This window comes from uncultured Schumannella sp., assembly GCF_905479755.1.
GTDB lineage: Bacteria > Actinomycetota > Actinomycetes > Actinomycetales > Microbacteriaceae > DCRR01.
Genome location: NZ_CAJQNT010000035.1, coordinates 1 through 57000 on the forward strand (window position 1 = coordinate 1; position 57000 = coordinate 57000).

Sequence of the window (57000 nt, forward strand, 5' to 3'; positions counted from 1 at the left end):
CGCCACCACGATCACCCCCGACGGAGAAGTCATCGCTGAGCACATCATCAACCCGAACAAGGGCTACCAAGCCAAAGAATGAAAAACGGGCGAACCCCGAAAATGGGGGTTCGCCCGTCCACGATGTCGTGAGACATCACAAGTGTGCGCCCGGAGGGATTCGAACCCCCAACCTTCTGATCCGTAGTCAGATGCTCTATCCGTTGAGCTACGGGCGCATGTCGACGCGGTGGTCAACCGGACGATCATAACAGCGCAATCGGCGCCCGGGAAATCGAGCCGCTCTCGGCCGTCGCGCCTAGGCTCGGGGCGTGGCCGGCATCCGTGATCTGAACGAACTCCTCGCCGCGATGGCGCCCGTGCGACGCCCGGGCGAATTCGTCTTCGTCGCCTGGGATCCGAGCATCGGAGTCGAGCACACCGAGGCGCTCATTCGGGAGCCCGAGGGGCTGTGCGCCGTCGTCGAACGCAAGGTCGCCGACGCGCGCGGGCTCGACTACGAGTTCGTCGGCGCCTGGATCACGCTCGAGGTGACGTCGGCGCTTGACGCGGTGGGCCTGACCGCCGCGTTTGCCACCGCTCTCGCCGAGGCGGGCATCAGCTGCAACGTGCTGGCCGGGCGGCACCACGACCATCTGCTCGTCGGCCTCGCCGACGCCGAGTCGGCGATGGGCGTGCTCACGGAGCTGAGCCGTCGGGCTTCGGGCTCGTGACACAACGAAGCGCGGCAGCCGGGGAGCTGCCGCGCTTCGTCGAGACGGGGTGTGAGGTGCGTCCTGGAGATGCGGGTTAGGGCTGCGAAGCCCGTTCGCCGGGACGTGGGACGAATCCCGTGGGTCACCGCACGTGGCGGATCAGGCGGGTCAGGCGCGACGAGCGCCCGTGCCGGGGCGAACAGCAGCAGCGATGAAGCACGCGGCGGCGAGCACGGCGGTGAGGGCGAGTGCGGCGGCGGGAGCGAGTTCAAGCATGAGGTGTCCTAGTCGGTCGTGGTTACTGAGTCCTGGGTTTGGGGGACCTGTTTTGTCCCCCGCACATAGACTAAGCAGTCGTCCTCCAGAATGCCGACACCCGTTCGGGGGGTATTGTCTCCCCACTCCGGGGGGCAAATGGGCCCAAAACACCCCCCAGCGGCGCATTTCGGGGGTCAATCGGGCACTTTTGTACCCCGAACTGTCGGCATCTCGACGCACATCTGTCGCAAAAACCGCCCCGAACGGCCCGCGACGCGGGGGCTGAATCCTTGTACCCCGATGGGCCGCGTGCCGCGATCGGGGTACAAATGGGGGCCACAACTGCCGAAGGACGAGCGCGTCGCCCGCTAGAGTCGGGCACCGTGCGTGTCATCGTTGCCCCCGACTCCCTCAAGGGAAGCATCTCGGCACGGGATGCCGCCCGCGCGATCGCGGCAGGCTGGCGCGAGGTGCGACCCGACGACACCCTGCTGCTGACGCCGATGGCGGACGGCGGGGAAGGCACGCTCGATGCGGTGGAGGCCTCGCATCCGGGCGCCGTGCGTCACGCGGCGATCGTGCGCGGCCCACAGGCGCGGAGTGTGCGCGCCGAGTGGCTCATGCTCGAGGACGGCACGGCCGTCATCGAGATGGCGCAAAGCAGCGGCCTGCCGCTCGTCGATGACCTCGACCCGACGGGCGCGCACACCTACGGCGTCGGCGAGACGATCGCCGCGGCTCTCGACGCCGGCGCCGACCGCATCATCGTCGGCCTCGGCGGGTCGGCGAGCACCGACGGTGGGACGGGCGCCTTGGCAGCACTCGGAACGCGATTCCTCGACGCCGCCGGCCAGCCGGTTGCGCTCGGCGGCGCGGGCCTCGAGGCGCTCGATCGGATCGAGCTCGATGACCTCCGCCCGGCTCCCGCGCGCGGCGTTCTCTGCCTGAGCGACGTCACCTCACCCCTGCTCGGCGCGCACGGCGCCGCCGCCGTCTTCGGGCCGCAGAAGGGCGCCGACGCGGCACAAGTGCGCGCGCTCGATGCCGGGCTGGCCCGTCTCGCGGCGCTCCTCGGCGACAGCGGCAACCAGCCCGGTGATGGTGCCGCGGGCGGAACCAGCTTCGGACTCCGTGCCGCCTGGGGCGCCGAACTGCGCGCGGGCGCCGACGAGATCGCCGCGCTCACCGGCCTGACCGACGAGCTGACGGCGAGCGACTTCCTCATTACGGGCGAAGGCAAATTCGATCGGACCTCGCTGCAGGGCAAGGTTGTCGGGCACCTGTTGCGGCTCGCGGATGCGCGGGGCGCGATCACGGGGATCGTCGCCGGGCAAGCGGAGGACCCACGATCAGACCCCGACGCACGGAGCCTCGTGACCCTCACCGAACTCGCCGGCGGGAGCGCGAACGCCATGGCGGATCCGGAACGCTGGTTGCGCGCCGCGGGCGCAGGGCTCGCATCCCGCGGCGCGTGGGGCCCGGCCTCCCCCGCGTCGCTCTAGCGACCGAACAAGCGCCCGAAGAACCCGCTCGAGGGCTCGTTCTGGTGACCTTCGCAGCGCTGCGACTTCGGCACGCCGCGCATGACCTGGTTGACGTGTTGGCCACAGCCAGACCACGTCGTCTTTCCGCACTTGCGACAGGTGACGGCTTGGCACATAGGGGTTCTCCTTCTTTCGGGGCTCACACGGCGTTCAGCTGTCCGTTCGCGACCGCGGCGACGCGGACAAGCCCGTCAACCACTATACCCCCCGGGGTATTACCTCAACTCCCGCACCCAAGCGGCTCCCCGCACCTCACCCGAGCGGATGCCCGAGCCCGGCGCGCTCCACACCGTCGAGCACGAATCCGAGGCCCGGTTCGAACGAGTCTCCGAAGTTGTAGCCGGGCTGCATGACGTGCTCGGCCGTGAAGCGCGTGAGTGCCGGATACTGCTCGGGTGACAGCGGCTCGATGATCTGCTCGCTCACCTCGGTGAGGTCCCCATCGGTCTCGCCGAACGGCAGGGCCGCCTCTTGCATCGCGAAGCCATAGACGAAGGCGTCGACCACGGCGAGGCCGTGGGCGATGACCGGCAACGGGAATCCGGTCCGAAGCCAGGTCGCCAACATCGCCTCGTGGTGCTCGAGGATGTCGTGGCCCGGCGTGCGGCGGGACTCCATGATCGGGATCGCCCACGGATGCCGGCGCAGCGCCGCCCGTAGCGAGCGGGCGCGGCTCGCGACCGCGTCCTTCCACGGCGCATCCGGGTCGGGTCGCTCGATCTCGTCGAAAACGCGGCCCACCATCCCGTCGACGATGTCGTCCTTGTTCGAGACGTAGTGATAGAGGCTCATCGGGCGGGCACCGAGGTGGTCGGCAAGCCTGCGGATCGTCAGCGGCTCGAGCCCGATCGCATCCGCGAGTTCGACCGCGCCGTCGATGATCCGATCGCGGTCCAGCGACGTGCGGGTGCGGCCTGCAGTCTGTGCCATCACGATCTCCTTGGCTGTGGGGCTTGACTCATCGTACTAAGTATCGCTACGTTTCTGCATGTCATCGTACTAAGTACGAAATGAAACCCACAACAAAGGAGCTCAATCCATGTCCACCGTTCCGTCGAACACCACCCCCCGCCCCTCCGCCGCGCCGGCCGACCGCCGCTGGTACGCGTGGAGCTCCCCGGTCGGCCTCGGGCTCGGCCTCGTCAGCATGGCCAGCGTGCTGGTGCTGCTCACGATCGCGCTCGGCGCTCTCTCGTTGATCGGATCCTGACCCAAGGCGGGGCGAGTGCTTGCAGTTCGTACTAAGTACTGCTAGCGTCTGCGGCGTGATCGTACTTAGTACGGCACTCGCCACAAGCACCGCCCCGCTCGCCGGCATGCCGGCCACCAACCAACCGAAGGAGAAAACCCATGTCCGCACTCACCGACCGCACCCGGCGCACGGCGGCGCGCGTCGCCGCCGCCGGCTACATCGCCCTCTTCGTTCTCGCGATCTTCGCGAACTTCATCGTCAAGCAAGGCATGATCGATCCCACTGACGCCGACGCGACTGTCGCGGCAATCCGCGAGCAGGAAGGCCTGTTCCGCATCGGCCTTGCCGCGTTCGTGGTCGTCTTCCTCATCGACATCCCGGTCGCCTGGGGCCTCTACGTGCTGTTCGCCCCAGGTGGGCGCGCACGCTCGCTGCTCGTCGCCTGGTTCCGCCTGGCGTACACCGTCCTCCTCGGCGTGGCCGCGGTCTTCATGTTCCTCGGCCTCGAAATCGCGACCGGCACCACGAGTCTCGGCGCCGACGTGGCCCTGCTCATGTTCGCCGCATTCGACTTCGCGTGGTTCGTCGGCCTGTTCGCATTCGGCGTCCACCTCATCACGCTGGGCGCGCTCATCCTTCGCTCGCGCATCGCTCCGCGCTTCGTCGGCATCATCCTCGCCATCGCGGGCGCCGCCTACGCGATCGACACGCTCGCGCACGTGCTGCTCTCCGACTACGCGGCGATTGCCGACATCATGCTCGCCATGGTGGCGATCCCGTCGATCGTCGCGGAACTCGCGTTCACGGTGTGGCTGGTGCTCGCCAGCCGTCGCACGAGTATGGTCACCCGCGACGAAACGCCGGCCCTGGCCTCCGCCTGATCCCCACGGGAGACGCACGATGCTTCGAAATGCCCTGACGATCCTCGCCATCGGGGCGAGCACCGTGCTGCCCGCCACCGCGGTCGATGACGCCATCAACGACGTCATCGACCGCGAACTGGCGGCCTCGGCCGTTCCCGGCGTCGCCTACGCCGCCGTCACCGGCGGGGAGCTCACCGCATCCGGCGCCCGTGGCGTCGAGCGGATCGGCGACGACGCGGCGGTGACCGCCGACACCCCGTTCGAGATCGGCTCCGTGTCGAAAAGCTTCACCGCGCTCGCCGTGATGCAGCTCGTCGAAGCGGGCGAGGTCGAGTTGGATGCGCCGCTCTCCGGCTACCTCGCCGACTTCGCCGGGCACCCGGCGGGCGCGATCACCGTGCGCGAGCTGCTCAGTCACACCAGCGGCTTCTCCACTCTGCAGGGCAACGCCGCGCACAGCGACGCCACGGGTGCCGCGAACGAACTCGAGCTCGTCGTCGACCAACTCGTCGAGGTGACGCCGGCGTACCCCGCCGGCGAGCACTGGGAGTACTCGAACACGAACTACCAGATCCTGGGCCGCCTGCTCGAGGTGGTCAGCGGGCAGGACTTCTCGGGCTACCTCACCACGCACATCCTCGACCCGATCGGGATGCGGGACAGCTTCGTCGCCGACGGCGAGATTCACGACGAGATGGCGACCGGGCACCGCCCCTGGTTCGGCACCAAAATCGCGCTGGCCGAGAACGCCACCGACCGGGCGACCGCCCCGCAGGGCGGCGTCATCGCGAGTGCGAACGATGTGGCACGCTACCTCCAGGTGATGATGAACGGCGAGGATGACGTGCTGAGCGCCGCCGGCAAGGCCCAGATGATGCGCCCGGCGAGCGACGCCTCCCCGTTCTACGGGTTCGGCTGGTTCATTGACTCCGCGACCGGGGCCGTCTCGCACTCCGGCTCGACCCCCGGCTTCGAGTCCCTCGCGACGATGATCCCGGCTGAGGGCGCCGCGGTCGTCGTGCTGGTGAATGGCGGCAGCGGCCTGGGCTTCGGCGAAACCGCCGCACTGCGCGACGGGATCACCGCCGCCGCCCTCGGCTTCGACCAACCGGTCTCCGACTCCGGATGGGGGCTCAAGGCCCTCTTCCTCGGCATGGTCGCCCTGCCGATCTTCTACCTCGGCTGCCTCATCTGGGCGTGGACGCACCGCAGCCAACTCCGCGCCAAGCGCACCGCGGGAGTCGCGGGCCTGTTCAGCCTGTGGTTCCCGCTGCTCACCACGATCGCCGCCGCCTGGGCACTGCTCGTCCCCATCCCGGCCGCGATCGGCGCCCCGCTCGGCACGCTGAATCTGTTCCAACCCGACCTCGGACTGCTGTTCGTCGCCTCGGCGGTCACGGGCGTGCTCTGGTCGGGACTCCGGCTCGCGGTGGCGTACACCCGGGCGCGCGATCGCACGTGAGTGAAAAGGGATCGCTGTCGGGCCGAGAAATCGGCCCCTGACCAGGGATTGTGGAGCGGAGACGGAGGGATTTGAACCCTCGGACCCCCAGAGGGGTCTCCACCTTAGCAGGGTGGTGCACTCGACCGGACTATGCGACGTCTCCCGGTATTGCCTTCGCAATCATAGCCGCCGCACGCGGCGATGACGAACGCGCGAGATCAGTTGGCGACCGCGCAGGTGTACTGGTCGGCGCTCTGCCCCTTGACTCCCGACACCGTCACCGGTTCGGTGGTCGGCGTGGCGGTCGCCGACTCGGTCGGCTCCGCCGTCGGCGTGGCCGTTGCGGTGGGCGCGTTCGGGTCGAGCGTCGAGCCGTTGTGGTTGCTGTCGAGGGAGTCGTCATCGAGCGCGATGGGCGCATCCGACTTGATCGCGGCGAACAGCGCATCCGCCTGCGCCTGCAGCGGGGCCACCTTGCCGGCGTAGTACGACGGGGTGGTCACGCCCGTGGTGCTCGGGTACTGCACCATCACGATGTTCTCGAGCGGGATGTCCTTCAGCACAAGCGCGATCGAGGCCAAGATGTCCACGCGGCCGAAGTTCTGCGACAACGTCATGTTCTGTGTCGCCGCCTTCGCCAGGCTGTAGACGGTGCTCGCGTCGCCGAGCGTGTCTTCGCTCTTGAGCTTGCGCACGAGCGAGGAGAGGAACACCTGCTGCGAGCTGATGCGACCCAGATCGCTGCCGTCGCCGACGCCGTGGCGCGAACGCAAGAACTGCAGCGCCTCCTTGCCCCTGAGCGTGTAGGTGCCGGCTTCGGGGAAGTCGAGCCCGACGTAGCTGTCCTTGAAGGCGCCGTCGATGCAGACATCGACGCCACCGACGGCGTTCGACATCGCGATGACACCCACGAACGTGATGAGCCCCGCGAACTGGATCTCGAGCCCGGTGAGGTTCTCCACCGTGTCGACCGTGCAGCTGAGGCCGCCGTAGAACAGCGTCGTGTTCATCGACGTCGCCGTCGCCGGTCCGCCGTTCTCGCACGCGGGCAGCGGAACCATCAGGTCACGCGGGATGCTGACGAGCGTCGCGCTCTGGTGGTCGGCCGCGACGTGAAGCAGCATCGTGACGTCGTTCAGGGTCGAGCTTTCGTAGCCGCCGATCGCCGCGTTCTCGCCCTCGCGGCTGTCGCTGCCGACGATCAGAATGTTGAAGCCGCCCTCGTAGGGACCGACGCTCGGCGGGAGCGCGACGGCGTCGAAGCCGATCGCCTCGGTGTCGATGTCGCTCGCCGTCTGCCAGACCGAGATCCCCGCCACCGCGGAACCGGAGACGAGCAGCACGGCGAGTCCGCCGCCGACCAGGCCCAGAAGCGCCTTCCAGGCCCGGGCGCGCTTCTGTCGACCGTGGCGCGCCACGGTGGGACGCACACGGGCGGATGCCTTCACGCGTTCCAGCTTCTTGTCGCTCACGAGACCTCACTTGACGTCGAATAGTGCTCACAGGAGTGCCCACGGCATCCCCAGCGGCGGAGGGCGTGGGATTCGAACCCACGAGACATTTCTGCCCACCAGTTTTCAAGACTGGCTCCATCGGCCGCTCGGACAGCCCTCCCGTAAATCGATCGTGAGTCTAACCGACCGAAACCCTGTCAACCCTGGAAGTGGAGTGCGAGCGCGGCCGCCGCGCCGTCTTCGAGATCCGTGCTCGTGGTGTCGTTCGCGACGGCGAGCACCTCGGGCGGAGCTTGGCCCATGGCGATGCCGAGGCCCTCGGCGCTCGCCCAGGCGAGCATGTCGATGTCGTTGCGGCCATCGCCGATCGCGGCCACTCGGCTGCGCGGGACGTCCAACAGCTGGCGCACCCGCTCCAGCGCCGTCGACTTGTTGACACCGTCCGGAGCGATGTCCAGCCACGACGTCCAGCCGACGTTGTAGCTGACCTTGTGGAGCCCCATCTTGTCGACGATCTCGAGGAAGTCCTCCGTCGCATGGTCGGGCGCGAGCACGACGACCCGCGTCGCGGGAGAGCCGAGCAGGTCATCGAATTCGACGCGGCGACTGGTCGTCGCCAGCGCGCCGTCGGGGAAGGTGCCGGTGTAGCGGAACACCCCGTCGGGGTCTTCGACCGCAAAGCTCGCGTCGGCGAGGAACTCGCGAATGGTGGTGAGCACATCCGTCGGGTCGAAGGTCTCGGTGAGAAAACGCGAGTACGAATCCGGAGCCGTCTCGTCGCGTTCGAGCACGATGGCGCCGTTCGCGCACACCACGTAGCGCGGGGTGAGCCCCAAACGCTCCAGCACCGGGAGCGTCATCGACACCGAACGTCCGGTGGCGAGCGTCACCTCGTGGCCCTGATCGCGGACCCGCGTCACCTCCTCGATGACACTGCGACCCATCGCACCGTCCTCGCGAAGGACGGTGCCGTCGATATCGAGCGCCACCAGCCAGGTCGAGGTCACGCGAGCGGCTCCAGCACGTCGAGCCCGCCGAGGAAGGGACGCAACGCCTCCGGCACCACGACCGAGCCGTCGGCGCGCTGGTGCGTCTCCAGCAGCGCCACGATCCAGCGCGTCGTCGCGAGCGTGCCGTTGAGGGTCGCGACGGGCGCGGTCTTGCCGCTCTCGGTGCGATAACGCGTGTCGAGCCGTCGCGCCTGGAACGTCGTGCAGTTCGAGGTGCTCGTGAGCTCGCGGTACGCATCCTGGGTAGGCACCCAGGCCTCCACGTCGAACTTGCGCGCGGCGCTCGATCCGAGATCGCCGGCCGCCGTGTCGATGACCCGGTAGCTGAGGCCGAGGCTCTGCAGCATCCCCTCCTGGAGGGCGAGCAAACGCTCGTGCTCGGCCACGGCGTCCGCGGGGTCGATGTAGCTGAACATCTCCAGCTTTTGGAACTGGTGCACGCGGATGATTCCGCGAGTGTCCTTGCCGCCCGAGCCTGCCTCGCGGCGGTAGCAGGTCGACCAGCCGGCGTAGCGGAACGGGCCGGCCGAGATGTCGAGGATCTCGTCCTTGTGATACCCGGCGAGCGCCACCTCGCTCGTGCCGGTCAGGTAGAGCTCGTCGCGCTCGAGGTAGTAGATCTCGTCAGCGTGGGCACCGAGGAAACCCGTGCCGGCCATGATGTCGGGGCGCACGAGCGTCGGCGTGATGAGCGGGGTGAAACCGGCCTCGAGTGCGCGGTCGAGCGCCATGTTCATGAGGGCGAGCTCGAGGCGCGCACCGACGCCCTTCAAGAAGTAGAACCGCGAGCCGCTAACCTTCGCGCCACGCTCCATGTCGATCGCGCCCAGCAGTTCGCCGAGCGCCAGGTGGTCGCGCGGTTCGAAGTCGAAGTCCGGCTTGTCGCCCACCTCGCGGAGCGTGACGAAGTCGTCCTCGCCACCCGCGGGCACGCCCTCGATGACGATGTTCGGGATGCTTCCGACGGTGCGCGCGAAGGCCTCCTCCGCCTCGGTCGCGCTCTGCTGCAGCGACTTCACCCGCGCCGCCAGCGCTTGCGCCTGCGCCACCAGGGCCGCCTTCTCCTCCTTGGGGGCGGCGGCGACGGTCTTGCCGAATGCATTCTGCTCGGCCCGCGCCGACTCGAACTCGGTGATCGCGGCGCGCCGCGCCAGATCGGCGGCGATCGCGTCATCAACGAGGGCGACCGACTCGCCTCGCGCCTCCTGCGAGGTGCGGACGATCTCCGGGTTTTCGCGCAGCAGCAGAGGGTCGATCACCCCCCCATCCTATTCAGCGGTTTGGAGGCGAGGATGGCTAAAGTGTCGCCATGACGGCCCCCACCCCCGGTCCCCACCCGCGCGCCGCCATCATCGTCAATCCGGCCAAGGCGAACCTCTCCCGACTGCGCAGCGCCGTCGCGCGCGCCGAGGTCAACGGCGGCTGGGCCGAAAGCCTGTGGCTGGAGACCACGACCGACGACATCGGCCACGCGCAGACCCGCGAGGCCCTCGACGCGGGCGTCGACGTCATCGTCGCCGCTGGTGGCGACGGCACCGTGCGCGCCGTCGCCGAAACGATGAGTGGATCCGGGGTCGCCTTCGCGATCATCCCTTCCGGCACCGGCAACCTGTTCGCCCGCAACATCGACCTGAACTCGCTCAGCGTCGAGGAGGCGGTGCGCGTCGCCTTCACCGGCGTCGACCGCCCGATCGACCTCGGCATGCTGGAACTCGAACGCCCCGACGGCGAGCGCAAGAAACACGGCTTCCTCGTCATGGCGGGACTCGGCATCGACGCCCAGATGGTGGCGAACACGAACCCCGAACTCAAGAAGCGCGTGGGCTGGCTCGCCTACGTCGACGCGATCGCGCGATCCCTGCGCGACCCGCGACGCATCCGACTGCGGGCGCAGCTCGATGACCGGCCGCCGCGCGCCACGATCGTGCACAGCCTCCTGATCGGCAACTGCGGCATGCTCCCCGGTCACATCACGCTGCTGCCCGATGCCGAGATCGACGACGGCCGCTTCGACGTGGTCACGCTGCGGCCCCACGGCTTCTTCGGCTGGGTGCGCGTCTGGGTCGCGCTCGTCTGGGAGAACGGCGTGTTGCGGCGCAGCACGGTCGGGCGCAAACTCATCAGTCGCGATCGGCGCGTTCGCGTGCTGCGCTACCTGCAGGGCGAGAACTTGAAGGTGCGACTGGAGCGGCCGGATCTGATGGAGATCGACGGCGACTCGATCGGCGAGGTGATCGCCTTCCGGGCCTGGGTCCAGCCGGGCGCCCTCTTGTTGCGTCTCGCCGACGACTAACGCTCGGCGTCCACCGTGTCCACGGCGATGGGGGTGCGAGGGGTGCGCCAGGCGTGAGCAACGAGCAGCACCGTGAGGGCAGCGATGCCGCCGAGGAACAGCGGCTCGACGAGTTCGCCGAGCCAATACGCCAGGATGTGGAGCCGGTTGATCTCCTCGAAGTAGGACTCCTGCGTGGGGAACTCCCCCGAGACGTTCAGGTTCTCCACGAGCACGCGCATCCGCCAGGCGCCGATGAACGCGGCCGCCGCCAGGACCAGACACACCACGGCGACCGCGCCGAGCGCCCGGCGACGGCCCACCGTCAGCCCCTCAGTGGTCACGAGTTCGCCTCGACGGGACAATGATCCAGCCCAGCAGCGCGATGATTCCGCCCAGCAGCAGCGGCGAGATCGCGTACCCGCGGGCCAGGATGACGAACGTCTCCCACTCGGAGGGCGAACTGAAGTAGACCGCCTCCGCCGTCAACTCGCTCACCATGAGCAGCACCGCGGCGAGGGTCATCACGACGGCGAGTGCGAGCAGGGCCGTGCGCGCCCTCGTCGCCGTCGTCGCCTCGGACGGGGCTGCGCCGTCGTCGGCCACCACGTGTGCGCCGGCGGGCGGGGGCACCGGCGGGGACGCCGTGGCCGGCGCCTCGGCACTGCTCGGCTCGGGCCGGCTCGGCTCGTCGGGCTCGCTCGGCTCGGGCTCGCTCGGCTCGGCGGGCTCCGGCTTCGCGACCGGCGTCGCGGCCGCGCGGGCGGGCGCCTGCTCGGCGGGCACGGCGTGGCGCTCAGGGTCGTAGCCGCGCTGGAAGCGCGGATCGAAACGCGGGTCGACGTCGGCCATGGGGGTGCTCCGCGCGGCGCGGCTACTCGGGCTCGCCCGACAAGATCCCGCGCAGCCAGTCGCGGGCCTCGATGAAGATCTCGTCGTCGTAGCGCCCGTTGACGGTCACGTGCTGCTCATCGGCGCGCGGGTACGAGCCGAGGAAGATCACCTTCGGGCTGAAACGCTTGAGACCCAGCAGGGCGTCGGCAACGCGCTCATCATGCACGTGCCCGTCCAGGTCCACGACAAAGCGATAGCGCCCCATGCTGTCGCCGATGGGGCGCGACTCGAGCAGGCTCAAGTTGACGCCGCGCGTCGCGAACTGCTCGAGCATCTCGACGAGCCCCCCGGGCTGATCGGTCGGCAGTTCGACGATGACGCTCGTCTTGTCGGCCCCGGTGCGCTCCGGGATCTCCCGGCTCGCACTCACCAGCACGAAGCGCGTGACGGCATTGGGGTTGTCGCCGATCTTCTCGGCCAGCACCTCGACGGGGTACTCGCGGTCGATTCCGGGCGGGGCGATCGCCGCATCCGCAAGTCCCGGATCGGCCAGCCCCGCCGCCGCCGCGACGTTGGAGCTCGCCGGGAAGTGCTCGTGCTCGGGCAACTCGCGATCCAGCCACAGGTGGCACTGCGCGTAGGCGACCGGATGCGCGGCGACGATCTTGACGTCGGCGAGCACCGTGCCGGGCCGGGCGACGAGCACGAAGTCGACCGGAACCAGGTACTCGCCGATGATGCGGAGTCCGGGCACGTTGGCAAGCGCATCCTGGGTGGCACTGACGCCGCCCTCGACGCTGTTCTCGATCGCGATCATGGCGGCGATGCTGCGGCCCGAGGTCACATCGTCGAGCGCCTCGCCGACGTTGTTGACGCTGCGCCACACCTGGTCCTGGGCGGCCTCGACCTGATTGAGCGCGGCCCACGTGAAGGTGCCCGCCGGGCCGAGATAGCTGTAGGTGTCCGGCATGCTGTGAGCCTAGCGGCCACCGGCTCGGGCAGGATGGAGGCATGAGCCAGCTGCCCGCCCCCGTGCAACGCCTGATCGACGCGACGAACGCCGGCGACTCGGCGGGCTTCCTCGCCGCCTTCGCCCCCGACGCCGTGCTCGTCGACTGGGGCAAGGAGTTCCGCGGCGCCGAGGCGATCGCCGACTGGAACGAGTCCGACAACATCGGGCGCGAGTCGCGGCTCCGGGTCCTCGGCGTCGAACGGGATGACGAGGCTCACCTCGTGAGAATCGCGGTCAGCGGCAAGGGTTTCAACGGCGAGAGCTTCTTCCGCTTCACCGTCGCCGACGGTCTGATCTCGAACCTCTCGATCGCGCCGTAGGGCCACCTCGCTTCGTCCCGCGAAGACTTCGCCCGGGCGCCGCCCGAGTGGGAGACTGGAGGCATGTCCTCCCGCGCCGGCACCCCCGCCCAGCCGTCCGACCTGATCGATGTTCGCGAACTGATCGACGCGTATTTCCACCGCGTCCCCGATCTCTCCGATCCGGCGCAGCGCGTCGTGTTCGGCACGAGCGGCCACCGCGGCTCGAGCCTCGATGGCGCCTTCACCGAGACGCACATCGCCGCCACCACGCAGGCGATCGTCGAGTACCGCGCCGCTCATGGCATCACGGGCCCCGTCTTCGTCGGGCGAGACACCCACGGACTCTCCCGTCCCGCCGAGACGACGGCGCTCGAGGTGCTCGAGGCGAACGGCGTGACGGCGCTCGTCGACGAGTTCGACGATTTCGTGCCGACGCCCGCGCTCAGCCGCGCCATCATCGCCTACAACAAGGCCCACGCGGGCGGCCCGCAGGCCGACGGCATCGTCATCACGCCCTCGCACAACCCGCCGCGCGATGGCGGCTTCAAGTACAACCCGCCGCACGGCGGCCCGGCCGACTCCGACGCCACCGGCTGGATCGCCGCGCGCGCCAACGAGTTGATCGAGGGCGGGATGCGCGAGGTCGCGCGCTCCGAACCGAGCGCGGTCGAGACCTACGATTACCGCGGCGAGTACGTCACCGATCTGGCGAACGCGATCGATGTTGACGCGATCCGGCGGTCCGGCCTGCACCTCGGCGCCGACCCGCTCGGCGGCGCGAGCGTGCACTACTGGCAGTTGATCGCCGAGAAGTTCGGACTCGACCTGACAGTCGTGAACCCGTCGGTCGACCCGACCTGGTCGTTCATGACGCTCGATTGGGACGAGAAGATCCGCATGGATCCCTCCTCCCCCTCGGCGATGGCGAGCGTCGTCGCCAAGCGCGGCGACTTCGATCTGCTCACCGGCAACGATGCCGACGCCGACCGGCACGGAATCGTCACCCCCGATGGTGGGCTGATGAACCCGAATCACTTCCTCGCGGTCGCGATCCAGTACCTCTTCACCCACCGCGAGGGCTGGAGCCCGGATGCGGCGATCGGCAAGACGCTCGTGTCGAGCTCGATGATCAACCGGGTCGCCGCCTCGCTCGGCCGTCGGCTGTGGGAGGTTCCGGTCGGTTTCAAGTGGTTCGTGCCGGGACTCATCGACGGCTCGGTGGGCTTCGGCGGCGAGGAGAGCGCGGGCGCGAGCTTCCTCTCGCTCGACGGCACCGCCTGGACGACCGACAAGGACGGCATCCTGTTGGCGCTCGCGGCGGCGGAGATCCGCGCCGTGACGGGCAAGAGCCCGAGCGAGCTGTACTCCGAGCTCACGGCCGAGTTCGGCGACCCCGCGTACGCGCGCGTGGATGCGGCGGCGAGCAAGGAGCAGAAGGCGCGCCTGGGGAAGCTCTCGGGCGCCGACATCACCGCCGACACCCTCGCGGGCGATCCGATCACGGCGCGCCTGTCCGAGGCGCCCGGCAACGGGGCCGCGATCGGGGGCGTCAAGGTCGAGACCGAGCACGCCTGGTTCGCGGCGCGTCCCTCGGGCACGGAGGACGTCTACAAGATCTACGCCGAGTCGTTCCGCGGCCCCGAGCACCTCGCCGAGGTGCAGGCCGCCGCCAAGGAGATCGTCGACACCGCCCTGGGCGGTTAGCCTGCGCGCCTAGTTGTAGGCGGGCGCGGGCGGAAGGTCGAAGAACTCTTCGAGCGTCTGGATGCCCGTTTCGTGCATCTCGGTCGACAGCTCGAGGCCGACGTAGCGGTAGTGCCAGGGCTCGAACTGGTAGCCGGTGATATCGGTCAGGCCATCCGGGTAGCGCAGGATGAAGCCGTACTTCCAGGCGTTCTCGGCCAGCCAGGAGCCTTGCGGGGTGTCGGCGAAGCAGCTCTGCAACGAACACGCGCGCGGCAGCGCATCGATGTCGATCACGAGCCCGGTTTGGTGTTCGCTGTAGCCGGGACGCGCGGTGAGCAGATCGTTGCCGCCGTAGACCTGCTGCTGCGCGGCATAGCTGCGGTAGGTGCTGAGCGCCTGCATCTGCAGGCCGGTCTCGGATTCGAAGTCGGCGAACATCTCGACCACGGCGTCGGAGGCGACCTTCTGCAACTGCGCGTAGTTGACGTAGGGAACGGGAACCGCCACGAGCCCCGACGGCTCGAAGCTCGTCGGATCGAACGGGCGCAGTTTGTTGACGACGACCCAGAGGCTGTTCGGGTCATCGATCGAGTAGAGCGCGGAGTTGAAGCGCGCCCGCGGTTCGAAGGCCTCGTTCGTTGCCGGCCGCGGGATGGGTCCGGACACGATCACCTCCTCCTCGGCGACGGAGCCGAATTGCGGGATGCCGATGACGGCAACCGTCACGCCGAGCGCCACCACGACCAGGCCCGCGATCCCGCCGAGGATGATGCCGAGCCGGCGCCGCGCACGACGCCCTCGACCGCGTTCGGCGGAGCGCAGCTCGGCTCGTCGGGTCGGGAGTTCGCTCACCGGCTCAGCTTACGAGGTCGTGGCGCGCATCGAATCGTTGCCCCGCTGATCAGGGTTTTTCTGCGTACTCGGGAATACGTGTTGACACGGTCGGCGGTCGGGGCTAGCTTGGGCCTCGGCTTCATGGGAGCGCTCCCACGCCCACCACGCTTTCCGCGTGGGAGCGCTCTCATAGGCCGCACCTATCCACGCACACAAAGGAGTGACCGTGAGTTTCTCACGCCGCAAGATTGCGGCCGCCGTTGCTGGCGCCGCCACATTCGCCCTCGTAGTCTCCGGATGCGCCGCGGACGGAGGAGAGTCGAGTGACGACGTCACGCTGACCCTCGCCACGTTCAACGACTTCGGCTACTCGGACGAGCTTCTCGCCCAGTTCACCGAAGAGACCGGCATCGAGGTCGTCCACAACAAGGCGGCGACGTCGAACGACGCCCGCGCCAACTACTTCCAGAAGCTCGGCAAGTCCGGACTCGCGGACGTCGAGGCGGTCGAGATCGACTGGTTCACCGAGGCGATGCAGTACGCCGACCTGCTGGCGCCGGTCCCCACCGACCTGCAGGGCCGCTGGCTCGACTGGAAGGAAGCCTCGGCGACCGACTCCGAGGGCAACCTCATCGCGTACGGCACCGACATCGGTCCGCAGGGCGTCTGCTACCGCGCCGACCTGTTCGAGGCGGCCGGCCTTCCGACCGACCGTGCCGAGGTTGCCGCGCTGTTCGACGGCGACTGGGACAACTTCTTCTCGATCGGCGCGGACTACACCGCCGCGACCGGCAAGCCGTTCATCGACTCGGCGAACTCGGTCCTCCAGGGCATGGTGAACCAGCTCGACATCGCGTACGAAGAGACCGACGGCACGATCGTCGCCACCGAGAACGCCGACATCGCGGCCGCCTACGACGCGGTCGTTGAGAAGGCCGTGCCGATCTCGGCATACGCCGGTCAGTGGAGCGAGGACTGGTTCGCGTCGCTGTCGAGCGGCGAGTTCGCCACCATGCTCTGCCCGGGCTGGATGCTCGGTGTCATCTCGGGCAACGCGCCCGACGTGGCCGGCTGGGACATCGCGGACGCCTTCCCCGGCGGCGGCGGCAACTGGGGCGGCTCGTACCTGACCGTTCCGGCCAACGGCGCCAACGTCGAGGCTGCCCAGCAGCTCGCCGCCTGGCTGACCTCGCCCGAGGTGCAGATGCAGGCCTTCGCCAACGCGGGAACCTTCCCGAGCCAGGTTGAGGCGCTCGCGAGCGACGAGCTCGCCGCGGCGACGAACGAGTACTTCAACGACGCCCCCACCGGTGAGATCCTCACCTCGCGCGCCGAGGCCATCACGGTCGCGACGTTCAAGGGCCCGCAGTACTTCCAGTTCCACGACGCGCTGCAGAACGCCGTGACCCGTGTCTTCGACGGACTCGAAGACAAGGACACCAGCTGGAACACCTGGGTGACCGAGGTCTCGGCCTTCTAGGCCCTCCTCGCCCCACAGGTGCGGGTCGCTGCCCCCGGCGGCCCGCACCTGACCCCCATCTGACCGCGCCACAACCGGAAAGCCAGACCATGAGCGCCGCCACCTCGAAGGACGCCCCGGGAGTTCGAGTCCTCTCGTTCTCGAACAAGCTGAGCCGCTGGGATCTGAAGATCTCCCCGTACCTCTACATCTCGCCGTTCTTCATCATGTTCGCGATCGTCGGGCTGTTCCCGATCGCCTACACGGCGGTCATCTCCTTCATGGACTGGGATCTCGTGCGCAACAGCGGCGAGTTCATCGGCTTCGACCAGTACATCTGGATCCTTCAGCAGCCGCACTTCTGGACGGCGCTGCGCAACACCTTCAGCATCTTCTTGCTCTCGACCGTGCCGCAGCTGATCCTCGCGATCTTCATCGCCGCGATGCTCGACCGCAACATCCGCGGCAAGACCTTCTGGCGCATGGGCGTCCTGCTCCCCTTCGTCGTCGCCCCCGTCGCCGTCGGCCTCATCTTCAACGTCGTGTTCGCCGACAACTTCGGCCTCGTCAACGGAATGCTCACCGACCTCGGCCTGGACGGCATCCCGTGGCACAAGGATCCGTTCTGGAGCCACATCGCGATCGCCACGATGGTCAACTACCGCTGGACCGGCTACAACACCCTGATCCTGCTCGCCGCGATGCAGGCCGTGAACCGCGAATACTACGAGGCCGCCACCGTTGATGGCGCCGGGCCGCTGCGCCAGTTCACGAGCATCACGCTCCCCTCGCTCAAGCCGACCCTGATCTTCGTCATCATCACCTCGACCATCGGCGGCCTGCAGATCTTCGACGAGCCGCGCGTCTTCGACCAGTTCGGTCGCGGCGGCGCGGGCCAGCAGTGGCTGACCATCACGCTCTACCTCTACGACATCGGCTGGGGTCAGTGGAACTTCGGGCGCGCCGCGGCGCTGGCCTGGATCCTGTTCATCATCATCCTGCTGATCGGGCTCATCAACCTGCTGATCACGCGGACGCTCGTCCGCGACGAGGGCTCCCGCGGCATCGAGAAACCGCGTCGCCTGAAGAAGAAGAAGGAGCTCGCGCGATGAGCACGACCACGCTGACCCCCGAATCCTCGGAAAGCGCGGAGACGACGCCGGCCCGCCCGCTGCGCCGCCGCACGACCCACATCCGCGGCAACCGACCCGGCTTCTGGACCTACACGACGCTCGCGGTCGTCTTCATCAGCGCCGCGTTCCCGCTCTACTGGTCGTTCGTGATCGGCTCCGGGGATGCCAACTCGCTCCGCGAGCGTCCCTGGTGGCCGAGCGGGAACTTCATCGACAACGCGCTGGCCGTCATGTCGAACGAGGCCGTCAACTTCTGGCCGGCGCTCTGGAACTCGATCTACTCGTCGTTCCTGATCGCGATGGCCGTGGTGACCACCTCGACCCTTGCCGGCTGGGCGTTCGCGAAGCTCCGCTTCCACGGCGGTCCGGCGCTGCTCGCCTTCGTCGTCGCCACGATGGCCGTGCCGCAGCAGCTCGGCGTCGTGCCGCTCTACATCCTGTTCTCCGAGCTCGGCTGGACCGGCCAGATCGGCGCGATCATCGTGCCCGCGCTCACGAGCGCCTTCGGGGTGTTCTGGATGACGCAGTACCTGCGCCAGGCGGTGCCCGATGAGCTCATCGAGGCGGCGCGCGTCGATGGCGCCTCGATGATCCGCACCTTCTGGACCGTCGGCGTCGTCGCCGCACGGCCGGCCGCCGCGATGCTGTTCCTGTTCACCTTCGTGGGTGCGTGGAACAACTTCTTCTGGCCGTTCATCGTGCTCGACCGCCAGAACCCCACCCTCCCGGTGGCGCTCTCGCTCCTGCAGTCGAACTACTTCGTCGACTACTCGATCGTGCTCGCCGGCGTCGTGCTCGCCACGATTCCCTTGCTCCTGCTTTTCATCTTCGCGGGCAAGCAATTGGTCAGCGGCATCATGGCCGGCGCCGTCAAGGGCTAGCCCCGCCCACAGTCAACGTCCATTCAACGAGAGAACTCTGTCTACATGTCCTCCCCCGTCACTCCCCGCGCCTTCCCGAACGACTTCCTGTTCGGAGCCGCCACGGCCGCGTACCAGATCGAAGGCGCCGCCCACGAAGACGGGCGCACCGACTCCATCTGGGATGCGTTCGCCCGCATCCCCGGCGCGGTCGTCGGGATGGACAACGGCGACGTGGCCTGCGACCACTACCACCGCTACCGCGACGACGTCGCCATGATGAGCGAGCTCGGCCTGCAGACCTACCGTTTCTCGACGTCGTGGTCGCGCGTCTGCCCGGATGGCGGCGCCGTCAACCAGGCGGGCGTCGACTTCTACTCCCGGTTGGTCGACGAACTCCTGGCGAACAACATCCACCCCTGGCTGACCCTGTACCACTGGGACATGCCGCAGGCGCTGGAGGAGCTGGGCGGCTGGCCCGCCCGCGACACCGCCTCGCGCTTCCTCGACTACGCGATGGTCATGCACGACGCCCTCGGCGACCGCGTCACCTCGTGGACGACTCTCAATGAGCCCTGGTGCTCGTCGTTCCTCAGCTACATCGGCGGCGAACACGCGCCCGGTCGGCAGGACCCGGCCGCGGGTCTGGCGGCGGGACACCACCTGCTGCTCGGCCACGGCATGGTCGTCAAGGAGCTCCGTGCCCGCGACCCGAAGCTGAGCCTCGGGATCACGCTCAACCTGACGGTCGCCGACGCCGCCGATCCGAACGACGCCGCCGACCGGGATGCGGCCCGCCGCATCGACGGCCAGTTCAACCGCTTCTTCCTCGACCCGATCTTCCGCGGCGAGTACCCCGCCGATGTGCTCGACGACGTCGCCGGTCTCGGCTTCGACGGCGTCGTGCAGCCCGGCGACCTCGACGTGATCTCGAGCCCGATCGACATGCTCGGCGTGAACTACTACCACGGCGAGCTGGTCGGGGCCCGACCCGCCAACGGTGACACGATGCCCACGGCCGCCCCCTCGGAGCGTCCCAAGCGCTCGCCCTTCCCGGCCGCGGAGGGCGTGCACTGGCACCCGCGCGACCTGCCGACGACGGCAATGGGCTGGGAGGTGCAACCGGAGGGTCTCACCCGACTGCTTGCGCGCATCCACGAGGAGTACGCCGCCCCCGCGGGCGTCGCCCTCGCCGTCACCGAGAACGGGGCAGCCTACGACGACGTCGTCGCGGCCGACGGGCAGGTGCACGACGCCGAGCGGGTGGCCTTCCTGGAGGCGCACCTCTCGGCGGTGCTCGACGCGATCGAGGGCGGCGTGCCGGTGGCGGGCTACTTCTACTGGTCGCTCATGGACAACTACGAGTGGGCGTGGGGCTACGACAAGCGCTTCGGCATCGTCCGCGTCGACTACGACACGCTCGAGCGCACCCCGAAGGACAGTGCTCGCCGGTACCAGCGGATCATCGCTGCGCGAGCCCTCTAGAACGGCGAGTCATTAGACTCTCGCCCATGACGCGCGAAACAGTGGTCCCGCGCGTCGCGCCAACGCTCGAAGCGGTCGCCGCGGCGGCGGGCGTGTCGCGCTCCACGGTGTCGCGCGTCGTCAACGGCTCGAGCCAGGTGAGTCCCGAGGTGCTCGCGGCCGTGACCTCGGCGATCGAGCGCCTCAATTACGTGCCGAATCGCGCGGCTCGTTCCCTGGCGAATCGGCAGACGATGGCAATCGCGCTCGTCGTTCCCGAAGACACGCAGCGCTTCTTCGGCGACCCGTTCTTCGCCGAAGTCATGCTCGGCATCACGAGCGTGCTCGAAGACAGCGACTACGTGCTGAACCTGCAGCTCGCGAAGCCCTCCGACCCTTCCGAGAAGGCGATGCGGTATCTGCTGGGCGGCAATGTCGACGGAGCGATCGTGGTCTCCCACCACTCCGGCGACGATTTCTTCACCACGCTGGATGCGACGATTCCCGTTGTCTTCGGCGGGCGCCCCTTCCAACCGGAACACCACCCCAGCAGCTTCGTGGACGTCGACAACGCCGCCGGCGCGGCCCTCGCGACCCGCCACCTGATCGGGCTCGGGCGCACCAAGATCGCCACGATCTCGGGACCCGCCGACATGCAGGCCGCGCTCGATCGTCACCACGGCTGGTCCGACACGTTGCGCGAGGCAGGGCTGGATGCGTCCCTCGCCGCCACGGGCGACTTCACGATGCACGGTGGCGCCCAGGCGATGCGAGAACTGCTGGAACGCGAACCGGAGCTGGACGCGGTGTTCGCGGCGAGCGACCTGATGGCCAGTGGCGCGGTGTCGGTGCTGCGGCGCGCGGGCAGACGCATCCCGGAGGATGTCGCGGTCGTCGGTTTCGACGACAGCCCCGCCGCACTCAGCGGCGAGATCCGCCTGACGACGGTGCACCAGCCGTCGCGGATCATGGGCGCCGAGATGGCGCGCATGCTGCTCGCGCGCCTGCGCGGCGAGACCGTCGAGACCTCCCGCCTGATGCCCACGCACCTCGTCGCCCGCGACAGCGCCTGAGCGTTCGACGCACCCCAGCAGCGCGGCGCCGCATTTGCCAGAATTTCGGCATGAGCGATCTCGTGCGCAACGACCCCGACCGCAGCCGCTACCTGCTGATGCGCGGCGACCGCGAGCTCGGCAAGAGCCTGTACGTGCGGGGCGGCGACACCATCCGCTTCACCCACACGGTAATCGACCCAGAACTCGAGGAGCGCGGGCTCGGGTCACAGCTCGTGCGCGGCGCCCTCGACGACGTTCGCGCGACGACCTCGGCGCGCGTCATCGCCGACTGCCCGTTCGTGGCCCGGTTCATCGCCAAGCACGAGGAGTACCAGGATCTGACGACGCGCTAGCGCTTCGGTACGACAAGCACGCGGCCGTCGAGTTCGACCACGTCGACCGGCAGCTCGTAAATGTCGGAGAGCAGCTCCGCACGCATCACCTCGGCGGGAGCCCCCACCGCCTCGAGGCGGCCCGCGCGCAGCAGCGCAACCCGGTCGGCGGCGGCCGCGGCCAACGAGAGATCGTGCAGCACGATGACGACCGCGCGGCCCGCGGCGGCGAGCCCGCGCGCGATGCGCAGCACGTCCTCCTGGTGACGCAGGTCGAGCGCCGCGGTCGGCTCGTCGAGGAAGACGATCGGGGTGTCCTGGGCGAGCACCCGCGCGAGCGAGACCCGCGCGCGCTCACCGCCGGAGAGTTCGGTGAAGCGGCGATCCAGGAGCTTGCTGACATCGGCCCGGGCCACCGCCGAGATGATGGCGCCCTCGTCGCGCTCGAAGTCGGGGGTGCGCGCCCAGGGACTGCGGCCCATTTCGACGACCTCGCTCACACGGAACGGGAAGCTCAGCGCGTTCTCCTGCGTGAGGACGGCCCGCCGGCGCGCCAGCTGCACGGCGGAATAGCTCGCAATGTCGCGCTCACCCAGACGCACCCGTCCACTGCTCGCGGTTCGTTCGCCGCTCAGCACCGACAGCAGGCTCGACTTGCCCGCCCCGTTCGGGCCGACGAGCGACAGCACCTCGCCCGCGCGCACGTCGAGCGTGACGTCGTCGAGCACGACGCGACCGTCGAGCGTGAGACCGACCGCCTCGGCGAAGAGCACTCCGGTGCCGTTGATCGTCATGCCCAGCCTCCCGACCGGCGGCGCTGCCGCCAGAGCAGGATGAAGAAGAACGGGCCGCCGACGAGCGACGTCAGCATGCCGATCGGCAGTTCGGCTCCCGACACGATCGTGCGCGCCAGCAGGTCGGCGAGCACGAGCAGCACGGCGCCCCCGAGAGCGCTCAGCGGAATGAGAGCCCGATGGCCCGGTCCGACGAGCATCCGCACCAGGTGCGGCACAACCAGACCGACGAAGGCGATGATGCCGACGAAGGCGACCCCCGCGGCGGTCAGCACGGCGACGATGACGATCGAGCCGATCCTCAGCCGCTCAACGTCGATGCCGAGGTGACGCGCGTTGCGCTCACCCAGGGCAAGCAGGTCGAAGCGCCGCGCCAGCATTGCCGACGCGACCACGCCGAGCACGGTCACGACGACCACGAGGCCCGTCTCGCTCCAGAGCGAGCCGCTCAGCGAGCCGAGCTGCCAGAACACGATCTGCTCCCGGCTGGCCGCATCCGCCGCGAAGATCAGGAATGCCAGGCCCGCTCCCGCGAACGCGTTCACCGCGATGCCGGTGAGCAGCAGGGTCACCACCTCGGCGCGGCCATTGGCGCGCGCGACGAAGTAGACGAGCAGGGTGGCGAGCAGACCGCCCACAAAGGCGAGCGACGCGATCGCCCACTCGCCCCAGGCATCCGCCCCCACGACGATGCCCGCGGCGGCCCCCAGCGCGGCGCCCGCCGAGACGCCCACGACACCCGGCTCGGCGAGCGGGTTGCCGAAGATCGCCTGCATGACCGCGCCGGCCGTCGCGAGGGCGGCGCCGACGGCCATCGCCATCACGAGCCGCGGGAAGCGCACCACCCAGAGCGTGGACTCGATCAGCGGATCGGCCGGGGCCCACGCGTTCGGCACGCCGAGGCCGTGCAGCAGCGCCCCGAAGACCTCACCCGGCGTCACCGCGAGCTGCCCGAGCAGCGCCGACGCGAGCATTCCCGCGATCAAGAGGACCGCGAAACCCCCCGCGGCGAGGGTGACGCGCAGTCGGCGGGAGTTCACGGGACCCGGTACAACCACTCGTCGGTGCCGAACTTTTCGGCGACGAGCTGTTCCGCGCGTGCGTACTCCTCGGGCGTGATCTCGCCCGGAGTGAGCCCATGCAGCTCACCGAAGGTGCCGATCATCCGCTCGATGATCGCCTCGCGGCTGAGCCCGGTCTGACTGCGCAGCGGATCGACACGCTTCGCCGCGCTCTTCGTGCCCTTGTCGCTGAGCTTCTCGCGGCCGATGCGCAGCACCTGCGTCATCAGGTCGCCGTCCATGTCGTACGCCATCGTGACGTGATGCAGCACGCCCCCGTTGCCGAGGCGCTTCTGCGCGGCGCCCCCGATCTTGCCGGCCGGGCTCGCAATGTCGTTGAGCGGCTGGTAGCTCGCTTCGATCCCGATGCTCTGCAGGGCGAGCACCGCCCACTCGTCGAGGAACGCGTAGCTGTCGGCGAAGGTCATTCCCTGCACGAGCTCGCCGGGCGCGTAGAGCGAATAGGTGACGATCGAATCGGCGGACATGAGCATGGCGCCGCCGCCGCTGATGCGTCGGACGACGCGGAAGCCGTGCCGCTCGGCCGCCTCGGGGTCGACCTCGTTCTTGACCGACTGGAAGCTGCCGATCACCACAGCGGGCTCGTTCCACTCCCAGATGCGCAGCGTCGGCTTGCGGCGGCCCTCGCCGACCTCTTCGGTGAGCACCTGATCGAGCGCGAGGTGCGTGAGCGGCGGCAGCGGGCCGGGGTGCACGAGCTCCCACTCGTAGTCGGACCAGCCGGTCGCGCGGTGCAGGGCGCGACGGGTGGCGGTCGCGATCGAGTCGGGGCTGAACCCGACGAGCACCGCGTCGGCCGGAAGCGAGCGCTGGATGTGGGCGGCGAGCGCGCGTGCATCCGTCGTCGTCTCGACCCCGCGCATGGCGTCGTTGATCGCCTGGAGCGCTTCGTCCGGCTCGAGGAAGAAGTCGCCCGAGAGCCGGAAATCGGTGATCACGCCGTCGGAAGCCTCGAGGTCGACAACGACGAGCTTGCCGCCGGGCACCTTGAATTCGCCGTGCATCCGCCGCCTTTCGTGTGAGGCAAGCCTAACGAGGCTCAGCGGGTGACGTGCGCGTCGAGCCAGGCGATGAGGTCGGCGATGACCTCGTCGCGGTTCACCTCGTTGTAGACCTCGTGCCGCGCGCCCGGGTAGATCTTGAGCGTCACATCGCTCAGGCCGCCCTTCTCGCGGTAAGCGCGCGCGAGCTTGGTGACGCTCTCCGGGTTGCCGAGCGAGTCCTCCTCGCCGTTCAGGATGAGCATCGGCAGATCCTTGGCGAGCTTCGACGGGGTGCCGAGCAGCTTGAGCCCGTCGATCAGACCATAGAGCTCGGCCGCCTTCGCCTCGAAGGTCAGCGGATCGGCGGCGAACGCGTCCACGATCGCCCGGTCGCGACTGAGCCATTCGGCCGTCGTCGGCCCAAGGTGCGCGTGCCGCTTGTTCAGGTCGCCCGAGTTCATGTGGCGAAGCGTGCGGTAGGCGGTGCCGCTGAAGACGACGGCATCGTAGTCCTCGGCATGCGACTGCAGGAGGCGCTGGCCGAACAGCGAGCCGAGGCTGTGCCCGAGGAACACGAGCGGCAGGCCCGGCTCGCGCTCGCGGATGATCGAGGCGAACTGCGGGACGACGGCGATCGTGGCACCGAGTCCGCCCGGGCCGGGCTTGCCGAACTCGGTCGGCTCGGCGGCCCACTGCGCAAGGCCGGTCTGGCCGTGACCGCGGTGGTCGTTGGCGTACACGGTGTAGCCCGCGGCGGCGAGTGCCTGCGCGAAGCCCTCGTAGCGGGCGGCGTACTCGCCGAGCCCGTGCACGAGCTGGACGACCGCTTTCGGTGCTGGCGCCCGCCAGCGGTAGCAGTGAATCCGCACCCCGTGTGCGTCAACGAAACTGTCGTCCTCGCGGACGATCGTGCTCTCAGACATCCCGCCTCCTCGCGTCGGCTCAGTCTAGAACACGGCAAGCATTAGCCAGGTTAATGAACTAGGCTAACGATTATGACGAGCCCCCGGGACGACCGCGAGCGCGACGCGACCGAACAGCTGCGCATGGTCGTCCAGAAGCTCGCCCGGCGCATCCGCCACAACCGCAGTGACGAAACGCTCTCCGACTCGCACCTGGTGGTGCTGTTTCAACTCGAGCGTCACGGCGTGCGCGCGCCCAGCGAACTCGCCGCCGCCGAGCGCGTCTCACCGCCCGCCATCAACCGCACGCTCAACGCGCTCGAGGAGCGCGGACTCGTCGAACGCAGCCCCGCCGAGGCCGATGCGCGCCGCGTCGACGTGCGCCTGACCGCCGCGGGGCACGAGCTGATCCTCGCCACCCGGCGGCTTCGCACCGAGTGGTTCAACACCCACTTCGCGAGCCTCGGCGCCGCCGAACAGCAGGCGCTGCGCGCCGCCCTCCCCGCCCTCGAACACCTGGCCGAGTCGTGAGCGCGATGTTCCGCTCCTTCGCGGCGCGCAACTACCGGATCTGGTTCGCGGGCGCGATCGTCTCCAACGTCGGCACCTGGATGCAGCGCATCGCCCAGGACTGGCTCGTCCTCACCCAGCTCACCGACGACGACGCCACCGCGGTCGGCATCACGATGGCGCTGCAGTTCGGCCCCGCGGTTCTGCTGCTGCCGCTCACCGGCACCGTCGCCGACCGGATGGATCGCCGACGGCTCCTGCTGATCACCCAGCTCAGCATGGCCGCGCTCGGCCTCGGCCTGGGCGTCGTGACCCTGAACGGCCACGTCACGCTGCCCATGCTGTACGCGTTCGCCGGCGCGCTCGGCGTCGCCGCCGCCTTCGACGCCCCCGCGCGCCAGGCCTTCGTCGGCGAACTCGTTCCCGACCGGCTGCTCTCCAACGCCGTCGCCCTCAACTCGGCCGCCTTCAACGGCGCCCGGCTCGTCGGCCCCGCCATCGCCGGGGTGCTCGTCGCCGGCATCGGAGAAGGCTGGGTCTTCATCCTCAACGCCGCAAGCTTCCTCGCCGTCTGCGCATCCCTGCTGATCCTCCGCCCCGCCGAGTTCATCCCCTTCACGCGCTCCTCCGGCCGGGGCGGCGGCTCACGCGCGGCGCTGCGTTACGTGCGCGCGCGCCCCGACCTGCTGCTGGTGTTCGGCATGATCGCCATCCTCGGCACGCTCGGGTTCAACTTCCCCATCTTCACCGCCACCATGTCCCGGCTCGAGTTCGGGGCGGGCGCGGAGGTGTTCGGCATCCTCGGCTCCGTCGTCGCCGTCGGCTCGGTCAGCGGGGCGCTGCTCGCGGCGCGCCGCGATCGACCGCGCCTTCGCACGCTCGCGATCGCGAGCGCGGCATTCGGGGCGAGCCTCGGCCTTGGCGCGATCTCGCCGAACGTCTGGGTCTACGGTGTGACACTCGTCATCGTCGGGTTCTCGGCACTCAGCATGATGGCCTCCGCGAACGCGTACGTGCAGACCACGACCACGCCGTCGATGCGCGGCCGCGTGATGGCGCTCTACCTCGCCATCTTCATGGGTGGCACCCCCATCGGCGGACTACTGCTCGGCTGGGTGGCGGACGCCTTCGGCCCGCGCTGGGCGCTCGGCATCGGCGCGGCCGCCGGCTTCGCCGCGGCGGGACTCGCGGTCGCCTGGTACGCGCGGCACTATCGGGTGCGCCTGCAGGTGGACCGAGCCCGGCGCTGGCCCTGGCGGCTACGGGCGACCACGACGCCCGCCGATCGCGAACAGGCCACCCAGGAGATCGCGATCATCGAGGCACAGACGCAACGGTGAGCGTGCTCGCCGCTACGCCTCGCGCGTGATCTCGACGGTGACGAACAGCGTCGAGCCGTAGGGGCCCGCGTAGACGCCCCGCAGCGGCGCGACATCCATGTAGTCCCGGCCGTGCCCGACGCGCACGTGGCGTTCACCGATGTCGATCAGGTTCGTCGGATCGAAACCGCGCCACGACCCGCAGAACCACTCCAGCCAGGCGTGCGACTCGCCGGCCACCGTCTGGCCGATCGGCGCATCCGGAACCGGGTGCAGGTAACCGCTCACATAGCGGGCCGGGATGCCGACCGCGCGCAGGGCGCCGATCGTGAGGTGCGTGATGTCCTGGCAGACCCCCTTGCCGTGCTCCCAGGCCTCCACCGCGGTCGTGTGCACGCCCGTGACACCGGGCATGTACTCGATGCGCTCGCCCACCGCGCGCGCGATCGCGAGCGCCGCATCGCACGGGGTCTCGGCCTCCGCAACCAACTGCTTCGCGATCTCGACCAGCTCGGCCGGCGGGCGTGTACGTCCCGTCTGGGTGAGCTGCTCGACGCAATCGGTGCGCATCTCGATCTCGTCGGCGAGCCCCAGCCACTCCAGGCGGCGCTCATCGTGGTCGCGGGTTCGCACCTCCACCAGGCTCGTCGCCGTCAGGCTCAGCTCGCGGTGCGGTGTCAGCACCTCGAAGCTCGAGACGCGCGTTCCCCAGTAGTCGACGTAGGAGTGGTGCGCCGAGATCGGCAAGATCTCCAGGTGCGAGTAGAGGACGAGCTGTCCGTCGGCGCTGGCCGGAAGCATCCGCGCCTCGTTGTACGACGCGGTGACCTCGCCGCCGTAGCTGAAGCCCGTCGAATGGCGGATGCGCAGGCGGTTCACGAGTTCTCTCCCACCCAGCTCGGCGCGACGTTCGTCGGGAAGTAGCGCTGCCGGATGGCCTCGCTCGCGGCGCTCGTCGCATCCTGAACGCTGTCCATGTGGTGCGGCAGGTCCTCGATGATGTCGACGATCGGACGGTACTCGAGGCCGCTACGAATCTGCCCGAGCAGGCGCAGCGCCTGGTCGCTCACGCCGACGCGGTCGGTGCGCGGCTCGATGTCGCGCAGGCACTGCTCGGCGCGCGTGACGGCGAACAGGATGCTGCGCGGGAAGAGGCGGTCCAGCAGCAGGAATTCGGCGGCGTTGCGCGCGCTCGGCACGCCGCGGTAAGTGCGCAGGTACGCCTCGTAGGCGCCGACGCTGCGGAGGATCGTCGTCCAACTCGGGCCGGATGCCTCGGTGAGGCTCCGGGTGGCGAGCAGGCGGGCCGTCATGTCGGCGCGCTCCATGCTGCGGCCGAGGGTGAAGAACATCCAGGCCTCGTCGCGGCTGGACGAGGATTCGATGATGCCGACGGCGAGGGCAGCGCGTTCGCGCACCCAGGAGAAGAAGTCGGAGACCTTGTCGCTCGCGACGCGGCGCGGCATCCGGGCGCTCGTGGTGTTGAGCACCTCCCACAGCTCGGTCGAGACGACCTCGCGGGCGCGGCGCGCGTTCTCGCGGGCGGCGCTCAGTGAGTAGGCGATCGAGGCGGGTTGGTTCCGGTCGACGGCGAGGATCGCGAGCACGTCGGCGCGGGTGACCTCGCGGTCCGGTTCGACTTCGGTGCCCATGACGCTCAACAGCGAGCGGCAGGCGATGTCTTCTTCGATCCACGGGTCTTCGAGCAGCAGCTGCAGGTGCACGTCGAGGATGCGCGCGGTGCCGTCGCTGCGCTCCACGTACCGCCCGATCCAGAACAGGCTCTCCGCAATCCGACTCAGCACGACTCCCCCTCGGTGTCGGCAGGGATGCATCCCGCGCCCGAGGGAGTGCCGCGCGCGGCACTCGGTTGCGTCAGGGATGCATCCCGCGCGAGCCCTTGTTGCTGTTGTTGCTGTTGGTCTTGGTGGGGGGCGTCGGCGGGGTTGTGGTCCTGGAGGTGCTCGGCGGTGATGATCGGGATCGACGTCGTGATCGCCGCCTGCTCGGCCACCAAGCCCTGGATGTCGTGCCCGGGCGCCCGGAACGGCCCGTGGCCGACGACCCAGGTGTCCTTCGAGCCGCCACCCTGAGAGCTGTTGACGACGAGCTGCCCCTCGGGGAGCGCCACGCGGGTCAGGCCGCCCGGCAGCACCCACACATCGGTGCCGTCGTTGACGGCGAACGGCCGCAGGTCGGCATGGCGCGGACGCATCCCGTCCTCCACGAGCGTCGGGATCGTCGAGAGCTGCACCACGGGCTGCGCGATCCAGCCGCGCGGGTCGGCGATCAGACGCTCGCGAAGCTCGTCGAGCTCCTGCTTGGAGGCGTCGGGCCCGACCACGAGCCCCTTCCCGCCGGACCCGGCGACCGGCTTCACGACGAGCTCATCGAGCCGATCGAGCACCTCTTCCAGCGCGCCCGGATCCTCGAGCCGCCAGGTGTCGACGTTCTTCAGGATCGGCTCTTCGTCGAGGTAGTACCGAATCAGATCGGGAACATAGGTGTAAACGAGCTTGTCGTCGGCGACGCCGTTGCCGACCGCGTTCGCGATCGTCACGTTGCCGAGCCGCGCGGCGAGGAGAAGCCCGGGCGAGCCGAGCATCGAGTCGGCGCGGAACTGCAGTGGGTCGAGGAACTCGTCGTCGACGCGGCGGTAGATCACGTCGACGCGCGTCGGCCCCGCGGTCGTGCGCATGAAGACGCGCCCACCCGAACAGAACAGGTCGCGCCCCTCGACGAGTTCGACCCCCATCAGGCGCGCGAGCAGCGTGTGCTCGAAGTAGGCGGAGTTGTAGACGCCGGGCGTCAACACCACGATCGTCGGGTCGTCGACGCCTTCTGGAGCGGATGCGCGCAGCGCCTGCAACAGCTTCTGCGGGTAGTCGCCCACGGGCCGCACCCGCATGGAGACGAACAGCTCGGGGAGCGTCTGCGCCATGACGCGCCTGTTCGAGATGACGTAGCTGACGCCGCTCGGCACCCGCACGTTGTCTTCGAGGACGCGCCAGCCGCCGTTCTCGTCGCGGATGAGGTCGATGCCGGAGACCTGAATGCGCACGTTGTTGGCGGCGACGATTCCGGCGGCCTCGCGGTGGAAGTGTTCGCTCGAGCTGATCAGCCGGGCGGGGATGATCCCGTCGCGGATGGCGCGTTGGTCGCCGTAGACGTCGGCGAGGAAGGCCTCGAGTGCTTTGACGCGCTGGCGGACGCCGGTCTCGACCTCGGTCCATTCGCTCTGGTCGATGACGCGCGGGACGGCGTCGAGCGGGAACGGACGCTCCTCGCCGGCGAAATCGAAAGTGACGCCTTGGGCGAGGTAGGAGTCCGCGAGAGCGTCGGCGCGACCCTTGAGCTCTTCGGTCGTCATCTGCGCGAGAGCCGCGTGGATGTCTCGGTAGGGCGCGCGCGCCGACTCCGGGAGGGGAAGCGAAATGTCGGAGAACATCTCGTCCCACGCGCTCGCGCGGCGACGCCCCGTCGCCGTTGCGCCGTACCCGTCGAACAGGTCACCCATAACGCGAGCCTAGTCGGGGTGTGTTGCCGCGGTGTTTCCGGAGGCGCGTCGGCCGCACCGAGGCGGTCACGTCGGCAGCCCGCTTGATCCGGCGCTTGCGAGGTTGAGGTCGTCGAGTCCGACCCGGACGCCCCTCGCTCGCCCCAGGCGTTCCACCTCGCGGACCGGCTTCGCCGGCGGCACAGGGTCGAACGGAGTTCGAGCCATGCGCGAGCGCGCCGCGTACGCTGATGCGCATGTCGACCCCTCTGCTTGCGAGCGAACGCCGCGCCCGGCTGCGCGAACTGCTGGCCCAGGACGGCGCGATCCGCCTCGAGTCCGCGGCCGAAGTCCTGCGCGTCTCGGCGATGACGGTGCGCCGCGACCTGGCCGATCTCGAGGCGGAGGGACTCGTGCGCCGGGTGCGCGGCGGGGCCGTCGCCCCGTTGTTGCCGGAACCGTTCGGCGCCCGGGCGACGGCGCGCGCAAGCGCCAAGGCGATCATCGCCAAGAAGGCAATCGATCTGGTGCCGCTCGACGGCGCCGCCGCCTTCGACGCCTCGACCACGAGCAACGCGCTGATCTCGCTGGTCGAGGCCCGTGACCTTCTGATCGCCACGAACTCGTTGGAGAACGCCGCCGCCGCCCGACGCCGCCCGGGCGTGCACTCGATTCTGGTCGGCGGCGAGTTGGAGGAGCGCACCGGGAGCTTCGTCGGCCCGGTCGCCGTGCTCGCCGCGCGCAGCATGAGCTACGCGGCCTTCTTCACCTCGGCGAGCGCGGTCGACGCCGAGTTCGGGCCGAGCGAGGTGTCGCTGACGGAGGCGCACCTCAAGTCGGCCTTCAGCGAGAACGCCGAGCGCACGGTCGTGCTCGCCGATTCGGTCAAGCTCGGTCGGCGGGCGCTCGCCCGTGCCGTCGAGTGGGATGCCGTCGACCTGCTGGTGACCGATCTCGACCCCGAGGATCCACGCCTCGATCCGTTCCGCGCCCTGGTCGAGCTGCTGTAAATCCACTTGTCCCCTGCTCGCCATCATGTTACGTTTTGAAACACTTAACAAAAAACGACAAGGGACTATTCGCGTGAGCACCGCACAAGACCTCATCGCCCGCAGCAACAAGCTCGGCAGCGACCCCAAGAACACCAACTACGCCGGCGGCAACACCTCCGCCAAGGGCACCGAGACCGACCCGGTCACCGGCGAGCCCGTCGAGCTCATGTGGGTCAAGGGTTCCGGTGGCGACCTCGGCACCCTGACCGAGTCCGGCCTTGCGGTGCTTCGCCTCGACCGGATGCGTGCCCTCGTCGACGTCTACCCGGGCCTCGACCGCGAAGACGAGATGGTCGCCGCCTTCGACTACTGCCTGCACGGCAAGGGCGGCGCCGCCCCCTCGATCGACACCGCGATGCACGGCCTCGTCGACGCCGCGCACGTCGACCACCTGCACCCCGATTCGGGCATCGCGATCGCCACCGCCAAAGACGGCGAGAAGCTCACCAAGAAGATCTTCGGCGACAAGGTCGTCTGGGTTCCGTGGCGCCGCCCCGGCTTCCAGCTCGGACTCGACATCGCCAAGATCAAGGCCGAGAACCCGAACGCGATCGGCTGCATCCTCGGCGGCCACGGCATCACCGCCTGGGGCGCGACGAGCGCCGCGTGCCAGAAGAACAGCCTGTGGATCATCAAGACCGCCGAGGAGTACCTCGCCGCGAAGGGCAAGAAGGCGCCCTTCGGCCGCGAGGTGAAGAAGAACCTCGCCCTCGACCCGGCCGAGCGTCGCGCCAAGGCCGCCGCTCTCGCGCCCACCATCCGCGGGCTCGCCAGCCACGACAAGCCGATGGTCGGCCACTTCAGCGACGACCCGCGCGTGCTCGAGTTCCTTGCCAGCGCCAACGCCCCGAAGCTCGCGGCGCTCGGCACGAGCTGCCCCGACCACTTCCTGCGCACCAAGGTCAAGCCGATGCTGCTCGACCTGCCGGCCGACGCTCCCGTCGAGAAGGCCATCGAGCGCTTGAAGGAGCTGCACGAGGAGTACCGCAAGGACTACACCGCGTACTACGAGAAGCACGCCGAGAAGGACTCCCCCGCGATGCGCGGCGCCGACCCGGCCATCGTGCTCGTGCCGGGCGTCGGCATGTTCAGCTTCGGTGCGAACAAGCAGACCGCCCGCGTTGCCGGTGAGTTCTACCTCAACGCCATCAACGTCATGCGCGGCGCCGAGTCGATCTCGACCTACACCCCGATCAGCGACCGCGAGAAGTTCCGCATCGAGTACTGGGCCCTCGAGGAGGCCAAGCTCCAGCGGATGCCGAAGCCCAAGTCACACGCGACGCGCGTCGCCCTGGTGACGGGTGCCGCATCCGGCATCGGCAAGGCGATCGCGACCCGCCTCGCGGCCGAGGGCGCGTGCGTCGTCATCGCCGACCTTGACCTCGCGAAGGCGCAGGAGGCGGCGGCCGAGCTCGGCTCGACCGACGTCGCCGTCGGCGTGCAGGTGAACGTCACCGACGCCGAGGCGATCGACAAGATGGTGCAAGACACCGTGCTCGCCTTCGGCGGCGTCGACCTCGTGGTCAACAACGCGGGCGTCTCGCTGTCGAAGCCGCTGCTGGAGACCACCGAGAAGGACTGGGACTTCCAGCACGACATCATGGCGAAGGGCTCGTTCCTGGTCTCGAAGGCCACCGCCAAGGTGCTCATCGAGCAGGGCATGGGTGGCGACATCATCTACATCGCCTCGAAGAACTCGGTGTTCGCCGGCCCCAACAACATCGCCTACTCGGCGACGAAGGCCGACCAGGCGCACCAGGTGCGACTGCTCGCGGTCGAGCTCGGCGAGCACGGCGTCAAGGTCAACGGCATCAACCCGGACGGCGTCGTGCGCGGCTCGGGCATCTTCGCGAGTGGCTGGGGCGCCAACCGTGCCAAGACCTACGGCATCGACGAGGACGACCTGGGCAAGTTCTACGCGCAGCGCACCATCCTGAAGCGCGAGGTGCTGCCGGAGACGGTCGCCAACGCGGTCGTCGTCCTCACCGGTCCGGATCTCTCGCACACCACGGGCCTTCACGTGCCGGTGGATGCGGGTGTCGCGGCGGCGTTCCTCCGATGAGCGGGGGCGCGGTTGCCGCGGTCGATCTCGGCGCCACCAGCGGCCGGGTGATCCTCGGCTACGTCGGGCACAACGAGCTTCAGCTCACTGACGTCGCGCGCTTCCCGAATCGACCGGTCCGCACGATCGACGGTCTGCACTGGAGTGTGCTGGAGCTCTACCGTGACGTCGTCGAGGGCCTCGCCGCGGCTGTGCGGCAGGAGCCGCAGGTGGCGAGCATCGGCATCGACTCCTGGGCGGTCGACTACGGTCTGCTGCGTGACGGGCGCTTGCTGGGCGCGCCGTACGCCTACCGCGACGAACGCAACCTCGCGGCGGTCGAGGTCGTACACGAACGCGTCTCGGCGGCCGAGCTGTACCGGTTGAACGGCCTGCAGCACCTGTCGTTCAACACGCTGTTCCAGCTCACCGCCGACCGCACCGCGGGCATGCTCGAGCTCGCCGACTCGCACCTGCTGCTGCCCGACCTGCTCGGGTACTGGCTCACCGGCCGCAGCGTCGCCGAGCGCACCAACGCGTCGACGACCGGCCTTGTCGGCGTCGAGACCGGCGAGTGGGACTTCGCACTGGCGGAGCGCCTCGAACTGCCGCAGCGACTCTTCCGCCCCCTGGTGGATGCGGGAACCGAGGTCGGCCCCCTCGTACCGACCGCGCTGCGCGGCATCGGGGAGACCCGGGCCGTCGTCACCGCGGTCGGCTCCCACGACACGGCGAGCGCCGTCGTCGCCGTGCCCTCGACCGACCCGGATGTGGCGTACGTCTCGTGCGGCACCTGGTCGCTCGTCGGCGTCGAGCTGGAACGCCCGGTGCTGAGCGAGGAGAGCCGTCTCGCCGGTTTCACGAACGAGGGCGGCGTCGACGGACGGGTGCGCTACCTGCACAACGTCATGGGGCTGTGGTTGCTGAGCGAGAGCATCCGCGACTGGGAGCGCAGCGGCGAGACGATCTCGCTCGCGACGCTCATCTCGCAGGCCTCTGAGGTCTCCGCCGACGTTCCCGTCTTCGATGCGGATGACGAGGCCTTCCTCGCCCCGGGCGACATGCCGGCCCGCATCCAGGCCTGGTTCACTGAGCGCGGCGAAAAGGCCCCTGAGTCGCGGCCGGAACTGGTGCGCAGCATCCTGCAATCGCTCGCGAACGCCTACGCGCGCGATCGAGAACGCCTCGCGGCTGAGCGGCCGCACCGTCAACGCGGTGCATCTGGTCGGCGGCGGATCGCAGAACACCCTGCTGTGCCAGCTCACCGCCGACGCGACCGGGTTGCCGGTGCTCGCCGGTCCGGTCGAGGCCACGGCGATCGGCAACGTGCTCGTGCAGGCGCGCGCACAGGGCTTCGTCGAGGGTGACCTCGAAGCGCTCCGCGCGATCGTCGCACGCGCGTTCCCGCCGACGACGTTCTCGCCCCGCGGCCGGCCATGACACGCCTCACCGGCCGGGTCGCCCTCGGCGGCGCCGCGATGGCGATCGAGGGCGGCCCGATCGAACCCCAGCTCGCGGTCATCGAGGCGGCGCTCGAAGCGGGGGCGCGGATCCTCGACACCGCCCGGGCGTACGCGCCGGTCGGTGACCCGGTGTACGGCGAGCGCCTGATGGCCACCGCCGCCCGCGCCTGGCCGGAGACGGTCATCGCGACGAAGGGCGGGCATTTCCGCACCGGCGAAGCGAGCTGGGACGTCGACAACAGTCCGGAGCGTCTGCGTCGGGATCTCGACCTGGCGCGCGCGACGCTCGGCGTCGAGCAGGTGGGTGTGTTCTATCTGCACCGTGCCGACCAGGGCGACGTTCCCCTCGATGAGAGCCTCGGTTTCCTCGCCGAGGCGCGTCGCGCCGGCGAGATCGGCGCGGTCGGCGTCTCGAACGTCTCCCGCGCGCAATTGGATGCACTTCCGTCGGCGCTGCGCCCGGACGCGGTGCAGAACGCCTTCTCGGTCTTCGTTGACGACTCCGCCGACGTGCTCGAGTGGTGCGAACGGCACGACGTCGCCTTTTTCGCCTACTCGCCCCTCGGCGGTCGCGCCCGGGCCGGATCGCTCGACGAGGCACTGCCCCGCCTCGCCGCGCTCGCTCATGACCGTGCGCTGAGCCTGCCGCGGCTGGTCTTGCGTGGGCTGCTCTCGAGCTCACCGGTGCTCGCGGTCGTGTCGGGGGCGGGTCGCCCCGAGTCTGCTCGCGATGCGGCCTCCGCCGAAGCCGAGACGTGGGACGCACACTGCGCCGCCGCATGGGACGCCGACGTCGCCGCGCTGCACGCCGCTCACCACGACTGACAGGATCGACGCATGGAAATCTGCGCCTTCGTCGAACCCCAACAGGGAGCCAGCTACACCGAACTCCGCGACTTCGCCGTCACGGCCGAGCGACTCGGCTTTCACGGCTTCTTCCGCTCCGACCACTACCTGAAGATGGGCGAGGCGACCGACGGGGCACCGGGACCGACGGATGCCTGGACGAGCCTCGCCGCGATCGCGGTGGAGACGAGCCGGGTGCGTCTCGGCACGCTGGTGAGTTCGGTGACCTATCGCACCCCGGGCATCCTCGCCGTTCAGGTGGCGAACGTGGACGAGATCTCGGGCGGTCGCGTGGAGCTGGGCCTCGGCACCGGCTGGTTCGAGGCGGAGCACCGCGCCTACGGCATCCCGTTCCCGGAGAAGCGCTTCGGGATGCTCGAAGAGCAGCTCGAGATCGTGCGCGGCCTGTGGTCGATCCGGGGCGACGAGACCTTTGACTTCGCGGGCGAGCACTACCGCCTGGAGGGCACGCCCGCGCGCCAGCGCCCCGTGCAGGCAGCGGTGCCGATCATCGTCGGCGGCGGCGGCCCGACGCGCACTCCGCGTGTCGCCGCGCGGTACGCCTCGGAGTTCAACAGCTTCACCGGCCCGGAGCGTGCCGGTGAGCGCTTCGATGTCGTGCGCGCGGCCTGCGAGACCGAGGGTCGCGACCCCGCGTCGCTGCGCTATTCGGCCGCAGCGCAGGTGTGGTGCGGCCGCACCCTCGAGGAGCGCGCGGCGCGCGCCGAGAAGGCCGGCGGCAACCTGGAGAACCCGAACAATGCCGTCGGATCGCCGCAGCAGATCGTGGATACCCTCGCGGCCTACGCCGAGCGCGGCGCGGCACGCGTGTACCTCCAGTTCCTGGACCTGCGCGAGCTGGAACACCTGGAGTTGGTGGGCACCGAGGTGCTGCCGCACGTCGCCTGATCCGCGCTCCCGGCGGCGCATCCGCGTCACTTGCGGATTGTCTAACAATCCCCTAGGTTGTTAGACAATCCGCACACGGGTGCGATCGGCGAAGGGGGCGACATGAGCATCGAGCCGTCTGCCGTGCTCCCCGAAACGGTCTACACCGAACTCCGCGAGCGCATCCTCAGCGGCATCGAACGCCCCGGCTCCTCGATCACCGAATCGGCCGTCGCCCTGCGCCACAGCGTCGCTCGCCCCACTGCCAAGCTCGCCATCGAACGCCTCGTCACCGAGGGGCTCCTCCGACGCGAAGCGCACCGGGCCGCCCGCGTCCCCACCCTCGACCGCGCCGATATCGAGGACCTCTTCGACACCCGCGCGGTCGTCGAGGCCGCCGCCGCCGAGACCCTCGCTCGCTCCGGATCCGTGCCGCCCGAGGTGACCGCCGCGCACCGCGACCTGGTGGCGCGCGCCGAACGCGGCGAACCTTTCGCCGAGGCCGACATCGCCTTCCACCGGGCGATCGGCTTGGGGCAGCCGAGCCCGCGCCTCGCTCACCTGCACGCCCTACTGATGGGCGAGATCGAACTCTGCATCGCCCAGGTGCAAAGCGCCGGTCTGCTCGCCGCGAGCGACATCGCCGCACAGCACCAGGGCATCCTCGAGGCGATTCTGGCCGGCGATGAGGCCCGCGCCGCCGAGCTCACCCGCTCCCACATCCACGGATCGCGCGACCGTCTGGTCGCGCACCACGCGGCACAACCCCGTGAGCCAGAAAGGCACCTCTGATGGTGAAACGCCAGTTCCCGAACCCGGTCGAGCTCTTCGAGCTGATGAAGTTCAAGAAGCCCGACTTCAACGGCAAGCGCCGTCGCCTGCAGTCGGCGTTGACGATCCACGATCTGCGCACGATCGCGAAGCGCCGCACGCCCACTGCGGCCTTCGACTACACCGACGGCTCCGCCGAAGGCGAACTGTCGCTCGCTCGCGCCCGCCAGGCCTTCGACGACATCGAGTTCCACCCGTCGATCCTGCGCGACGTGTCGAGCGTCGACACCTCGACCACGATCTTCGGGGCCCCACGGCGATGCCGTTCGGTATTGCGCCGACCGGCTTCACGCGGCTCATGCAGACCGAGGGCGAGATCGCGGGGGCCGGTGCGGCCGGTGCCGCGGGCATCCCGTTCACGCTCTCGACGCTCGGCACCACCTCGATCGAAGACGTCAAGGCGGCGAATCCCGACGGGCGCAACTGGTTCCAGCTCTACGTGATGCGTCAGCGCGAGATCTCCTACGGCCTCGTCGAGCGCGCCGCCGCCGCGGGCTTCGACACCCTCATGTTCACCGTCGACACCCCCGTCGCCGGTGCGCGCCTGCGCGACAAGCGCAACGGCTTCTCGATTCCGCCGCAGCTCTCGCTCGGCACCATCGCCAACGCGATCCCGCGGCCCTGGTGGTGGTGGGACTTCATCACCACCCCGAAGCTCGAATTCGCCTCGCTCTCCTCCACCGGCGGCACCGTCGGCGAACTGCTCGACTCGGCGATGGATCCGTCGATCAACTTCGACGACCTGAAGATCATCCGCGACATGTGGCCCGGCAAGCTCGTCATCAAGGGCGTGCAGAACGTCGAAGACTCGAAGAAGCTCGCCGACCTGGGCGTCGACGGCATCATCTTGTCGAACCACGGCGGACGCCAGCTCGACCGCGCGCCGATCCCCTTCCACCTGCTCCCCGAGGTGGTGCGCGAGGTCGGCAACGACACCGAGATCGCCGTCGACACCGGCATCATGGACGGCGCCCACATCGTCGCCTCGATCGCGATGGGCGCGAAGTTCACCCTCATCGGGCGGGCCTACCTCTACGGCCTGATGGCCGGGGGCCGCGCGGGCGTCGACCGCACCATTCAGATCCTCTCGGATCAGGTCGTGCGCACCATGAAGTTGCTCGAGGTGCAGACCCTCGAGGAGCTCACCCCGAAGCACGTCACCCAGCTGCAGCGCCTCATCCCGCGCTCCTAAAACGTCCCCGCGGCGGCCGTGTGGTGGCAGCCGCCGCGGGGCACTTCGTCCGGACCCGTCGCCCTAGGCGGTGCGGATGCGGCGACGCGCGATCACCAAGACAGCGCCCGCCACGAGCATCGACAGCGCCAACCACTCGGCGCCGTGGCTTTCGCCACCGGTCGACGCGAGAGCGCTCGTCTCCGCAGCAGCGACCTCGAGTTCGTCCCAGCCGATGATGGCTCCCGCCATGTCGAGGATCACGATCCGGTGCGACCCGGCGTCGAGTCCGCTCGGCAGCGTCACCGAGATCGTGCCCGACACGCTCACCGTGTGCCGACCGAGGTAGGTCGGCGTCGAGAACACCCACGCGTCGACCTCGTCGCCGGCGTACTCGACCCCCACGAAGATCGTGAGGGTGTCACCCGGTGCGGCGTTCGAGGGAGCCGAGACCGTGCCCGCGTTGCCGGGGCCGAGTTCGCTCTCGAGCGGGGCGTCGGGGTCGGTCCCCGTGCCCCCGCCGGACCCGCCGCCCCCGCCGAGTACCGCGCAGGTGATCGTGCCCGCCCGCAGGCCGTGACCGTCGGTGCCGTTGTCGTCGGCCCAGTAGACCGGCTTCACCCCGCCGACGCACGCCGACTGGGGGGTGATCGCGAACCCTTCGTTGGCGACGTTCGGCGCATCCGCCGGGCGCGCGTACGCCGTCGTCAGCGTGAAGTGACCCGCGTCGTCTCCGTCGGCAGCGATCGTGAACAGACGGCTCTCGCCTCCGCAGAGCTCGTCGCAGACGACCCACAACGCGCCGCGCTCGGGATCGAAGGCCAACTCCATGGCACCCGGGAATCCGCTGTCGAAGCGCGTCACCCGCTCGAAGCCACCGCCGGCCGTCAGGGCGTAGCCGTACACGCCGCCGTCCTGCTCCACCGCCACGAAGAACAGGCCGGAGCCGTGCGCCGGGTAGTCGCTCGGGTCGTAGGCTTCGCCGGTTGCGTCGTCGACGAGTCCGTTCGCCGTGAGGTAGCTGTCGGGAATCCAGGCGATGCCTTCCAGCCCCGCGTTCGCGCCCAGGGTGGCAATGTCGGACGCGAGATCGCTCGCCAGGTTCCACTCATCGACCGCCACCAGCTCGGCGCTCGAGCCCGTCACATCGAACCGCAGGATCGAGGGACGGCTGGTGCTACTCGCGTCGTTGTTGCGCTCACTCGCCACGTACACGCCGCTCGCGCTCGAACCATCGAGGATGGTGACACCCTCGGCATCGACCTGACCCGTGCCGCCGGGGTAGCGCAGCACCTTGCCGCTCGACCAGCCGTCACTCGTGACGGGCACCCACGCGCTGCCGTTCCAGCTGAGCTTGTAGAGCTTGCCCGAGCCGTTGTTCACCGCCCAGAGCGTGCCGGGTGCCTCGAAGACGAGGCCACTCATGTCCTGACCGAAGGCGTCGGCCTCATCGACCGTGGTGACGGATGCGCCACCCGGCCATGCCGCCACCGGCACCTCGCCGGGGCACACGTTCGCCGCACCGGGCGTCGCCACGCTCGTGGCATCGAACTCGCCGGTGATGTCGGGGCAGCGTCCGTACGTGACGGCCGCGTGCGAATCCCACGCGTAGGAGTCGACGAGCGTCGCGCTCGCGTCGTAGAGGCGCACCGCATCCGATCCGCCGAGTCCGTAGCTGAAGCCGGTGACGCCGGCGTCGTCGCGCTCGAGGAGCAGGTGCTCGCCCGCGTCGATCGTCACGGCGCCGAAGGTGAACGCGTCGTCGTCTCCGTTGTCCTTCAACGACCAGCCGGTGAGGTCGATGGTGCCGCTGCCCGCGTTGGCGAGTTCAACCCAATCCGCACCGCCGCTCGCGTCGCTCGACTCGATCTCGTTGATGACGATCGCCGGCGCGCAGTTGTTGGCCGCGCCCTTCGTCGGCGCGGTGGTCGTGGCGAATTCGCCGGTGCCGTCCGGGCAGCGGCCGTAGGTGGTGGCCGCGTGCGAAGTCCAGCTGCAACTGTCGACGACGGTCACGCCGTCCGGCGCGTAGAGGATCGCCGAGTCGTTGCTGCCGAGCCCGTGCGGGAACTCGCTCTCGGTGTCGCCGTGGACGACGAAGAACTCGCCGGGCTCCAGCGTGAACCCGTCGGGGAACACGAAGAAGTCGTGGGTCGGGTCGTTGTCTTGGAACCGGTAGCCGGAGAGGTCGACGGTCTCGGCGCCCGCGTTGTAGAACTCCGCCCAGTCGAGGCCGCCGCCGGCGTCACTCGACTCGACCTCGTTGACGACCACCGCGGGAGTCTCGGCGGCGGCGCAGTCGTTCGCCGCGCCCTTCGTCACCGTCGCGGTCTCCGCGAACGCTCCCGAACCATCGACGCAGCGCCCGTAACTGGTGCTGGCGTGCGTGCTCCAGCTGTACTCGTCCACGACCGTGGCGCCGTCGACATCGAAGAGCGTCACCGAGTCTTCGCCACCAAGGCCCCAGTCGAACTGCGCCTTCTCCACCACCACGAAGCCGCCCGCGGCCACCACCGTGTCGGCCGGGATCACATAGTTCGCGTGCGCGACATCGCCATCGCGCAGCTGAAGACCGGCCGCATCCACCGCAACGTCGGCGGTGTTGTACAGCTCGATCCAGTCATCCGGGTCGCCGCCGCTTGAGACGATCTCGTTGAGCACGAAGGCCTCGGCCGCCGTCGGATCCTCGACGGGCGTCTCGCTCGCGCAGTCGTTCTCCGCCCCGCGGGTCGACGAGGCGGTGAGCGCGAAGTCGCCTTCGCCGTCGGCGCAGCGCCCGTAGGTCGTGGCCGCGTGATCATCGGGGAAAGTGTGGGTGTCGATCACCGTCTCACCGTCGGCGGCATAGATCGTGATGGTCTCCGCCTTGCCGAGCCCGAAGCTGAAGTGCACGTCCTTGTCGAGCACGAGGTACCCGTCTGCGGCAATGGGCTCAAGGGTGCCGAGCTGTTCGGCGGGGTTGCCGCCGTCTTCGACCCACCAGCCCGAGACGTCGACCGCCGCATCACTGCGGTTCTTGAGCTCGATCCAGTCGCCCGGGCTCCCGCCGTCCGTTTCGACCTCGTTGATGACGATGGAGGGAAGCTCCGCCGCGGATGCCGGAGCCGCAACAACGAGCGCGCCGAGGCCGAGCGCCGCGACGAGAGAACCAGAAAGATGACGACGCAACGAGGTACGCACGAGGGATGCCTTTCCGACCCGAGGAGTGAGGGATTCTCTGAGCCGAGCGGCAGTGTGACGCGGCAATCGGAACGTCAGGTGAACGGCAGGATACGAAATCCCACCGTGGTCGTCGCCGCTAGTTCGGGACGGCGTACACCGCGCGCGCGAGTGCGTCGAGCACCGCCGCCGAACGCGGGCCGAAGCTCAGCACATCGCCGTCGGCCATGTCGACGAAGCGGCGGTTCTCGCCCGCGTGGGTCAGCGCGATCGCCGGCTTCGAGGCCAGCAGCGCGTCGACGCCGCCGACCGATTCGAGACCCTCGGTCATCACCAGGATGACGTCCGGATCCGCGGCGATCAGCGCTTCGTCGGTCATCGGCCTCTCGCCGCTCCACCCCACCTCGGCCGCGACATCGATGCCGCCCAGGCCCGCGATCAGCTCATCCGCGCCGGAGCCCTCGCCGAAGAGGTAGTAGATGCCGGAACCTCCGCGCAGGTAGAGAAAGATCATCCGCGGGCGCATCGACTCGTCCGCCGGGAGGATGGCGGCAATCTCGGCCAGCGTCGCCTCGACGTCGGCGGTGACCGAAGCCGCGAGAAGTTCGCCCGTCTCGGCCGCACCCATCGCCTCACCAACGTCGCGGGCCAACTGCGCCGCCCCCTCGAAAGACGGCTCGTTGTCGAGGAACACGACGGTGACACCCACCTGCCGGAGCTGCTCGAGCACGTCGCGCGGGCCGATGGTGCCGTCGGTGAGCACGAGGGTGGGGCGCAGCGCGATCACCGCTTCCGCGTTGATGGTGTGACCGTTGCTGGTCACGAGCGGAAGGTCGGCGGCGCCGTCGAACGTTGTCGAGGTGTCGCGCCCCACGAGCTGGTCGCCGAGCCCGAGCCCCCAGACGGTCGCCGCGATGGAGCCGGCGAGGTCGAGCGCCAAAACGCGTGAGATGTCGGTGACCTCCACCAGGAGCTCACCGTCGCTGTCGTGCGAGGTGACGGTGACCGGCAGCGCCACGGCGGGGTCGGAGGCAACCGGTTCGATTGCCTCGTTCGGCAGAATCGCCGTAGTCGGCCCCTCGACATCGCTCGGATCGGGATGCAGTGCCACCTCGGAAAGTGGGCGGTCATCCGTCACGACGGGGCTCGGATCAACGCCCGAGCCGGCCGTCGACGTGCAGCCGGCGAGCACCACGCTCGTGGCCAGCACCGTGACGATCGCGCCCAACGTGGTGCGCGAACCGGAGAGCCGGATCATCCCGCGACGCCTCGGCGCCGCGTCAGCCGCACCGCCAGCACGGCGAGCGCGGCGGCAGCGATCGTGCCGCCCGCGATCAGCCCGACCCGGGTCGGCAGCGCCCGCGCGTCCGCCGCAGCCGCCAACGCCTCGACGCACGTCACGTCGATGCTCGCCGTGATCGTCATCGGGTCGAAGTCGGCACCCGCCTGATAGTCGGGGAAGGCCGCGGTTCCCGCCTCGGTGAGGGTCGGCGCCGCAACGACCAGAGTCCACCCGCCGTTCTCCACGCTCGACTCGGCCGCGCCGGTCACGAAGTCCACGCTCGCCGCGGTGATCTGCTCGCCGTCGCGCGTGGCCCCCGACACATCGAGCACGACGTGCGCCGTGCCGTCGGCATCGACGCGCACGATCGGATCGGCGAAGGTCGTGTCGAGGATCCCCCCGTGGCCGGTGAAACGGACCCCGCCGCTGAAGTGAATGTCGGCCGTGTCGGCCTCGGCATCCAGGAAGCCGGCACCCGGCGCCCAGGTGAAGTCGGGCGTCGCGTAGCTGACGGCGCCGTCGGTCGTCCACTCTCCGTTGGCGATCGCACCATCGATGTACGCGCGGAACGTTTCTTTGAAGCCCCAGACGAGACTCGCGTCGACGATCGCGCAGTCCGCCCCCGCGGCCGTGGAGGCGCCGGCCGTGCTCTCGGCGGCGGCCGGAGCCGCCGCGCCGCACGCCACGAGCGCGCCAACGGCGAGGCCAGCGGCGACCAGACGTGTGCGGAGCATGACAGCCTTTCTGTGCGGCGCGCAGCGCACACACCACCAGCTTAGGCAAACCTAAGCTGCGGCGCAGACTCGCACGGCTTCGGGATTCGAGGCGGCAGACTGGAGCCATGAACACGCACGTGATTGTTCTCCCCGGAGGCGGGTACGGCATGCACGCCGATCACGAGGCCGAGCCGGTCGCGACGTGGCTCCGTGGCGTGGGCGTGACGGCGCACGTCTTCCGCTACCCGGTCCACACACGGCACCCCGCGGTGCTCGAAGCGATTCGCGACGAGATCCGACGCACTCGAAACACAGGGGCGACCCGCGTCGGCCTGCTCGGCTTCTCCGCGGGCGGCCACGCCGCCGGCCACGCCGCTCTCGCCCCTGGCGCCCGCGAGGAGGAGCGGGTCGATTTCGCGATCCTCGGCTACCCGGTCGTGTCGATGCTGCTCGACACGCACGCAGGCTCGCGCGCCAACCTGCTCGGCCCGGACCCGTCGCCGGAGCTCCGAGCCGAGACGTCCCTCGAGCGCCTCGTCACCCCGGAGGCGCCGCCGTTCTTCGTCTGGCACACCTCCGACGACCCGGCGGTGCCGGTCGAGCACAGTTACCTGCTTGCGCAGTCGCTCGCCGCAGCCGGAGTTCGCCACAGTCTGCACGTCTACCCGAGTGGTGACGGTCGCCACGGACTCGGCCTCGCCGAGGAGTTCGCACTCCCCTCGGGCTGGACCCGCCAGTGCGCAGCCTGGCTCGCCGCGGCGGGGTGGATCACGCCGCCCCGGCGCTCGTGGTGGAGCAGGCTCCAGGGGCGCTGATCGCTCGAACTAGGGCAGCGGGCCGAGCAGGTGGCTCGCGACCGTCGCGTGCACGCTTTCGGTGTCGCTCGGGTGATAGATGCCCGCGAGCACATCGCGCTGCAGCCGCGCCAACTCACTCGACGAGCGATAGCCGCCGCCGCCCGCGGAGCGCATCGCGTGATCGACGACCACGCGCGCCGTCTCCGTCGCGCGGTGCTTGGCCCCCGTGAGTTTGCGGAACCACAGGGCGCCGTGGTCGACCAGGTTGTCGACGTCGGCGGCCAACGTGTCGAGGTCCGGGGCGAGCGCGTCGAGGGCGAGCGCCGCCTCGGCGAGGCGCCACCGGAAGTCGGGGTCGCGGTCGTAGGTCTGGCCCGTCTTCACGCTCGTGCGGCGCCGCACGGCCTCGACCCCGAGCTCGAGCGCACGGTCGGCGATGCCCGCATAGACGGAGCCGATCAGCAGCAGGAAGTTGGCGAAGATCGCGAACACGAACGGATCCGCGTTCGGGCCCACGGGCAGGAAGCGCGAAATGCGCTCCTGGGGCACGACGGCGCCGTCGAGCTTCGTGGTGCGGCTCTGGGTGGCGCGCATCCCGAGGGTGTCCCAGTCGTCGAGCGTCGTCACGCCGGCGTCGTCGCGCGTGAGAAACCCGTGCACGAGGCGCGGCCCGTCGGGGCCATCGAGCTGCTTGCCGAACACCCCGAGGCGGGTCCAGGCCGGGGCGAGCGATGTGAAGATCTTGGTGCCCGTGAAGGCGTAACCGCCGTCGACGGTGTCGACGGTCGTCAGCGAGTCCCAGAGCACGAGATCGTTGCCGGGTTCGCTGTTGCCGAAGGCGAACAGCTCGCCCGCCTCGGCATCCCGCAGCACCCAGTCGAGGCTCGCGTCACCGCGCTCGTGCAGCACCCGCGCGACCCCCACCCAGACGAGGTGCATGTTGATGCCGAGCGCCGTCGCGGGGGCGTGAGCCGCCAGGAGGCGCTGGTCGCGCGCCGTCTCGAGCAGCGACCGCGGCGCGAGATACCCCGCCGCGCGCAACTCGTCGAGGTCCTCGGCGAAGAACGTGTTGTCGCGGTCGTACCCGGCCGCGCGCGAACGGATGCGGGCCAGGAGTTCCGGAGTCAACGCGGTCACCCGACCAGGCTATCCGCGCGGCTCAGGCGGCGCCGAGCTGGCGCCGGGCCTCGTCGATGATGCGCAGTTGTTGGATGCTCTGCTCGAGCGGGTGCTCCGGCGCCTCGGTGCGGCCTGCCGCGACATGCGCGGCCGCGGCGGTCACCTGGTAGCAGAGCCCGTCATTCCAAATCAACGGCGCCGGATCGCGCCAGTCGAGCCGCTCCTCCCCGGCGGTGACGGTGAACCCGCCGACGCCGCAGAACGGAGACTGGAAGGACACCACCGCACCCTCCGCGCCGATGGTGGCGCCGATCGGCGTGTGGGCGACCATGCTCGAGCTGGCCACCGCGGTCGCCGTTCCATAGTCGAGCGTGACGACGGCCTGTTCATCGACGCCGGTCACCGCAAGGCTGCCGTGCGCCGTCACGCGGGCCGGCTCGAGCCCGAGAACGAATCCCGAAAACCACACGGTGTACACGCCGAGGTCGAGCAGGCTTCCCCCGCCGAGCGCGGGATCGAACGCGCGGCTGTGCGGATCGAACGGGAACCGGGCACCGAAGTCGGCAGCCACCTGACGCGGTGCGCCCAGAGCTCCGTCGTCGAGCAGTTGGCGAAGCACCGTCGTTTGCGGCAGGAACCTCGACCACATCGCCTCCATCGCGAAGACGCCCGCGCTCCGGGCGGCGGCGGCGATGGCTTCGGCATCCTCCGCGTTCGTCGCGATCGGCTTCTCGATCAAGACGTGCTTGCCGGCCGCGGTCGCCATTTCGGCGAGCGCGCGGTGCTCGCTGTGCGGCGCCGCGATGTAGACGATGTCCACCTCCGGATCGCCGACGAGCGCCGCGTAATCTCCGTATGAGCGGGCAATCCCGTGCTGCGAGGCAAAGGCCGCCGCGCGCTCGGCGGACCGCGAAGCCACGGCGACGACCCGTTGGTCGGTGTTGGCGTGCACCGTCGAGACCCAGGCGTTCGCGATGCGGCCGGGAGCGAGGACACCCCAGCGCAGTGTCGGACCCCCACGCAACGGAGTATGGCGGGACGACGGCAGTGTCGAGGGGAGCGAAGTCACCCCGCCGACGCTACCAGCGGGTGTCAGTCCGCAGTGTCGCCCCAGGGCGTCGCCGGCGGAAAGGCGAGGCCGGGCCGCTGCACGGCCAGACGCACCTCATCCCCGACGGCGGGCAGCTCCACCGTTGCCATGCGCATCCGCACGCTCGGGCCTCCCACCACCTCGCACGAGACCATGGCGTCGTGACCCGCGTACGAGATCGCGGTCACCCGGGCATCCGCACCGGCGGCGGCGTGCGCGAGCAGTTCCGGCCGCGGCATGATCCACTCCGGTCGGAGCATCAGACGCACCGGATCGCCGTCGGCGGGAGCGAACCCCACCGCGGAGGCCTCGACCGCGCCAAGCGCGCACATCACGCGTCCGCCGCGCCACCGCCCCTCGAGCTCGACGACATCGCCGACGAAGGAGGCGACCCAATCCGAGGCCGGGTGCTGATAGATCTCGGCGGGCGTGCCGAACTGTTCCAGGCGGCCCTCGCGCAGCACCGCCACCTTGTCGGCGAGCGTGAGCGCCTCCTCCTGGTCATGGGTGACCAGAAGCGAGGTCGTGCCCTGCGCGCGCAGCAGCTCGGCGACCTCGCGGCGGAGCCCCACGCGCAACTGGGTATCGAGGGCGGCGAAGGGCTCGTCGAGGAGCAGGAGCTCCGGGCGCGGCGCGAGCGCCCGCGCGAGTGACACGCGCTGCCCCTGCCCGCCGGAGAGCTGGTTGGGGGCGCGCCCCGTGAGACCGCCCAGGCCGACGAGCTCCGCAAGCTCGGCGATCCGCCGCTCTCGACTCGACGCCGCCCCGCGCCCGCGCGGCACCGCGAACCCGATGTTGTCGCCGACCGTGAGATGCGGAAACAGGGAGGCCTCCTGCGGCACCCAGCCGATGCCGCGCTTCTCGGGCGGAACCGTGCGACCGGGTCGGGAGAGCTCGCGCGACCCGATGCGGATCGAACCGGCCCCGATCGGCAGCAGCCCGGCGATGGCAAGCAGCAGGGTCGTCTTACCGCATCCGCTCGGGCCGAGCACGGCCACGAGATCGCCGCGGTCGATGCGCAGCGACACGTCGTCGACGGCGAGCGTCGACCCATGGGTCACGCTCACCCCGTCGATGACGAGATCGCTCACAGCTCCTCCTTGGCGACGGTGCGGACCCCGGAGAGCACGACCGCGGGGACGGCGGCCAGCAGCACGAGCATCGCGGCATACGGTGCGGCGGCGCCGTACTCGACGATCACGGTGCGGTTCCACAGTTCGGTGGCGAGCGTCGACACCCCGGTGGGGCGCAGCAGCAGCGTCGCGGGCAATTCTTTCATGGTCGCGATGGCCACGAGCAGGGCGCCGATGCCGACGCTCGGCAGCGCCATCGGCACCGTCACGCGCCACCAGGCGCGGATCGGCGAATCACCGAGGGTCCGGGCGACGGCGACCAGTCGCGGGGGCACATCCCCGAGACCCGCCCGCATGGTGCTGATCGCCTTGGGTGCGAACAGCACGGCGTAGGCGAACACCAGCACGACGACGCTCTGATAGAGCGTCGGAACGACCGCGAGCGCGAAGAACACGAGCGAAAGACCGACGACGATGCCGGGCAGGGCGTGGCCGAGGTAGCTCACCGACTCGAGCACCGTGACGAGGCGACCGCGGTAGCGGCTCGCGAGTGCCGCGACGGGGAGCGCGAGCAGCACCGCAAGCAGCGCCGCCCCCACCGCGACTCCCACGGTCGCACCGACCGCGGCGAGCAGTCGCGCCAGGTCGAGCTCGCGCAGGGTCTGCGCTTCGAGCAGGCGTGACAGCAGCCCGAGCATCGGCACCGCGACGCCAACGACCGGGGCCGCGGCGACGACCGGCAGCAGGGCGACGAGCACCCCGCGCCGCACGCTGCGGGGCGCGACCGCCCGGGCCGCCTGCCGCGGCAGCTGCCCGCGCGCGCCACGCTCCCCGACGACCACGAGCAGGGCGAGCACCACCAGCAGCAGCGCCAGCACCGCGGCCTGCGCCCGATCGAAACTCGCCGAATACGCCTGGTTGATGCCCCAGGTGAGCGTCGGGAATCGCATCATCGCGACCAGTCCGAAGTCGCTCAACGAGTACAGCGCGACGAGCAGCGAACCGGCGATCGCGGCAGGGCGCACCTGCGGCCAGGTCGCCACGAAGAACGCCCTGAGGGGCCCTCGGCCGAGCGTGCGGGCGACGCCCTCCAGATCGCCGGATGCCCCGCGCAGGGCTGCCGCGACCGGCAACGTCACGTACGGCACGGTGACGGCGGTCAGCAGGATCCAGCTCGGCAGGAATCCATTGATCGCTGGGAGCGTCACAAGCCAGCCGTAGCCCGCGAGGTAGGAGGGCACCGCGAGCGGCAGGGAGGAGACGAGCAGCCAGGTGCGGGGGAAGGGGACGCGCAGTCGACTCAGCACGACCGCGGTCGCGGTGCCGAGGACGAGTGCGGTCACCGTGACGGCCGCGGCGAGCCCCACCGAGTTGGCCGCATACTCAAGGACGCGCGGGCGGGCCAGAATGTCGAGCATCGTCTCGATGCCGCCGCCTGCGGCTCGCACCACGAGGTAGACGAGCGGAATGGCGGCGGCCGCCGCGGCGATGCCTGCCGCGAGTACGAGCGGCACCGGCGGCCGGGCCGGACCTGCGGGCGCGGTCGCGAGAGCCGTCCGCGGGGGCGGCTCGACGGCTTCCGGCGCGATGATCATCGCTCTATTGCACCATTCCCGAGTGTGGCGCGCGGCGGCGAGGATGCGGGACGCCCCGCCGCCTCGCCGCTCGCGCGACCGTGTCGCTAGATGAGGCCGTAGCGCGCGAGCAGCTCCTGCGTCGTCGACAGGTCGTCGAGGTCGCTCAGATCGAGCTCGGGGTTGACGAGCGAGTCGAGGGCCGGAAGCCCCTCGGGGGCGGCAACGCCGGGCAGCAAGGGGTACTCGAAGGTCTGCTCGACGAAGTAGGCCTGCGCCTCCTCGGCGACCAGGAACCGCACGAACTCGAGCGCGTCGGCGTCGCCGGCCGCCCCGCTGAGGATGCCCGCGCCGGTGACGTTGACGACCGAACCGGCATCGCCGGCCTCGAGGAACTTCAGCTGCGCGCGCATGTTGTCGGCGCCGACCTCGGCGGCCTGACGGAACCAGTAGTAGTGGTTGATCAGCCCGACGTCGAGCGCACCTTCGTTAACCGCGGTGAGGGTCGCGGTGTTGTTCTCGAAGATCTGGAGGTCGTTATCGGCGAGAGCTTCGACCCACTCCTCGGCGGCCTGCTCGCCCTCCAGGACGCGCAGGGCGGTGACGAAGGACTGGAAGCTCGCGTTCCCCGGCGGCAGACCCAGGCGGCCCGCCCACTCGGGCTCGACGTAGTCGAGGACGGTGTCGGGCAGCTCCTCCGCGGTGAGCTCCTCGCCGTCGTAGACGACGACGCGCGCGCGTCCCGTGATGCCGACCCAGCTGTCATCGGTCGAGGTGAATCCCGCCGGAACCGCGTCGGTGATGTCGTCGGGCAGCGTGGCGAACAGGCCGACCTGGCTGAGGGCGCCGAGCGCGCCGGCATCCTGTGACAGGAAGACCTGCGCGGGGCTCGCCTCCCCCTCTTCGAGCAGCAGCGCGCCGAGTTCGGCGGTGTTGCCGTAACGCACGTCGACCTCGATGCCGGACTGCTCCTCGAACAGGTCGATGAGCGGCTGGATCAGTTCTTCGTCGCGCCCGGAGTACAGCGTGAAAGCACCGTCCGCGGTGAGCTCGTCGGTCGGGTCGGTGCTGGGCGATGCCGAGCACCCGGCGAGGAGCGCCGCGCTGGCGGTGAGGGCGAGCAGGGGAAGGAAACGCGAAGATCGCATGGGGATGTGGACTCCAGGAGAGAGCAGGGAAGCGGAACCGTCGCCATTGACAGAGGTTAGGTTAGGCTAACTTCACTTCTGACGCCAGTCGTGCCTTGCTCACGGACGAGAGAGCTCGCCCAGCACCGCCTCGAGTTGATCGACCGCCCACTCCAGATCGGCGCTCTCGATCACGATCGGCGGCGCGAACCGAATCGTCGAGCCGTGGGTGTCCTTCGCCAGCACTCCGCGGTCGAGAAGCAGCTCGCACACCCGTCGGCCGGTCGCCAGCGTCGGATCGATATCGACCCCGGCCCACAGCCCCGCGGCACGCACGGCGACAACGCCGTGCCCGATCAGCGCGCGAAGCCGCGCCTCGAGCACCGCACCGAGCTCGCGCGCGCGCAACTGCATCTCGCCCGACTCCAGCAGTTCGACCACGGCATGCCCCACGGCGGCGGCCAGAGGGTTGCCGCCGAAGGTCGACCCGTGCTCGCCGGGGCGCAGCACCCCGAGCACGTCACGATCCGCGACCACCGCGCTCACCGGGACGATCCCCGCACCGAGCGCCTTGCCGAGCAGATACATGTCCGGCACGACGCCGACATTGTCGCACTGGAACGTCGCCCCCGTGCGGCCCAGGCCCGACTGGATCTCGTCGGCGATGAACAGCACGTTGCGCTCCCGCGTCACCCGCCGCACCTCGGGCAGGTACTCGGCGGGTGGGATCACGATCCCCGCCTCACCCTGGATCGGCTCCACCAACACCGCCACGGTGGTCTCGTCGATCGCCGCGGCGAGCGCCTCCGCATCCCCATAGGGCACGCTCACGAAGCCTGGCGTGTACGGACCGAAGTCGGCCCGCGCCTCCGCGTCGTTGGAGAAGCTGATGATCGTGGTGGTGCGGCCATGGAAGTTGCCGTCTGCCACGATGATCGTCGCCCGGTCGTGCGGCACACCCTTCACGCGATACCCCCAGGCGCGTGCCACCTTGATGGCGCTCTCCACCGCCTCGGCGCCGGTGTTCATCGGCAGCACCATGTCTTTGTGCGCCAGCCGTGCCAGCGCCTCGAGGAACGGCCCCAGCCGGTCGTTGTGGAAGGCGCGGCTGGTCAGCGTGATCCGGTCCAGCTGCTCCTTCGCCACCGCGACGAGCCCCGGATGCGAGTGCCCGAAGTTGACGGCCGAATAGGCGGCGAGACAGTCGAGGTAGCGGCGCCCCTCGACATCGGTCAGCCACGCCCCCTCCCCCTTCGCGATCACGACCGGAAGCGGGTGGTAGTTGTGCGCCCCGAACTCCTCCACCTGGTCGAGGAGACCGCGCGAGTCGAGCGCGGTCATCGGCGCAGTTCCAAGGTGCAGCACTTGACGCCGCCGCCGCCGAGCAGCAACTCCGACAGGTCGACCGGATGCGGGACGAACCCGCGCTCCCGCAGTTGCCGCCCGAAGTCCTCGGCCCGCGCGGCGATCACCACGTTGCGCCCATCGCTGAAGCTGTTCAGCCCGAGCACCGCGGCATCCTCGTCGGTGACGTGGATGGCGTCGGGGAAACGCTCCTCGAGGATCGCCCGGCTCTCGGCGTCGAACGCGGTCGGAAGGTAAGCGACGCTTCCCGGTCCTCCGTTCGAGTCGAGCACCGCGAACGCTGTGTCCAGGTGGTAGAAACTCGGGTCGACCAGGCGCAGCGTGACGACCTCACGATCGAAGATGCGGCGGAGCTCATCGTGGCTCGCGGTATCGCTGCGGAATCCGGTGCCGGCGAAGATGGTGTCACCGACCAACAGGAAGTCGCCTTCGCCCTCATTGGTCGACACCGGCTCCCGCGGTTCGAAGCCGTTGGCGGCGAACCAGTCCAGGTAGGCGGGGCCTTCGGGTCCGCGCTCGGCGTACTGGAACCGTGCCCCGTAGGCGATGCCGTCGAGGGTGAACCCGCCGTTGGCCGCGTAGACCATGTCCGGCAGGCCCTCGACGGGGTCGATCAGGTGCACGTCGAAGCCGAGCTCGCGGTAGATCCGGGAGAGCTCCTCCCACTGCCGCACGGCGAGGCTCGTGTCGGTGGGCTGCTCCGGATGCATCCACGGGTTGATCCGGTAGCTGACCGTGAAGAACTCGGGTCGGCACATGAGCACGGTGCGACGCGTCGCAACGCGTTCCGGGGCACGTGAGGCGGCGTCAGTCATGGTCATGCTCTCCAGTGTTGCACGCACACTTCCGATGTAATCGGCCAGCGTGCGCATGTTTTCGCCGTGATTGGTGGCTTTGACGCACGTTTTCCGCGTACGATCGGGGCGTGGACAACCTCGACTACGGAATTCTCGACCTGCTACGTCACAACTCGCGCGCCGGATACGGCGAAATCGGCGACCGAATCGGCCTCTCCGCCTCCGCGGTGAAACGGCGCGTCGATCGCCTCGTCGCCGACGGCGTCATCCGCGCCTTCACAATCCAGGTCGACCCGAAGGTCGATGGCCTCGCGACCGAAGCCTGGGTCGAGCTGTTCTGCCGCGGCACCGTCGCCCCCGACGAGCTGAAACGCATCCTGCAAGGGGTACCCGAGGTCGTCGACGCCAGCACCGTCACCGGCGAAGCGGATGCGGTGGTGCTGCTGCGCTCGCGCGACATCCCCTCGCTCGAGGATGCCCTCGAAAAGGTGCGCGTCGCCCCCAGCGTCGACCACACGCGCAGCGCGATCGTGCTCAGCCGGCTCATCCACCGCAACTACGACTGAACGCGAGAGCCGCGGTCCCGCTCAACGCTGAGCGGGACCGCGGCATGGTCGGTCGCGGCTGACTAGGCCGCCACCATCCCCCGTGCGCGGGGAGTCGCGGCGATCGGGTCGACCAGGTAGCGCGAGTACGCCGCAATCGTGAGGAAGGTCGGGAACTCCTCCCCCAGCGTCACCTCGCGGAACAGCTCCGCCGCATCATCGATGCGCGAACCCTCGCCGCCGCGCTCGGCGACCTCACGCGCGAGCAGGTTCTCGACCAGCTCCGCCGTCACGCGCGTGCCCTCCGCCGTCACGACGCCCTGGCGAATCCACTGCCAGAGCTGCGATCGGCTGATCTCCGCGGTGGCGGCATCCTCCATCAGGTCGTCGATCGCGGCCGCGCCGATCCCGCGCAGCCAGCTGTCCAGATAGCGCAGCGCGATCGACACGTTGGCGGCGAGTCCCGCATCCGTCACTTGGCCGTCGATGTCGAGATCGGTCAGCTGCGCCGCCGTCACATGCACCTCTTCGCGCAGGCGGTCCAGCTGGTTCGGCCGTTCGCCGAGCACCGCGTCGAACTCGGCGCGCGCCGTCGGAATCAGGTCCGGATGCGCCACCCACGTGCCGTCGAAGCCGTCGCCGGCCTCGCGGCGCTTATCGGCCTGCACGGCCGCGAGCGCGCGCTCGGTCACCTCCGGATCGCGACGGTTCGGGATGAACGCGCTCATGCCGCCGATCGCGTGCGCGCCCCGCTTGTGGCAGGTCTGCACGAGCAACTCGGTGTAGGCGCGCATGAACGGGACCGTCATCGTGATCTCCTTGCGGTCGGGGAGCGTGAAGCGCGCCCCGCGTCCGCGGAAGTTCTTGATGATGCTGAAAATGTAGTCCCAGCGCCCCGCGTTGAGTCCCGCGCAGTGCTCGCGCAGCTCGTACAGAATCTCGTCCATCTCGAAGGCGGCCGTGATGGTCTCGATCAGCACCGTGGCACGGATCGTGCCGTGCGGGATGCCGATCGCGTTCTCGCTGAACGTGAAGACGTCATCCCACAGCCGCGCCTCGAGGTGGTTCTCGAGCTTCGGCAGGTAGAAGTACGGCCCGGCGCCGCGCGCGATCAGCTCCTGCGCGTTGTGGAAGAAGTACAGCCCGAAGTCGACGAGCGAGGCGCTCGCGGGCGAGGCGATCCCCGCCTGATCGGTGTAGCGCAGATGCTTCTCCACCAGGTGCCAGCCGCGCGGGCGGAACACGATCGTCGGCGTCTCCTCCCCGAGCGTGTAGCTCTTGCCCTCGGGCGAGGTGAAGTCGATCTGGCGACGGATCGCGTCGAACAGATTCTGCTGACCGCCGATGACGTTCGCCCAGGTGGGGCTCAGCGCATCCTCGTGGTCGGCGAGCCACACCTTGGCGCCCGAATTCATCGCGTTGATGGTCATCTTGCGGTCGGTCGGGCCAGTGATCTCAACGCGACGGTCCTCAAGGCCGGGACCGGCGCCGGCGACGCGCCACTCGCTGTTCTCGCGGACCGACTTGGTCTCGTCGAGGAAGCGCAGGTTGCGTCCATTGTCGATTGCGTGACGGAACAGCATCCGCCCCGAGAGCCGCTCCTGGCGGCGTCCGGCGAAGATGTCGTGCAGTCGGGTGAGGAAGCGCAGCGCTTCCGGCGTGAGGATGCGTGCGGTGCTCTCGTCCTGAGGACCGAGCACCTCCATCCGGATCGGGTGAGTCATGATCGTCTCCTTGTCGTGCCTGGTGTCTCGTGTCCTAGTGGAATTGCGCAGACTCGGTGGAGCCGACGAGCGCGAGAGTGGCACTGTCCGGGTTGAGGGCAGTGGAGATCCGGTCGAAGTACCCGGTTCCCACCTCGCGCTGGTGCTTGGTCGCGGTGTATCCGCGGGATTCGGCGGCGAATTCCGCCTCCTGCAACTCGACGTAGGCGCTCATGTGCCGCGTCGAGTAGCCCTGGGCCAGTTCGAACATCCCGTGGTTCAGGGAGTGGAAACCGGCAAGCGTGATGAATTGGAAGGCGTATCCCATGGCCGACAGCTCGCGCTGGAACTTCGCGATGGTGTCGTCGTCGAGGTGGCGCTTCCAGTTGAAGCTCGGCGAGCAGTTGTAGGCGAGCTTCTGGCCGGGGAACTCGGCGTGGATGCTCTCGGCAAAGGTGCGCGCCAGCTCCAGGTCGGGCTCGCTCGACTCCACCCACAACAGGTCGGCGTACGGGGCGTAGGCGTGACCGCGAGCGAGCACCGGACCGATGCCGTTCTCGACCTCGTAGAAGCCTTCGCTCGTGCGGCCGCCGGAGAGGAACGGGCGGTCCCGCTCATCCACGTCGCTCGTGAGGAGCGTCGCCGCGAGCGAGTCGGTGCGCGCGATGACGATCGTCGGCACGTCGGCCACGTCGGCGGCGAGACGCGCGGCGTTGAGGGTGCGGATGTGCTGCCCGGTCGGGATCAGCACCTTGCCGCCCATGTGCCCGCACTTCTTCTCGCTCGCGAGCTGGTCCTCCCAGTGCACGCCCGCCGCCCCGGCCTCGATCATCGAGTGCATGAGTTCGTAGGCGTTGAGCGGGCCGCCGAAGCCGGCCTCGGCGTCGGCGACGATCGGCACCATCCAGTCGCGAGAGGCGTCGCCCTCCGAGAACTCGATTTGCGCCGAGCGCTGCAGGGCGTTGTTGATGCGCCGCACGACCGCGGGCACCGAGTTGGCGGGGTAGAGGCTCTGGTCGGGGTAGGTCTGGCCCGAGAGGTTGGCGTCGCCCGCCACCTGCCAGCCCGAGAGGTAAATCGCCTTGAGCCCGGCACGCACCTGCTGCACGGCCTGGTTGCCGGTGAGGGCTCCCAGCGCGGCCACCCACTCGTCGGGGTTCTCGCTGTTGGCCTCGATGAGCTCCCACAGGTTCTCGGCTCCGCGCCGCGCGAGGGTGCGCTCTTCTCGGACCGGACCGCGCAGGGCGATGACGTCGTCGGCGGTGTAGTCGCGGCGGATGTTCGCCCACCGCGGGTTGGTGTCCCAGTCGTGCTGCAGTTCGGCGGCGGTCTGTGTCTGGTCGCCGGGACGCGCGGGGTTGGTGGTCATGGACTGCTCCTTTGCTGAAGTCGTGTCTCGACTGTGCGCCCGCCGCAACGCGAACTTCTCGCTCTGGCAGCCAGAAATACCCGAATATTTCTGATGCAAAGAACAATCGGACCTGGGATGCTGTCGGAATGGCCCCACTCGACGCCACCGCCCTCGACGATGAAGACATGCTCGATCCGCTCACCATCGGCCGCCGCATCCGA

Annotated in this window: 51 protein-coding genes, 3 tRNA genes and 2 pseudogenes (1 of these 56 only partly in view); 26 read left to right on the forward strand and 30 right to left on the reverse strand. The window is 69.5% G+C overall.

Annotated features, from left to right (window positions below):
* Window positions 1–145: 145 nt before the first annotated feature.
* Window positions 146–218 (reverse strand) — tRNA-Arg (locus QZ258_RS09730).
* 93 nt (window positions 219–311) lie between these two features.
* On the opposite strand from QZ258_RS09730, the gene QZ258_RS09735 reads away from it, so the two are divergent.
* Both QZ258_RS09735 and QZ258_RS09740 read left to right on the forward strand, forming a co-directional pair.
* Window positions 312–713 (forward strand): ACT domain-containing protein, encoded by a 402-nt coding sequence (locus QZ258_RS09735; RefSeq protein ID WP_294181056.1) that lies wholly within the window; start codon window positions 312–314, stop codon window positions 711–713.
* 623 nt (window positions 714–1336) lie between these two features.
* Window positions 1337–2455, forward strand: a complete 1119-nt coding sequence (locus QZ258_RS09740; protein WP_294181058.1) for a glycerate kinase — start codon at window positions 1337–1339, stop codon at window positions 2453–2455.
* A 294-nt stretch (window positions 2456–2749) separates the two neighbouring features.
* Here QZ258_RS09740 and QZ258_RS09745 read toward each other — a convergent pair whose 3' ends face one another.
* On the reverse strand, window positions 2750–3427 hold the full coding sequence (locus QZ258_RS09745) for a TetR/AcrR family transcriptional regulator (RefSeq protein ID WP_294181060.1): 678 nt from the start codon (window positions 3425–3427) through the stop codon (window positions 2750–2752).
* 109 nt (window positions 3428–3536) lie between these two features.
* Here QZ258_RS09745 and QZ258_RS09750 point away from each other — a divergent pair, with 109 nt between their 5' ends.
* The 3 genes from QZ258_RS09750 to QZ258_RS09760 all read left to right on the forward strand — a co-directional run bounded on the left by QZ258_RS09750 (window position 3537) and on the right by QZ258_RS09760 (window position 6014).
* Complete coding sequence (locus tag QZ258_RS09750; RefSeq protein ID WP_294181062.1) at window positions 3537–3707, forward strand: hypothetical protein; 171 nt, start codon at window positions 3537–3539, stop codon at window positions 3705–3707.
* Between the two features lie 140 nt (window positions 3708–3847).
* Window positions 3848–4570 (forward strand): DUF4386 domain-containing protein, encoded by a 723-nt coding sequence (locus QZ258_RS09755; protein ID WP_294181064.1) that lies wholly within the window; start codon window positions 3848–3850, stop codon window positions 4568–4570.
* A gap of 19 nt (window positions 4571–4589) precedes the next feature.
* Entirely contained in the window at window positions 4590–6014 is a 1425-nt protein-coding gene (locus tag QZ258_RS09760) for a serine hydrolase (RefSeq protein WP_294181065.1), read from the forward strand.
* A 56-nt stretch (window positions 6015–6070) separates the two neighbouring features.
* Here QZ258_RS09760 and QZ258_RS09765 read toward each other — a convergent pair.
* The 5 genes from QZ258_RS09765 to serS all read right to left on the reverse strand — a co-directional run bounded on the left by QZ258_RS09765 (window position 6071) and on the right by serS (window position 9719).
* Window positions 6071–6159, reverse strand: a tRNA-Ser gene (locus QZ258_RS09765).
* A gap of 55 nt (window positions 6160–6214) precedes the next feature.
* Window positions 6215–7468, reverse strand: a complete 1254-nt coding sequence (locus QZ258_RS09770; RefSeq protein WP_294181067.1) for an LCP family protein — start codon at window positions 7466–7468, stop codon at window positions 6215–6217.
* 57 nt (window positions 7469–7525) lie between these two features.
* Window positions 7526–7610 (reverse strand) — tRNA-Ser (locus QZ258_RS09775).
* 37 nt (window positions 7611–7647) lie between these two features.
* The gene (locus QZ258_RS09780) at window positions 7648–8457 is read right to left on the reverse strand and encodes an HAD family hydrolase (protein WP_294181070.1); all 810 of its coding nucleotides are present in this window, start codon (window positions 8455–8457) and stop codon (window positions 7648–7650) included.
* Entirely contained in the window at window positions 8454–9719 is a 1266-nt protein-coding gene (serS, locus tag QZ258_RS09785; RefSeq protein ID WP_294181073.1) for a serine--tRNA ligase, read from the reverse strand. Before serS ends, QZ258_RS09780 begins: the two co-directional genes overlap by 4 nt.
* 50 nt (window positions 9720–9769) lie before the next feature.
* Between serS and QZ258_RS09790 the strand changes: the two genes are divergently transcribed.
* Window positions 9770–10753: a diacylglycerol kinase family protein gene (locus tag QZ258_RS09790; protein ID WP_294181076.1), complete on the forward strand. Its 984-nt coding sequence runs from the start codon at window positions 9770–9772 to the stop codon at window positions 10751–10753.
* Here QZ258_RS09790 and QZ258_RS09795 read toward each other — a convergent pair.
* The 3 genes from QZ258_RS09795 to pheA are packed head-to-tail and all read right to left on the reverse strand — an operon-like array spanning window position 10750 to window position 12536.
* Window positions 10750–11076, reverse strand: a complete 327-nt coding sequence (locus QZ258_RS09795) for a hypothetical protein (protein WP_294181078.1) — start codon at window positions 11074–11076, stop codon at window positions 10750–10752. The genes QZ258_RS09790 and QZ258_RS09795 overlap by 4 nt on opposite strands.
* On the reverse strand, window positions 11066–11584 hold the full coding sequence (locus tag QZ258_RS09800) for a hypothetical protein (RefSeq protein ID WP_294181080.1): 519 nt from the start codon (window positions 11582–11584) through the stop codon (window positions 11066–11068). The genes QZ258_RS09795 and QZ258_RS09800 overlap by 11 nt, the downstream gene beginning before the upstream one ends.
* 22 nt (window positions 11585–11606) lie before the next feature.
* Window positions 11607–12536: a prephenate dehydratase gene (gene pheA, locus QZ258_RS09805; RefSeq protein WP_294181082.1), complete on the reverse strand. Its 930-nt coding sequence runs from the start codon at window positions 12534–12536 to the stop codon at window positions 11607–11609.
* Window positions 12537–12577: 41 nt separating this feature from the next.
* Here pheA and QZ258_RS09810 point away from each other — a divergent pair, with 41 nt between their 5' ends.
* Both QZ258_RS09810 and pgm read left to right on the forward strand, forming a co-directional pair.
* A complete protein-coding gene (locus QZ258_RS09810) occupies window positions 12578–12898 on the forward strand; it encodes a nuclear transport factor 2 family protein (protein WP_294181084.1) in 321 nt (106 codons plus the stop codon).
* A 63-nt stretch (window positions 12899–12961) separates the two neighbouring features.
* Complete coding sequence (gene pgm, locus QZ258_RS09815) at window positions 12962–14584, forward strand: phosphoglucomutase (alpha-D-glucose-1,6-bisphosphate-dependent) (RefSeq protein ID WP_294181086.1); 1623 nt, start codon at window positions 12962–12964, stop codon at window positions 14582–14584.
* Between the two features lie 9 nt (window positions 14585–14593).
* Here pgm and QZ258_RS09820 read toward each other — a convergent pair whose 3' ends face one another.
* Window positions 14594–15418, reverse strand: a complete 825-nt coding sequence (locus tag QZ258_RS09820) for a D-alanyl-D-alanine carboxypeptidase family protein (RefSeq protein ID WP_294181088.1) — start codon at window positions 15416–15418, stop codon at window positions 14594–14596.
* Window positions 15419–15626: 208 nt separating this feature from the next.
* Between QZ258_RS09820 and QZ258_RS09825 the strand changes: the two genes are divergently transcribed.
* From QZ258_RS09825 to QZ258_RS09850, 6 genes are all read left to right on the forward strand, one after another.
* Complete coding sequence (locus QZ258_RS09825; RefSeq protein ID WP_294181090.1) at window positions 15627–16880, forward strand: ABC transporter substrate-binding protein; 1254 nt, start codon at window positions 15627–15629, stop codon at window positions 16878–16880.
* Between the two features lie 89 nt (window positions 16881–16969).
* Window positions 16970–17971 carry a carbohydrate ABC transporter permease gene (locus QZ258_RS09830; protein WP_294181092.1) on the forward strand — a complete coding sequence of 334 codons (1002 nt, stop codon included), beginning with the start codon at window positions 16970–16972 and terminating at the stop codon, window positions 17969–17971.
* Window positions 17968–18873 (forward strand): carbohydrate ABC transporter permease, encoded by a 906-nt coding sequence (locus QZ258_RS09835; RefSeq protein ID WP_294181094.1) that lies wholly within the window; start codon window positions 17968–17970, stop codon window positions 18871–18873. The genes QZ258_RS09830 and QZ258_RS09835 overlap by 4 nt, the downstream gene beginning before the upstream one ends.
* Window positions 18874–18918: 45 nt before the next feature.
* Entirely contained in the window at window positions 18919–20337 is a 1419-nt protein-coding gene (locus QZ258_RS09840; RefSeq protein WP_294181096.1) for a GH1 family beta-glucosidase, read from the forward strand.
* A 26-nt stretch (window positions 20338–20363) separates the two neighbouring features.
* The gene (locus QZ258_RS09845; RefSeq protein WP_294181098.1) at window positions 20364–21389 is read left to right on the forward strand and encodes a LacI family DNA-binding transcriptional regulator; all 1026 of its coding nucleotides are present in this window, start codon (window positions 20364–20366) and stop codon (window positions 21387–21389) included.
* A 50-nt stretch (window positions 21390–21439) separates the two neighbouring features.
* Complete coding sequence (locus QZ258_RS09850; protein WP_294181100.1) at window positions 21440–21724, forward strand: GNAT family N-acetyltransferase; 285 nt, start codon at window positions 21440–21442, stop codon at window positions 21722–21724.
* Here QZ258_RS09850 and QZ258_RS09855 read toward each other — a convergent pair.
* The 4 genes from QZ258_RS09855 to QZ258_RS09870 are packed head-to-tail and all read right to left on the reverse strand — an operon-like array spanning window position 21721 to window position 25485.
* Window positions 21721–22497: a heme ABC transporter ATP-binding protein gene (locus tag QZ258_RS09855; RefSeq protein WP_294181102.1), complete on the reverse strand. Its 777-nt coding sequence runs from the start codon at window positions 22495–22497 to the stop codon at window positions 21721–21723. The two genes, QZ258_RS09850 and QZ258_RS09855, sit on opposite strands and share 4 nt — an antisense overlap.
* Window positions 22494–23537, reverse strand: a complete 1044-nt coding sequence (locus tag QZ258_RS09860; RefSeq protein ID WP_294181104.1) for an iron ABC transporter permease — start codon at window positions 23535–23537, stop codon at window positions 22494–22496. Before QZ258_RS09860 ends, QZ258_RS09855 begins: the two co-directional genes overlap by 4 nt.
* Window positions 23534–24583 carry a lipoyl protein ligase domain-containing protein gene (locus tag QZ258_RS09865; protein WP_294181105.1) on the reverse strand — a complete coding sequence of 350 codons (1050 nt, stop codon included), beginning with the start codon at window positions 24581–24583 and terminating at the stop codon, window positions 23534–23536. The genes QZ258_RS09860 and QZ258_RS09865 overlap by 4 nt, the downstream gene beginning before the upstream one ends.
* Window positions 24584–24618: 35 nt before the next feature.
* A complete protein-coding gene (locus tag QZ258_RS09870; protein WP_294181106.1) occupies window positions 24619–25485 on the reverse strand; it encodes an alpha/beta hydrolase in 867 nt (288 codons plus the stop codon).
* A 72-nt stretch (window positions 25486–25557) separates the two neighbouring features.
* Between QZ258_RS09870 and QZ258_RS09875 the strand changes: the two genes are divergently transcribed.
* Complete coding sequence (locus QZ258_RS09875; protein WP_294181107.1) at window positions 25558–25995, forward strand: MarR family winged helix-turn-helix transcriptional regulator; 438 nt, start codon at window positions 25558–25560, stop codon at window positions 25993–25995.
* A gap of 5 nt (window positions 25996–26000) precedes the next feature.
* Window positions 26001–27314 (forward strand): MFS transporter, encoded by a 1314-nt coding sequence (locus tag QZ258_RS09880; RefSeq protein ID WP_294181108.1) that lies wholly within the window; start codon window positions 26001–26003, stop codon window positions 27312–27314.
* A 12-nt stretch (window positions 27315–27326) separates the two neighbouring features.
* On the opposite strand, the gene QZ258_RS09885 is transcribed toward QZ258_RS09880, so the two are convergent.
* The 3 genes from QZ258_RS09885 to QZ258_RS09895 are packed head-to-tail and all read right to left on the reverse strand — an operon-like array spanning window position 27327 to window position 30810.
* Window positions 27327–28172, reverse strand: a complete 846-nt coding sequence (locus QZ258_RS09885) for a transglutaminase family protein (RefSeq protein ID WP_294181109.1) — start codon at window positions 28170–28172, stop codon at window positions 27327–27329.
* Complete coding sequence (locus QZ258_RS09890) at window positions 28169–29098, reverse strand: alpha-E domain-containing protein (RefSeq protein ID WP_294181110.1); 930 nt, start codon at window positions 29096–29098, stop codon at window positions 28169–28171. Before QZ258_RS09890 ends, QZ258_RS09885 begins: the two co-directional genes overlap by 4 nt.
* A complete protein-coding gene (locus tag QZ258_RS09895) occupies window positions 29092–30810 on the reverse strand; it encodes a circularly permuted type 2 ATP-grasp protein (RefSeq protein WP_294181111.1) in 1719 nt (572 codons plus the stop codon). The genes QZ258_RS09890 and QZ258_RS09895 overlap by 7 nt, the downstream gene beginning before the upstream one ends.
* Window positions 30811–31046: 236 nt before the next feature.
* Here QZ258_RS09895 and QZ258_RS09900 point away from each other — a divergent pair, with 236 nt between their 5' ends.
* The 7 genes and pseudogenes from QZ258_RS09900 (at window position 31047) to QZ258_RS09930 (ending at window position 39102) form a co-directional block, all read left to right on the forward strand.
* Window positions 31047–31799 (forward strand): DeoR/GlpR family DNA-binding transcription regulator, encoded by a 753-nt coding sequence (locus tag QZ258_RS09900; protein ID WP_294181112.1) that lies wholly within the window; start codon window positions 31047–31049, stop codon window positions 31797–31799.
* A gap of 25 nt (window positions 31800–31824) precedes the next feature.
* On the forward strand, window positions 31825–33903 hold the full coding sequence (locus QZ258_RS09905) for a bifunctional aldolase/short-chain dehydrogenase (RefSeq protein ID WP_294181113.1): 2079 nt from the start codon (window positions 31825–31827) through the stop codon (window positions 33901–33903).
* A pseudogene (locus QZ258_RS09910) lies at window positions 33900–35322 on the forward strand (rhamnulokinase family protein). The gene QZ258_RS09905 and the pseudogene QZ258_RS09910 overlap by 4 nt, the downstream one beginning before the upstream one ends.
* Window positions 35319–36170, forward strand: a complete 852-nt coding sequence (locus QZ258_RS09915; RefSeq protein WP_294181114.1) for an aldo/keto reductase — start codon at window positions 35319–35321, stop codon at window positions 36168–36170. Before QZ258_RS09910 ends, QZ258_RS09915 begins: the two are co-directional and overlap by 4 nt.
* Before the next feature lie 12 nt (window positions 36171–36182).
* Window positions 36183–37100 (forward strand): LLM class F420-dependent oxidoreductase, encoded by a 918-nt coding sequence (locus QZ258_RS09920; RefSeq protein WP_294181116.1) that lies wholly within the window; start codon window positions 36183–36185, stop codon window positions 37098–37100.
* A 102-nt stretch (window positions 37101–37202) separates the two neighbouring features.
* Window positions 37203–37871, forward strand: a complete 669-nt coding sequence (locus QZ258_RS09925; protein ID WP_294181118.1) for a GntR family transcriptional regulator — start codon at window positions 37203–37205, stop codon at window positions 37869–37871.
* A pseudogene (locus QZ258_RS09930) lies at window positions 37871–39102 on the forward strand (alpha-hydroxy acid oxidase). Before QZ258_RS09925 ends, QZ258_RS09930 begins: the two are co-directional and overlap by 1 nt.
* A gap of 63 nt (window positions 39103–39165) precedes the next feature.
* On the opposite strand, the gene QZ258_RS09935 reads toward QZ258_RS09930, so the two are convergent.
* The 3 genes from QZ258_RS09935 to QZ258_RS09945 all read right to left on the reverse strand — a co-directional run bounded on the left by QZ258_RS09935 (window position 39166) and on the right by QZ258_RS09945 (window position 44256).
* A complete protein-coding gene (locus tag QZ258_RS09935; protein ID WP_294181120.1) occupies window positions 39166–42261 on the reverse strand; it encodes a lamin tail domain-containing protein in 3096 nt (1031 codons plus the stop codon).
* 118 nt (window positions 42262–42379) lie between these two features.
* Window positions 42380–43498, reverse strand: coding sequence for a hemin ABC transporter substrate-binding protein (locus QZ258_RS09940; protein WP_294181122.1), 1119 nt, complete (start codon window positions 43496–43498; stop codon window positions 42380–42382).
* Window positions 43495–44256, reverse strand: coding sequence for an HtaA domain-containing protein (locus QZ258_RS09945; RefSeq protein ID WP_294181124.1), 762 nt, complete (start codon window positions 44254–44256; stop codon window positions 43495–43497). The genes QZ258_RS09940 and QZ258_RS09945 overlap by 4 nt, the downstream gene beginning before the upstream one ends.
* Before the next feature lie 107 nt (window positions 44257–44363).
* Between QZ258_RS09945 and QZ258_RS09950 the strand changes: the two genes are divergently transcribed.
* Complete coding sequence (locus tag QZ258_RS09950) at window positions 44364–45053, forward strand: alpha/beta hydrolase (RefSeq protein ID WP_294181126.1); 690 nt, start codon at window positions 44364–44366, stop codon at window positions 45051–45053.
* 9 nt (window positions 45054–45062) lie between these two features.
* Here QZ258_RS09950 and QZ258_RS09955 read toward each other — a convergent pair whose 3' ends face one another.
* The 7 genes from QZ258_RS09955 to ddaH all read right to left on the reverse strand — a co-directional run bounded on the left by QZ258_RS09955 (window position 45063) and on the right by ddaH (window position 53204).
* Window positions 45063–46172 carry an acyl-CoA dehydrogenase family protein gene (locus QZ258_RS09955; RefSeq protein WP_294181128.1) on the reverse strand — a complete coding sequence of 370 codons (1110 nt, stop codon included), beginning with the start codon at window positions 46170–46172 and terminating at the stop codon, window positions 45063–45065.
* A gap of 22 nt (window positions 46173–46194) precedes the next feature.
* Window positions 46195–47223 carry a Gfo/Idh/MocA family protein gene (locus QZ258_RS09960; protein ID WP_294181130.1) on the reverse strand — a complete coding sequence of 343 codons (1029 nt, stop codon included), beginning with the start codon at window positions 47221–47223 and terminating at the stop codon, window positions 46195–46197.
* Between the two features lie 23 nt (window positions 47224–47246).
* Window positions 47247–48335: an ABC transporter ATP-binding protein gene (locus tag QZ258_RS09965; RefSeq protein ID WP_294181132.1), complete on the reverse strand. Its 1089-nt coding sequence runs from the start codon at window positions 48333–48335 to the stop codon at window positions 47247–47249.
* Entirely contained in the window at window positions 48332–49912 is a 1581-nt protein-coding gene (locus QZ258_RS09970; protein ID WP_294181134.1) for an iron ABC transporter permease, read from the reverse strand. The genes QZ258_RS09965 and QZ258_RS09970 overlap by 4 nt, the downstream gene beginning before the upstream one ends.
* Before the next feature lie 86 nt (window positions 49913–49998).
* On the reverse strand, window positions 49999–51039 hold the full coding sequence (locus QZ258_RS09975; protein WP_294181136.1) for an iron ABC transporter substrate-binding protein: 1041 nt from the start codon (window positions 51037–51039) through the stop codon (window positions 49999–50001).
* Window positions 51040–51138: 99 nt separating this feature from the next.
* A complete protein-coding gene (rocD, locus tag QZ258_RS09980; protein WP_294181138.1) occupies window positions 51139–52359 on the reverse strand; it encodes an ornithine--oxo-acid transaminase in 1221 nt (406 codons plus the stop codon).
* On the reverse strand, window positions 52356–53204 hold the full coding sequence (gene ddaH, locus QZ258_RS09985; RefSeq protein WP_294181140.1) for a dimethylargininase: 849 nt from the start codon (window positions 53202–53204) through the stop codon (window positions 52356–52358). Before ddaH ends, rocD begins: the two co-directional genes overlap by 4 nt.
* Window positions 53205–53308: 104 nt before the next feature.
* Here ddaH and QZ258_RS09990 point away from each other — a divergent pair, with 104 nt between their 5' ends.
* Window positions 53309–53746, forward strand: coding sequence for an Lrp/AsnC family transcriptional regulator (locus QZ258_RS09990; RefSeq protein ID WP_294181142.1), 438 nt, complete (start codon window positions 53309–53311; stop codon window positions 53744–53746).
* A gap of 62 nt (window positions 53747–53808) precedes the next feature.
* Here the strand turns inward: QZ258_RS09990 and aceB are convergent, their stop codons facing one another.
* Window positions 53809–55449, reverse strand: coding sequence for a malate synthase A (aceB, locus tag QZ258_RS09995; protein WP_294181144.1), 1641 nt, complete (start codon window positions 55447–55449; stop codon window positions 53809–53811).
* Between the two features lie 34 nt (window positions 55450–55483).
* The gene (aceA, locus tag QZ258_RS10000; RefSeq protein ID WP_294181146.1) at window positions 55484–56797 is read right to left on the reverse strand and encodes an isocitrate lyase; all 1314 of its coding nucleotides are present in this window, start codon (window positions 56795–56797) and stop codon (window positions 55484–55486) included.
* A gap of 128 nt (window positions 56798–56925) precedes the next feature.
* Between aceA and QZ258_RS10005 the strand changes: the two genes are divergently transcribed.
* Window positions 56926–57000, forward strand: the start of a protein-coding gene (locus tag QZ258_RS10005) for a helix-turn-helix transcriptional regulator (RefSeq protein WP_294181149.1). 1395 nt of this gene lie beyond the right edge of the window; the window shows 75 of its 1470 coding nt (coding positions 1–75); the start codon lies at window positions 56926–56928; its stop codon lies beyond the right edge, outside the window.

Coding starts and splice junctions, on each gene's coding strand:
- QZ258_RS09865 (WP_294181105.1), bottom strand. CDS start 24,583: ATGCACGGCGAATTCAAGGTGCCCGGCGGCAAGCTCGTCGTTGTCGAC.
- QZ258_RS09830 (WP_294181092.1), top strand. CDS start 16,970: ATGAGCGCCGCCACCTCGAAGGACGCCCCGGGAGTTCGAGTCCTCTCG.
- QZ258_RS09875 (WP_294181107.1), top strand. CDS start 25,558: ATGACGAGCCCCCGGGACGACCGCGAGCGCGACGCGACCGAACAGCTG.
- QZ258_RS09800 (WP_294181080.1), bottom strand. CDS start 11,584: ATGGCCGACGTCGACCCGCGTTTCGATCCGCGCTTCCAGCGCGGCTAC.
- ddaH (WP_294181140.1), bottom strand. CDS start 53,204: ATGACCATGACTGACGCCGCCTCACGTGCCCCGGAACGCGTTGCGACG.
- QZ258_RS09840 (WP_294181096.1), top strand. CDS start 18,919: ATGTCCTCCCCCGTCACTCCCCGCGCCTTCCCGAACGACTTCCTGTTC.
- QZ258_RS09750 (WP_294181062.1), top strand. CDS start 3,537: ATGTCCACCGTTCCGTCGAACACCACCCCCCGCCCCTCCGCCGCGCCG.
- QZ258_RS09850 (WP_294181100.1), top strand. CDS start 21,440: ATGAGCGATCTCGTGCGCAACGACCCCGACCGCAGCCGCTACCTGCTG.
- QZ258_RS09880 (WP_294181108.1), top strand. CDS start 26,001: ATGTTCCGCTCCTTCGCGGCGCGCAACTACCGGATCTGGTTCGCGGGC.
- QZ258_RS09920 (WP_294181116.1), top strand. CDS start 36,183: ATGGAAATCTGCGCCTTCGTCGAACCCCAACAGGGAGCCAGCTACACC.
- QZ258_RS09915 (WP_294181114.1), top strand. CDS start 35,319: ATGACACGCCTCACCGGCCGGGTCGCCCTCGGCGGCGCCGCGATGGCG.
- QZ258_RS09975 (WP_294181136.1), bottom strand. CDS start 51,039: ATGCGATCTTCGCGTTTCCTTCCCCTGCTCGCCCTCACCGCCAGCGCG.
- QZ258_RS09945 (WP_294181124.1), bottom strand. CDS start 44,256: ATGCTCCGCACACGTCTGGTCGCCGCTGGCCTCGCCGTTGGCGCGCTC.
- QZ258_RS09970 (WP_294181134.1), bottom strand. CDS start 49,912: ATGATCATCGCGCCGGAAGCCGTCGAGCCGCCCCCGCGGACGGCTCTC.
- QZ258_RS09950 (WP_294181126.1), top strand. CDS start 44,364: ATGAACACGCACGTGATTGTTCTCCCCGGAGGCGGGTACGGCATGCAC.
- QZ258_RS09755 (WP_294181064.1), top strand. CDS start 3,848: ATGTCCGCACTCACCGACCGCACCCGGCGCACGGCGGCGCGCGTCGCC.
- QZ258_RS09855 (WP_294181102.1), bottom strand. CDS start 22,497: ATGACGATCAACGGCACCGGAGTGCTCTTCGCCGAGGCGGTCGGTCTC.
- QZ258_RS09925 (WP_294181118.1), top strand. CDS start 37,203: ATGAGCATCGAGCCGTCTGCCGTGCTCCCCGAAACGGTCTACACCGAA.
- QZ258_RS09745 (WP_294181060.1), bottom strand. CDS start 3,427: ATGGCACAGACTGCAGGCCGCACCCGCACGTCGCTGGACCGCGATCGG.
- QZ258_RS09940 (WP_294181122.1), bottom strand. CDS start 43,498: ATGATCCGGCTCTCCGGTTCGCGCACCACGTTGGGCGCGATCGTCACG.
- pgm (WP_294181086.1), top strand. CDS start 12,962: ATGTCCTCCCGCGCCGGCACCCCCGCCCAGCCGTCCGACCTGATCGAT.
- aceA (WP_294181146.1), bottom strand. CDS start 56,797: ATGACCACCAACCCCGCGCGTCCCGGCGACCAGACACAGACCGCCGCC.
- QZ258_RS09760 (WP_294181065.1), top strand. CDS start 4,590: ATGCTTCGAAATGCCCTGACGATCCTCGCCATCGGGGCGAGCACCGTG.
- rocD (WP_294181138.1), bottom strand. CDS start 52,359: ATGACCGCGCTCGACTCGCGCGGTCTCCTCGACCAGGTGGAGGAGTTC.
- QZ258_RS09845 (WP_294181098.1), top strand. CDS start 20,364: ATGACGCGCGAAACAGTGGTCCCGCGCGTCGCGCCAACGCTCGAAGCG.
- QZ258_RS09870 (WP_294181106.1), bottom strand. CDS start 25,485: ATGTCTGAGAGCACGATCGTCCGCGAGGACGACAGTTTCGTTGACGCA.
- QZ258_RS09900 (WP_294181112.1), top strand. CDS start 31,047: ATGTCGACCCCTCTGCTTGCGAGCGAACGCCGCGCCCGGCTGCGCGAA.
- pheA (WP_294181082.1), bottom strand. CDS start 12,536: ATGCCGGACACCTACAGCTATCTCGGCCCGGCGGGCACCTTCACGTGG.
- aceB (WP_294181144.1), bottom strand. CDS start 55,449: ATGACTCACCCGATCCGGATGGAGGTGCTCGGTCCTCAGGACGAGAGC.
- QZ258_RS09790 (WP_294181076.1), top strand. CDS start 9,770: ATGACGGCCCCCACCCCCGGTCCCCACCCGCGCGCCGCCATCATCGTC.
- QZ258_RS09810 (WP_294181084.1), top strand. CDS start 12,578: ATGAGCCAGCTGCCCGCCCCCGTGCAACGCCTGATCGACGCGACGAAC.
- QZ258_RS09895 (WP_294181111.1), bottom strand. CDS start 30,810: ATGGGTGACCTGTTCGACGGGTACGGCGCAACGGCGACGGGGCGTCGC.
- QZ258_RS09835 (WP_294181094.1), top strand. CDS start 17,968: ATGAGCACGACCACGCTGACCCCCGAATCCTCGGAAAGCGCGGAGACG.
- QZ258_RS09905 (WP_294181113.1), top strand. CDS start 31,825: ATGTTACGTTTTGAAACACTTAACAAAAAACGACAAGGGACTATTCGC.